This window comes from Salibacterium qingdaonense, assembly GCF_900114715.1.
In the GTDB taxonomy this organism is placed as follows: domain Bacteria; phylum Bacillota; class Bacilli; order Bacillales; family Marinococcaceae; genus Salibacterium; species Salibacterium qingdaonense.
In genome coordinates this window covers 61211-117813 of sequence record NZ_FOTY01000007.1, presented here as the reverse complement: position 1 = coordinate 117813, position 56603 = coordinate 61211, and the positions used below count along the sequence as shown (strand labels likewise).

Here is a 56603-nt window from a genome sequence, read left to right as displayed (position 1 = left end):
TCAGGGTTACAGACACTTTCAGCCGCAGAGTGTCCATAACTCCTGCCGTGTCTTTATGGTGCATCCTGCTGATTGGAGAGCCAGGGCAGGACAGCCTGCCGGTGCTCCTGAATTCCTACGTTATTACCCGTGACGACAGCGACAGCCGGTCCTGTTGGTTTCACGGTCCCATCCAGAAGGGCGCTGACACCAACAGCCGCCGCTCCCTCCACTACAAAGCGGTGCGTTTCATATAAAAAGGCCATACCGCGGGCAATCGATTCTTCCGATAAGCGGATTCGTTCGTCCACATACTGTGTAATGAGAGGCATTGTATAACGATTGGCTGATCCAATGCCGCCGAGCAGGCTGTCGGCGTGTGTTGGATGTTCCGGCGATGCTACCGGTCTGCCCGCCTGAATGCTGTCATCCATGGCGGCTCCTTTTTTGACGGACAATCCGGCCACCTGTACAGCGGGGTCGGTTTCTTTCATTACAAGTCCGATTCCTGAAAGAAGTCCTCCGCCTGATAAGCCGGCAGCGACAGTCTGTACTTGCGGCAGTTCTTCCAGAATCTCCAGCCCGATCGTGCCCTGACCGGCAATAATGGCCGGGTGATCAAATGGGGGAATCAGTACGTACCCTTTTTCCTCCTGCAGTCGTGCACACACTTTCGCTGCTTCGTCCTGACTTTCTCCTTCTATATGAAGTTCCGCACCGACAGCTTCCAGCGCATGGATTTTTGTTTCGGGCACGTGGCTTGAGACACAGACCACTGCCTTCATACCTGCCTGTGCAGCAGCGTAAGCCGTCGCAAACCCGTGGTTTCCTGTTGAAAAAGTAACAACACCCCGCTTTTTTTCCTCCGGGGGCAGCGAGGTGATCATATTCACAGCTCCCCGCAGTTTGAATGCTCCGGTTGGCTGCATCTGTTCCAGTTTCAGATAGACCGGCACCCCTGTTTTTTCAGATAGAACAGCGGAAGGGATCAGCGGAGTGGGAGGAAGCGTCTGCCGTATCCGGTTTCTTGCGATCCAGACATCACGTACGGTTATGGTTTTCATCCAATCTGCTCCTTATACCAGTTTTTGACCGTATTACCTTCTCTTTAAACAATAAAGGCCGGACGACGCAGATGTCCACTCTCCTTTCAGCACAGCTTCAGGTCATACCAGAAACTGTGATACAACAAAACGCGCCAATCCGTACAGACTAGGGGAAAAGGCAGAAAGGAAGAGGCATGTGAAAACAAGTGAATTTTTTCAAAAAATGCGCAGGCAGCTGCTGGAAGAATTGCAGCAGCATTCAGGACACGGAAAACAGGAAACGGCTTTTGCGCAGGAGACAGTGGGGGAACTTTCCAACTATGACAACCATCCTGCTGATCAAGCCACAGGGTTGTATGAACGGGAAAAAGATATGGCACTGGAAGATCATGAAGAACGCAGCATGCTTCGCGTAAAAAAAGCACTGAAGGCGATCGACGACGGGACATATGGAACGTGTGAAACGTGTGGAAGAGACATTCCGTTTGAACGGCTTGAAGCTGAACCAACGGCGCTGCGATGCGTGCAGCATGCCAATGAAGAAATGGCACAGGAATACCGCCCGGTGGAAGAAGAAAGACTGATTCCCGGGAAGGGCGGATTCACTGGCATGAAGATGGAGGAAATAGAAAACGGACGTTTCGATGCCGAGCAAACTTGGGATCAGACGGCATTTTATGGTACGTCGGATTCGCCGCAGAATATGTATCCCCCGGCAGAAGCTTACGATGGACTGTTCGGCAGTGATTCGGAGGAAAACGACGGCGGGGAGATCATGGATGGATTCTCGGTAACAGATAGTGAAGGACGACCGATTGATGTAGAGCGGGACATTGATTTCTCCAACATGTATCTTCGCAGGTAAAGGCTAAAGCTCTGTCCATTCGCCGGTGAAAACCTGAAAACACCGATTTCCTCCTGTATTCCGCCGATCCTCATAACCCAAAAGAAAGAAGACGGCTGCATCAGCCGTCTTCTGTTTGGATGGTGGATGTAATGGTTCCTTCTTCAATCCGGTACAGTCCGGGATCATCAACTTCTACATCGCTGGCTTCATCAAGGCATTCCTGCATCTCGGAGGTAATCTGGATCACCATGAGGTAGCCGGACTTCTCGGTATCGGTTGTCAGCTGTTCCTGGTGTTCACCGGTTGAACACTGTGTATGAACGAAAGTACTGGCTGTCATCCGTTCATAGCGCATCAAGTGCCGCAGGAAACCGCGGTCGGATTCACCGAGGTCGTTAATGATGGTGAGGCGTGTGTTTTCCGATATAGGTTCTTCCTGCCTTAAATCAGTTAACAGCGAAGACGCAGCCTTCCTCGGAGCGGCCTCTGAATTTTCCTGATGGAAAAAGGCCTGTATTTCCCCTGTGTAAGGAATAAATACGAGAAGACCTGCGAGTACAGCGGCTGAAGCCGTAATCCAGTTCCAAAAAGACTCACCCGCCTGCTCCATCCAGGTCCGTATCGTAAAGACCATCATGATGCCGGTGGAGAAAATAACAACCGACGACTGATACCTGTCAAAACCCGCCAGGTATTCCGCTTCCACCTCGGGCATCAAATAGAGGTACATGAGATAAAGAAGCGCAATATAAATAACATAAAAGATATTGGCAGTGAGCGCCGTATACAGAAGAGAGAGCGGTATCCGGCCCGCTTTAATCTTCACGATGACAACAGTCAAAAGAACGGCGATATCAGCCAGCACCATTCCCTGTACAAGAGGGGAGGAGAAATCCAGCCCCGCGTTCACGACCATCGGAAGCAGATTATCGATGAACTCCGGGGATTTGTCGATATCGGTAAGGGTTTCTTCCGTAATTGCGAATTTACTGTCTTCATACTCTGACGTATTGTAGGCTTGTTCAATATAGCGGGACCATAACAGATTGAAAACGAGCGGAAACAAAATGGTCCAGCCGACACTCCAAATCATGGAATGACATGTTTCTTTCCATCCTCTTCCATATTTCCAGAGGTATCGTATCAACAACGCAATCATCCATAAAACGGTAAACGCGAGAAAGATTTTGCCGCTGTCCTTAATAAGAACAAGCGCGGACAGCATCGGGAACAGCAGCACACCCATCGTTTTCCAGTCATTCCGGTAATAATAGGCGGTGACGACCGCTGCTGCGGCTATATAGCCGAGCAGTGGATCGACAAGCAGACTGAAAATGCTGGAACTGTTCACCATCAGCAGAACAGCCGGAATGAACAATGCCGCCGCTGCGTGGACCGGTTTTTTCCAGGTGCAGAAAAGAAACAATGGCGTAAGTGCCCCGGTAATCAGAATCGCTTGGGCGATCAGGGCCATGCTTTCTGAAAAGCCGGTGAATGACACGATATAGTAGGCAAACAGAGCCGATCCCGGTGGATACGTGGTATATGTAATGATGGAGGATTCACCGGGAAGGCTGCCTGACTGAAACAGTTCTTTCACAATCAAGCCCCAGTGGCTGAAGTTGTCATAATGCAGAAAAATTTCATCCTGAAGCATCAGAATGAAAAAGGCAGAACCTGCTGCAAAAAATACAGCTCCCGGGCTCAGTATACCGGAAAACAGGCTGCGGTCCCGGAAGAAAAGATAGACAGCCCGGCAGAAAGCGAGCAGCCCGATTCCAAACAGCACATACGTTGCCTCGGTGAGGATGTTCAGCACTCCGCCTAGAAACAGGATAAGAATCGTTCCCGTAAACAGAACCAGCGGGATGACGGCCGGCGCAATACGGTATTTCGTGTATAACACCGCAGCGTAACCCGCAAACGATAACGATACCAAGAGCAACATGATTAAGACGTTAATAGTGGTTCACCTCTCTGCCGATGTAAGAAGCTTCTCTTTTAAATACCCAGTTCCGCTGAATGTAAAAGCTGAGTAAAAACAAGAGGGAATCGACCGCGATTTTAATAGGGACTTCATGCCCGCCGGCTGTATGGTACAGCATGTACACGCCGCCGGCGGAAGCGCCCATCTGCACAGCGGCAAGAGTGTAATACTTTATCATCGTGCGGGCGGGGTACTGATTTGATCTGAACACGACATGCCGGTTCATGAAGTAATTGAACAGCGAGGAAAGCACCCTCGCCAGCACCGTTGCCAGAATAATGAATCCCATCGGCATCAGGGCTTTGAATACCGTCGAAAATACGGCAAACAGTGAAACGTCCACGACAAAGGAGGCAAGAGAAGAAAAGAGAAAACGTAAAAAGACATAATAGATTTTGATGGAGTCCAGTATCGGATGAAAATGGGAGGACTCATTGTCATTCATATAAATGGTTTCAATAGTTACTTCTGTGATGCTCCGTTTATAGGTGCGGCAGGCCAGAATCATTCTCATTTCGAATTCATAGCCGTCTCCTTTGATGCTGTGCAGTTCTTCGGCAAAGGATGTTGGAATGCCGCGGAGTCCTGTCTGGGTATCGGTCAGTTTCATGCCGGAAGCGGCTTTCACGACCATTTTGGTTAACACGTTGCCAAACCGGCTCCTGAGCGGAATATCCTCCCCTGAGAAATCGCGGACGCCGAGAACAAGGGCATCCGGCTGCTCTATCAGCGCTTCCGCCGTTTTTTTGATGTCGTCAGGATGGTGCTGACCGTCCGCATCCGCTGTAATAACACCTATTCCATCCGGATATGACGTGCTGTAGTAGGAAAACGCCGTTTTCAGTGCTTTTCCTTTGCCGCCGTTCTGTTCGTGCCGGAGCACGGTACAGCCAGTGGTGTTTTCCAGTGTTTCAAAGATGGATGTGGAGGAGGCATCGCTTCCATCATCTACAATAATAATATCATCGAAAGATTCCCCGTTTAATTTCCGTACAAGTTCCAGTAATTGTTCATCCGGTTTGTAGGCGGGAATGACGATGGATATTCCTTTAAAATCTTCAGCCATCGACATGTTCCCCCTTTCGCTTAGGCTGCCGTTCTGCACGAATAAGACACTCATGACACAAACAACATGAGTGTCTTGTCCGCCTGTCCGGGCGCTGTTGTTTTTCTTCTTTGGGATTGCTCTGCGCGCAGTATTCCCCTGATGTTATTCATTTACACTTTTTAAACCTATCATAACAGATTGTACGTTGTTTTGAGTACTACTCAATATGAACTAAATGCTCAAATTTCAAATATTTCACTCCGTCTTTTGTCTGAATGTGGAACTGCTGCTGCTCGTGGTTGATGAAATGACAGGTGCCCGTGATGTCATAAAAAAACCCATTTTCCCAGAACGTGAAATGAAGAGAGCGGCTGTCCCGCATCGCATCGGCAAGAATCCATTCCAATTCCTCCCACCGCTGCGGATCCAGCTCCGGTTTTTTCGCTTTTTTCTGCTCCTGCTGATGCCTGAGCCACTGCTCGCGGTGTTCCGGAAGAATCATCCGTGACGATTCCCAGCGCAGGTTGGAGCCTGGTGTCAGTTTATTTCCTTTCACAGCTCCCCCTCCTTTCTTACTTCAGTATAAGGGAACAGAAGTTCTCATTAAAGGTGAAATATTTTCCATAACGTTTCCCCTCCAGGCTTCGTTACTATTAGTCAACGATAGAATATACTATAATAGCAGGAAACGGGAGGTGTCGATATGGCTTCGATGAGAGTATGCCCGAAATTTGAAGAAGCATTTCAGCTTTTGGGAAAGCGCTGGATCGGTGTGATTATCCGTGTTTTGGAGGAAGGGCCGATGCGCTTTAATGAAATCGCCGCACAAATCCCCGAGATCAGTAAAAAAATGCTGACCGAACGGTTGAAAGAGATGGAAGAAAAGGATATGGTCCAGCGGGATGTCGTGCCGGAAAAGCCGGTGCGTATTCTTTATTCCTTAACGGACAAGGGAGCAGACATTACCCCGGCACTGGCGGAAGTCCAGAAATGGGCGGACAATTGGGTGGAAGAAGACACAAAAGCAGAAGAATAAAAAGAAAAACGCTGCCCCGGCATAACAGGCACCTTGTTACACGGCTGTGCGCAAAAGCGGAGGGAAGGTTATTTTTATTGACTTACTAAAAGTAACCTGTTATATTTTTGTTACTGTTTAAAAGGAGGAAATCATATGTCTTTATTAGCAAGTACAGGGCTGTTAATCATACGGCTCGTTATCGGACTTAGTTTTGCTGCCCACGGGGCGCAGAAACTGTTCGGGTGGTTTGGAGGTCATGGTTTGAAAGCGACCGGCGGTTTTTTTGATTCCATCGGCATCAAACCGGGCTATACGATGGCTCTTGTGGCGGGACTGGCTGAGTTTGCGGGCGGTCTGCTGTTTGCTCTTGGTCTGCTCACGCCTGCAGCAGGTATTATCATCGCCGTGACGATGATCGGAGCGATTATAAAAGTTCACGGTCCGAATGGATTCTGGTCAACGGAGGGCGGTTATGAATACAATCTGATGCTGCTTGCCGCCGGAATCGGCATTGCTTTCATTGGAGCCGGTTCGTTTTCACTGGATGCCGTGATATTCTAAGCGACAGGGGGAATCTGCTATGTCTGTAACACTTCCAGATGACGCGCGAATCGGCTCCGTCATCTTTACAATTTCGGATCTGGAACAATCGCTGTCTTTTTATGAAGAACTGCTTGGTTTTCAGGTGATAGAGAGAACATCACACACCGCAAAGCTCTCCGCCGATGGAAAGCGTCCTCTTATTGTGTTGGAAGAAAGGGAAGACGCGGTACGAAAACCACCGCATACCACCGGTTTGTATCACGCTGCTGTACTGCTGCCGGACCGGGCCTCGCTCGGGATGATTCTGAGGCGTCTCGTGCAGCATGACTATCCACTGCAGGGAGCGGCGGATCATCATTTCAGCGAAGCGGTCTATCTGCCCGATCCCGATGGTAATGGTTTGGAGCTTTACAGGGACCGGGACCGCAGTCAGTGGAGATACGATGATGAGGGCTGGATATATGGGCAGACCGTCCCTCTGGATGCCGATGCGGTTCTGCAGGCTGCAGAGGGAAAAGAGTGGCAGGGCATGCCCGCCTCTACGATGATCGGTCATGTTCATCTGCACGTTGGAAATCTTGAGGAAACGAAAAACTTTTATGTCAACGGTCTCGGGTTTTCCCCGATGGTGCACATGGGGGAGCACGCCCTGTTTGTCGCAGCCGGCGGCTACCATCATCATATCGGTCTGAACATCTGGGCCGGTAAAGATGCACCTTCTCCTCCGGAAAACGCCGTCGGGTTAAAGGAATACACCATCACGATGTCGGATAGACAGGAGCTCGATGAGGTGCGTTCCCGTCTGCAAAAAGCAGGCATCATTTATGACAATCAAGACGGGGATGTGCGGATCCGTGATACGTCCGGCAGCCGGGTCCGGCTCGCCGTGCGGTAACCGTGTAAAAAAATCTATCCATAAATAAATAATATCCGGACGATGATTCGTTGAAGATACAGTGATATTCTTCGAATCAACGTCCGGATATTTTTGTATGACAGAAGATGCACAGCGGTGCGGGGACTTTTGTTGTTTAGTGCTGTTTCACAGCTTTTCGTATTCCCAGGAATACGAGTAAAATAAGAAGCAGGGAAGTGAAAACGGCCCAGATACTTCCTTCTCCAAATACATGTCGTAATACAACATCAAATGTGGGAACACCAGCACGGTAAAGGAAAGGTAATACAAGCAGACTCACGCAGATTCCTATTACAAAATATATAATCTTTCCCATACAGCTCTATCTCCTTCCTTCATTATCCTGAAAATAACACGTTAAAGGATATTTTTTCCATACTCTGCTGTTGTGGCATAACACTTTCACACGGTATGTTTAGAGGGACAGGAAGGAGAATAGAACAGCCGCAGCGAAAAGGATAAAAGCAGTAGATAGATGGAGAATCGACAGAGATTACCGGACAAGGAAGGATAAAGATGCCGATTATTTGTATAGAGGGGCCGCCGTGTTCCGGAAAAACTACTCTTTCTCTTGAGCTTGCAGACAGGTACGGAGCGTATGTCATCCCGGCGTCTTCGTTTCGGGACCGCAGCGAAGATGTCTGGCAGGAATACATAGATGAGCAGAGACGCTGGCAGCTTGCCCTGGAAAAAGCCCGCTCCCACGCACTGGTCGCTTTGGACGGCGATTTGTTCGCGCCACTTGTCCACGCTGCACTACTTCACCGGCAGGATTATGTGCAGCAGCTGCTCCCTCATTTCCGCTCGGCTTTTCTGGAGCAGCGTCTTGGCATACCGGATTATTATGTGTATCATGATGCTTCCTTTAAGCTGCTTCAGCGCCGGCAGCATCGAAACGGCTCTTTCCGGAGAATGGTGCCGGCAGAAGCGCACCGGCGCTTTTACAGCGATTTGCTGGAACCTCTGCCGGTTCCAATGTATCCTACACGGGCGGGCCGGGAAGAAGCGGCAGCCCGGAGTATTATCAGACATCTTAAAGCTGTCCCGGAGTATCGGTATGACGTGTCATTTTTTCAACAAATCGAACATCTTCTGCAAACACTCTCTGTGATAAAATAGAGAAAATGCATGATTTACAGAAAGGGCGATGGGAATGGGTGAACCAGATTTTAGAGCACGGTCCCCGTGGGCTGCGCTGAATGACGTGGAACATGTATCAATTTCACCGCTTAAAGAGGGGCGTGTGCAGGCTGATGTCACAATCCCCGGCAGCAAAAGCTTCACAAACCGGGCATTGATTATGGCCGCCTTGGCCAAAGGGCGTTCCACGTTGTCCGGTATCTTAAAAAGTGATGATTCCTATTGGTGCATTGATGCACTGCAGAAATTGGGTGCTGCCGCAGAAGTGAATGGGGATACCGTCATTATGGAAGGGTGCGGGGGCACCTGGCCGGTGCAGGAAGCCGAAATATACATCGGGGCAGCGGGTACAATCGCGCGGTTCCTGCCGGGCGCCCTGGCTGTTGCAGGTAGCGGAACATACACTGTTGAGGCAAGTAAACGAATGAGCGAGCGGCCGGTTCAGCCGCTCATGGAAGCTTTGGAGACACTCGGTGCTGACGTGGAGTATAGAGAGAACGAAGGAGCCTATCCACTACGGATTCACGCGCAGGGACTCCACGGCGGGGAAGTCTCTATTTCCGGACGCACATCCAGCCAGTTTATCAGCGGTCTGCTGCTTGCCGGCCCCTATGCTGAGGAGACGCTAAAGGTTCGTATTCCGGATTATATAGTCCAGCATGCTTACGTCAACATTACACTCGATCTCATGAAACAGTTCGGTGCCAATGTGGCATATAATGAAGATTTGACCGAAATGGACGTATCCGCCGGTGGATACAAAGGACAAAACATGGCACTTGAAGCGGATGCGTCCACCGCCAGCTATTTCATGGCTCTGGCGGCGCTTAACAACGGCCGCATCCGTATCAATAATCTGACAATGCAGACGAATCAGCCGGATATTTATATGGTCGACGTTTACGAGAAAATGGGGTGCACTGTCATTCGGGAAGAGGACTTCATTGAAATACAGGGGACCCCGCATCTCAAAGGGAATTTTGAGATCAGTATGAAAGAAATGTCAGATCAGACATTAACACTGGCCGCTGTTGCTCCATTTGCAGATGGTCCTGTCACCATTACGGATGTAGAACACATACGTCACCATGAATCCGACCGGATCCATGCCGCCTGTACGGAACTTCGGAAAATGGGAATCAAAGTGGAAGAGTTTTCGGATGGACTTCGGGTTCACCCCGGTGTTCCTGTCGGCGTAGACCTGCATTCCTATGATGACCACCGGGTGGCGATGGCTCTCTCGCTCATTGGAACGAAGGTGCCGGGAGTATCGATTGAGGACCCCGGATGCGTTTCCAAAACCTGTCCAACCTTCTATGACCTCCTTGAACACCTCGGGGTTTCTATTTCCTATAAAACAGCTACGTAGTACGGTGTGTACCCGTTTCTCTGCTCCTGTCTCTGCTGCAGAAGGCTGATTAGCTTTATGATGGAGGCGGTACAGACAACAGGATTTCCGGAAGCCGTTTGATTTTGGACCTCGACAAAATGATTGTATCGAATATACCTAAAAACGCTCCCGGCTGTCAGGCAGACATCCGGGAGCGTTTTTACAGTGGCTGCGGAACGCAGGAAGAATCAAAACATGTGAGTGGCGGTTCCCTTCACCAGTCATCACCTGGAGCGAGAATCGGTGTACTTCCTTCTATCGTTTCCGGAGTTTTTACCCCCATGGCTGTGTTGATACACACGACACGATCTTCACGCTGAATCCAGTTCTCTTCCCTCAGCTGTCTTACTCCAGCAAACACTGCCGCGCCTTCCGGACTGGAAAAAATCCCTTCTTCCCGGGTGATCAGCCGTTGTTCGGCCAGAAGGTCCTCTTCGCAGACGGCCACAGCTGCTCCCTTTGTTTTGTAAATAGCATCCAGGACGAGAAAATCTCCGGCGGACGTGCCTGTACTGATCTCAAAAGCTGCCGAATACAATTCCGGGGTCGGTACCGCGTCTGTCCGTTTGTTGTCAAAGGCATGTACAATCGGAGCACAGTTTTCTGTCTGGACGGCCACAAGTTTCGGTATTTTCGCCGAACGTACCCATCCCAGTTCAATTAATTCATGGATTGCTTTATACAGACCGATAAAACTGGTGCCAGCACCGACAGGGCAGGCGATCACATCGGGAAGGTTCCACTGCAGCTGTTCGGCAAGCTCCAGCCCGATTGTTTTCTGCCCCTCAATCCGGTAAGGTTCTTTGAAGGGGGAAGCATCGAACCAGCCGTGACGCTCAGATGCACGGCTTGCTGCATCTTCAGCTTCCCGAATGAAACCGTTAATCAGCTGCAGATCGGCTCCTGAGGCAGCACATTCTTTTCTCACAGAAAGCGGAGCTTCCACAGGCATAGCGACATGAGAGGAAATGGAGGAACGGCTGCCGTACAGCGCCCAGGAAGCGCCGGCATGGCCATTTGCAGAGAGGACAATGTCATGCACGTTATATTCCTTCAGTTTGGAAATGCCGGCTGCCGCTCCCCGGGCTTCTGCAGAACCGGAGGGAAGGACGCTGTCATCCTTGAGCTGCAGGTCTTCGATGTCGTATCGTTTACCGGTTTTCTTCACGGGGAGTAACGGGGTTATGCCTTCTCCCAGAGATACAATGTCTTTTTCTGTACGGACGGGGAGCAGTTCATGGTACCGCCATATGGAAGGAGGGCGTACCATGACCGCCTCTTTGCGAAACTGAATCTTCAAAGCATCCATATCATATGCTGCCAGCAGCGGTGCGCTGCATGCACATTCATGCTGCGGGATCGAGGCATCATATTCACGGCTGCATTTCGGGCAGTACAAATGGGAGAGATAGCTGTAAGCTTGATACACAATGATTCCCTTCTTTCTTCGTTATCAACGGTCATCCGGACTGGAAATAATTCATAATGGTATTTTGATTAAAGGGAAGGCGTTCATAGGGTGCATGAACACTGAAAGAAATCTCATTATTCTGGAGATCAAACTGTTCTGCTCTCACTTGAATACTGCTGTGGCTGATCTCTGTTACAGCGACGTAAATATTCTCACGTGATGGGTGAACACGAATCCACTCCGGCATTTCATAGTTTTGTTTAATGTATTGGAGAACCCGGCTGTTTGGGAGCTGCAGCCTTCCCAGCCGTATGGAATCCTGCTTCAATATGAGATCGCCATTTGTCTGGACTTCAGGAAGCAGCTTCACCGTTGCGGGAATCTGCTGATTGAAAGCTTTGACCGAGCCGGATAATTCCACAGTATTGTTTAAATCAACACTGTAAGACACATTTTCGTTCCGGGGAAGTCTGCTTATATACTCTTTGATTAATTGATTCAGATTTTCCTTGTCTGATTCAATCGTGAAAGCTACATCTTGTTCTTCAATTTCGCCGGCAGACCGTGAAACAGGGTCGGAAGGCGGGGCATTTAGAACAAGGAATAACCAGAGAACGACACCTAGATTAATAGTAAACAGGGATAAAAATAACCATTTCCATACTGTTTTCCTGCGGTTTATGCTAGTCATTGCTGTTCTCCCCATTTGTTCCGTTCTGGTATTCTTCCAAATCAGGTTCGATATAATCAAGCACCCTGTCGGCCATAGAAGCATATCCTCTTTGGTTCGGGTGAAAATTATCCTCCGAATAGTATCCGGGTCCGGCGTACTGGAAAATGTCCCTGACTGGAATAAATACGGCATTTTCCTGTTCGTTCACGACGTTCCTTCCAATCATGTTCCAGTCCGTGATAATCTGGTCAAGCTCTGGAATGTCAGAAAAGTACATGTTAAACGGATTGTACAGCCCCAGCAGGTAAATGGCGGCATCTTCATTTTCTTCACGGATTTGTTCGAAAATCGAGGTAAGTCTCTGTTCATAGGGGTCCTTTTCTTTTTCAAACACCTCATAGGTGAGGTCGGTCACATTCGATCTGACAATTTTCATGATGTCATTGGCGCCGACTGTAAGAAGAATAATATCCGACTCACTAATAGATGATGAAATGTTCGGTTTATTCAAACGCTCCAGAATCTGATCGCTGCGGTTACCCTTCTTCCCGTAGTTCTGCACGCGGATGGAGGCATCCGGGACACTCTTTTCAAGCGAGTCTTTCAGAATACCGACATAGCCACCGCTTCCGGATGAATCGCCGGTGCCTTTCGTCAGGGAGTCGCCGACAGCCGTGATGTGCAGATCAGAGGAAATGAAAAGACTGCGTGTCTCATTCACCACAGAAGCCACTGCGTCCTGAATACCTTGTTCGAAAGGACGTTTGTCATCTTCCCTTGAAGGTGTATCGGTGCTGGAGGAGACGGTACTGTCTGTTTGCTGTGTCTTGGAGGAGTTGGCAGCTGAATCCGAAAGTGCGTGGTCAGAACCGGCATCTGAAAGAGAAGAGCTTACAAACCAAGCTCCCGAGGGAAGCATTAATAAAAAAGCGAGACCAAGTAAAATAAATATTCTTTTTCTCATGTGGTATCACACCCGCACATTATCGTTTCGCCATTATACGAACATAATCAGTCTGTTTTTATTATATCAGGTTATAAGGGTTCAGGGAAAAGTACAGCTTTTTCCTGATGAAAAAAAGCAGTAGGTATCGTGCATGGACGATTCCTACTGCTTCCCCTACATCGCAAGGTGGCTGATATTTATTTCTATGCTTTCATCCACCTTTTCCATGCCGAATTCATCTTTCACCTGGCCTGTAAATGTCACCTGCAGGCGTTGTGCCTCGTCCGGGAGGTGGACTTTATAATAGTTCGTATTTTTTTCCTTCTCTCCCGGCTGCAGTGTAGTCTCCAAGCTGTTTGCTGCACTTTTGTTCTTATTTTCCGGCACTGAGACCGAATCCTTAATGATATTACCATGCTCATCAAGTACAGCAACGGACATGAAGTCTGCGCTGTACGTCAGGGTGATATCCGAAGAAGGATTGGGGTTTTCGATATAAGGCTGAAAGTAAACCGTTTGTTCTGCCGGGTCTGTGTATTTCATTCCCACTTCCACCCGCTCCGTCAGCTGTTTGTAATCATGGCTGAACGTTGGAGTGGTAAAAAAGTAGGCAGCCGCCGCACCGGCGCTTATTACGATAACCGGGAGGAACCATTTCAGTATTTTATTTAAAGTCATGATTTTTCACACCTTTTAGCAGCCTGAATGGAGGCTGAATAGTACCAATATATGTTTATGCCATCATTATAAATCAGGAAAAGCGGAGGGAGAAGGTACAGCATAAACCGTTATTTAGACTTAATCTATGTGTCATCCGTTTGAAAAAAAACAGGATAACTAAGTATTCCACACTTATTAGACGAAAAGTGGAGGCTTTTCGTTTCGCTTTCATCAATGTTTCACGTGAAACATTGATGTGCTGAAAAGATAGAATTTTAAGATTTATTCAATTTTTTAAAACAACGGGTTGAAAAATGAATGCGCTTTCCTTTAGACTATAAATCAAATCGATAAAGTAAAACGATTTACAAAAACGATTTACTTTAAAAGGAGGAGGGAGTCCTCATAAGAAAACCAACATTACAGGATGTGGCGGAGCTCGCCTCCGTATCACAGAGCACTGTATCGCAGTATTTAAACGGACGCTACAAACACATGGGAAGCGAAACAAGAAAGAGAATCGAAGAAGCGGTGCTCTCGTTGGAATATAAGCCCAATGCCGTGGCAAGAGGCTTAAAACAGAAAAAAACGACCACCATTGGTATTATTGTGGCCAATATTCTGCACCGTTTTTCCACTCAGGTGTCCCGGGCGATTGAAGATATCTGCCAAGAGTATGGATACCATACAATCATCTGTAACGCGGATGATGATCCGGAGAAAGAAAAAAGATATGTGGATATGCTGAAGGCAAAGCAGGTGGATGGCTTCATCATTATTCCCACGGGGGTAAATGAAAGTCTTTACAAAGAACTGATTAATGAACGCTACCCGATGGTTTTTCTGGACAGAAAAATGCAATCGCTCTCTGTTCCGACGGTGACTTTGAGGAACATAAAAGCAGGGTACGAAGCAACGCTTCATCTTTTGGATCAGAACCATGAACTTATTGCTTACATCAGCTCGCCATTGACGGTCAGTACTAGAAAAGAGAGATATGAAGGCTATGTTAAGGCTTTGAACGATAGAGGCATGGAGTTAAATGAACATTATGTGTTTGGTGGTGATATGGAACAGATAGAAGGAGTGCTCACAGAAATGTTGGAATCAGAGCACCCGCCTACAGCACTTATCTGTGGAAATGACAGGGTGTTAAAAAGTGTTCTGCCGATTTTGAAACAGCGAAATACAGCCATACCGGAAGAACTGGCCCTGGTCACATTTGATGAAGTGGAATTTTCAGAGTTTTTCACACCGACACTGACAACTGTAGAGCAGCCCGCTTACGGCATGGGAGTGAAAACCGCTGAACTGCTTTTAAATCGAATCAACGGGAAGGTGCAGCAAGACGCTTCGGAAACCGAAGAATTTGAACCGAAACTGAAAGTACGGGAGTCATCCCTGTTTAAGAAATAAGGAGGAATTATCATGATCAAAAAATGGATGACAACGTCTATTCTCACAGCTGGAATGGTGGTAGTAGGAGCATGCGGCAACGGTGAATCCGGCGGAGATTCCGGAGAAAATGGGAGCAGTGGAAGCAGCGGAAGTGGCAGTGAAGACAGCGTCAATTTAATCGCAGCTACCCAATTGGACTCAGAAAGCGCATTTGCAGCAGGGTTTGAGAAGTTTAAAGAAGTGGTGGAAGAAGAGAGTGACGGCTCTGTTACCGTGGAAGTTCATACAAACGGGGATTTAGGTGGAAATGAAGATGAGCTGGTCCAGAATCTAAAGACCGGATCGGTGGATTTGGTGGCGGCAGCTCCAGGATTTATGGCACAGTCCGTGCAGGAAGTAGACTTTTTCTCCATGCCGTATCTTTTTGAAAGCAGGGATCACTGGAAGTCTGTGATTGACGGAGACATTGGAGACACATTGACGAATAAAATCGAAAGCAATACAAGCTTTAATGTTCTCGGCTACTGGACAGCCGGCGTCAGAAACTACTACGGAGCGGAGCCGATTGAAACACCGTCGGACTTAGACGGCATGTCTCTGCGTACTCAGGATTCGCCGGTGGTGACAAACACCTGGGAAGCTCTTGGAGCCCAGCCGACCAGCGTAGCCTGGGATGAAATGTACCAAGCGCTCCAGAACAATGTTGTGGATGCGGCGGAAAATGATTTTACCAATATTTATCTCGCCAGTCATCATGAAGTCATCAATAATATTTCACTGACGCAGCACGATTACACCACCCGCTTGTTTTTCACATCAGATCAGGTTATGGATAAGTTGAATGAATCGCAGCAGGAGGCTGTGATGACGGCCGCAGAAGAAGCAACAAAAACAGAACGTGAAACGGATCAGCGCCTGGCAGAAGAATCCCGTGAAGCAATCAAAGAAGCTGGTGTAAAAATCAATGAAGTGGATCAGCAGAAGTTTTTTGAACAGACAGAATCCGTCCGCGAGAACGCAGCAGAGAACCTGAATTTAGTAGAGGAATATGAGAAGGTTGTCGAATTGAAAGAGAACTAATATGACACAGGGAAAGGTGCTTCCGCCGGGAACATCTTTTCTTGTCTTTCCTCCTGCATGGAGGTCATAGAAGGTGGGAGAGTGAGAATCGTGAAAAAACTGATTTCCCTGATGGAAGGCTTGTATTTACGGCTGGCAGCTGTATTTTTCTTTATCTTTTTTGCCTGCATCACGTTGCAGGTGGCTTCAAGGTACATTCCCGGTATTGAAGTGCTTTGGGCTTCCGAGATAGCAACATATGCTTTTATATGGATGGTGTTTCTCGGAGCGGCCGTTATGGTCAGGCAGCGGGGTCATTTTACCGTAGGGTTAGTCATTGACAGTGTGAAAGGTCTGCCGCTTTTGATACTGCAATCCGTGATTCATCTTCTGCTTATCGGATTTGGTATTGTGATGATCAAGGATGGATACAGTTTAACAGTCCAGTTCTGGGGATGGACGCTCAACAACCTCCCGCAGATCCGCCAGGGTTATACGTGGCTTGCGATTCCGACTGCCGGTGCGGGTGTTATCCTGTTTTCCCTGCAGAACTGGCTGGAAGATATGAAATCATTTCGTAAACAAGGAAAGGGGGATGCATCATGACAGGGATTGTTCTTACAGCATTATTTTTCGGGTTGATGCTTCTCGGCGTTCCTATCGCCTTTGTCATCGGAATTGTAAGCTATGTCGGTTTTTTCCTGCTTGATGCGATTCCTCTTCAGTCTGTCGTGCAGCAGATGTTTTCCGGGCTGGAATCGTTTATCCTGCTGGCGGTCCCTCTTTTCATATTCGCCGCCAATATCATGAACCAGGGAAAAATCTCGGAAAAGCTCGTGCAGTTTGCTGTAGCTCTCGTCGGCCATATCCGGGGAGGACTGGCCCATGCCAATATCGTTGTATCCATGTTTTTCGGCGGTATTTCCGGCGCGTCTACAGCTGATACAGCCGGTATCGGCAAAATCATGATACCGAGTATGGCAAAAGAGAAATATCATAAAGAAACGGCTGCCGCGGTCACTGCAGCCTCTTCCACGATGGGGATGATTATTCCGCCGAGTATTCCAATGGTTATCTATGGAAGTCTGGCTGGAGTGTCTGTCGGCAAAATGTTTATCGGAGGTATCATCCCTGGTCTTGCCATTGCGGGCGGCTTGATGGCATTAATCGGTATCATTTCCCACCGTCACCAGTATCCAAAGTATGAACGTGTGAAGGTCAAAGAGGTACTGCTCAGAGGGTTAAAAAGTATCCCGCCTCTCCTTACTCCCGTTATCATTCTGGGCGGCATTACAGGTGGAGTGGTCACTCCGACAGAAGCAGCTGTTCTCGCCTGCGCGTATGCGTTTGTTCTCTCGTTTTTCATCTATCGAACCATTTCGCTGAAAGATCTTCCGGGGATCGTTTACGATACGCTGAAATTGAGCTCCTTGACATTATTTGCGCTGGCGACAGCTACCTCCCTCGGAAGGCTTATCAGTTATTACAATGTACCAAGTGCGGTGGAAAGCTTTTTTGCTAATGCACTGCCGTTTGACTGGATGTTTGTTCTCGCTGTCATTGTACTGTTTCTGCTGGTTGGTATGTTTATGGATACGGTTCCCTCCATCGTTTTGTTTGTCCCGATTGTGCTGCCGACAGCCACCCAGATTGGGATAGATCCGGTACACTTCGGCTTGATTGTGATGATGTGTCTGGCAGTAGGACTGGTCACTCCTCCATACGGGCTGTGTTTGCTGCTCGCCAGTAAAATTGCCGAAATACCGATTGGCCGCTCCTTTTATGCGACGATTCCATACATCGCCGTTATTCTTCTGGTCATCGGTGTGATTGCCTTTATTCCGGAGACAGCGATGTGGCTGCCCAATTCATTTGATTTTTAGCGAAGATAGAAGGAACTGGAGAGTGACAGATGATGCTGGATGTTATATCAATAGGAGACGCAATGATCACCATGAACCCGAAATCCCGGGGTCCGCTTATGTTCTCCCATGAATTTGAACGGAAAATGGGCGGAGCGGAACTGAATCTGATCGTCGGCTGTGCCCGCCTCGGCCTTCAGCCAGGGTGGATCAGCCGGTTCGGGCAGGATGGATTCGGCCGGTATATTCTGAATTATATGCGGGGAGAAGGCGTGGACGTCTCCCGTACCAAACTACTGGAGAATTACCGGACCCCGCTTAATATTAAAGAAGTACTGGAAGACGGGAGCGGAAGTACTTTCTACTACCGTTTCCCTTCCCCCACTGAAGATATAACCCCTGCCGATATGGAGGAAAATTATCTAAAACAGGCGCGTGTGTTTTATATCAGCGGGGTGTTTCTTTCCCTGGCCGGTAAAAACCTGGATATCATCAAAAAAGGAATTCAAATCGCTAAAAAGCATAACAGGATGGTAGCTCTTGATCCCAATATCCGTCTGAAACTCTGGAGCCGGGAACAGGCTCGGGAAACGATGTTGCCCATTCTCCCGGATGTAGATATTATGATGAGCGGTAAAGAAGAAGCCGACCTGTTATTTGGAGAGCAGCCGGATGAGGCACATCTGGAAACTTTCGGTCAGTACGGCATTTCCTACGTTGCATTGAAAAAAGGAGGAGAAGGTGCATCCGGTTGGTTTTCGGGAGAAGGAAGCACCTTTGTCCCGCCCGAATCCGTTAAGGTGGTTGATACTGTGGGAGCCGGGGATGGCTTTAATGCAGGATTTCTGTATTCGATTCTCCGCGGTTTCGATCTGAAGCGGTCGCTCCGGTTTGCTAATACAGTAGGAGCCATGGTTACAGGAGTTTCCGGAGATAATGAAGGGCTGCCTTATCTGGAATCTGTTCAGACCGCTTTAGGGGAACGGCAGCATATTGAACGATAAAAGGTGGGTGAGTATGAATATTCAATTAGCACTGGACCGGTTAAACTGGAAGGATTGTTTTTCTCTGGTGGAACAGACATCTCCTCATATTGACTGGATTGAAATTGGGACAGGTGTCATTAAAGAGTATGGCATGCAGATGGTACGGGAGATGAAAGCAGCCTATCCAGACAAAACACTGGTGGCTGATATGAAAACGTGTGACGCCGCGGCATCAGAAACGAAGCAGGCACTGAATGCCGGGGCCGATATCACAACGGTGATGGCGTTTTCAGCAGACACTGCAATCCGTGCAGCACTAGAAGAAGCATCCGCTGCAGACCGGAAGGTGATGGTGGATCTTCTCGGTGTAACCGACCTTGGCAGATTGTCGCAATTGGATACGCTCGGAGTGGATCTGATTTCTCTTCATATCGGCAAAGACATGCAGAGAGACGGAGGGGTTTCTGGAGATGATTTCGCCTTCATAGAAGATTATCCGCACTGGAACGCAGCTGTGGCAGGCGGCATAAATGCAGATACCATTCCTTCCCTGACTCCCTATGAGCCGGAAACGCTCATAGTAGGCGGAGCGGTAACGAAAGCAGACGACCCGGAAGCAGCGGCGCAACATATTCGAAAGCTGGTGAAATGATGAGCTCATTTGAAGACATTTTGAGAACCGTCGGCAGTGAAGTGCAGGAAGTACTGCAGAATGTAAATACAGCAGCTTTGGCATACGCTGCGGAACAGTTGAACAGTGGTAGAAGAATGTTTGTGATGGGAGAAGGAAGGTCGGGACTCGCCGGCAAAATGTTTGCCATGCGTCTAATGCATGGCGGATATGACGTTTATGCGGCCGGTGAAACGATCACCCCGGCGATTCAGGAGAATGATCTCCTCATTGTACTTTCTGGTTCAGGTAAAACCCCGGGACTGGTACATGCTGCAGAAAAAGCAGTGGATTCCGGCGCTTCGCTTCTTGTTTTCACCACGGATCCCGGCTCTCCACTCGGGAAGCTCAGTGAGGGAAACGTCAAGATACCGGCTGCCACCAAGTACCGTCGCGAAGAAGAGCCGGACACCATACAGCCGCTGGGTAATCAGTTTGATCAAAGCCTGCACCTGATGCTCGATGCCCTTATTATATATGCACAGGAGCAAAATGGATCTGAAGATAATGATGCCTTTTTTGCGAGACATTCGAATTTGGAATAAAGTATAGAATAAAGAAATTTCGCAGCGAAGTTTCGGATGTTTATTCCGTTATTCGCTGCTTTGTGTGTATTTTTATATAACCAACATGGTCGCAGAATGTCATCCATTACTTGGTATTTATAATAATCAGAAAAATAAAACAAAAAATGCTTGAAATGTAGTTGACAAAACGGTGAACTCTGCATAGAATTGGAAATGTAATCGATTACAAAACAGGACGTGACCTTATGGCAAACATTCAGGAAGTTGCAAAAGAAGCCGGCGTATCGGTAGCTACAGTCTCGAGAGTCATGAATGGAGGTGCTGTCACTCCGAAAACAAAAGGGAAAGTAGAAGAAGTGATCAGGCGGCTCAAATATGAGCCGAGTATGCTCGGACGGAATCTGCGGAATTCCGAAAGCCGGCTCCTGCTGGTCCTTATTCCAACGATTTCGAACCCGTATTATTCCGATATTATCAATGGTATTGAAAATGCGGTAATCCCCCAGGGGTATAATATTCTGTTATGTGAGACAGATTCCAACCCGGAGAGGGAGAATATTTACTTTGATATGGTCCGCAAGAAAATGGCGGATGGCATTATTTCCATGGATCCCACTGTTAATATGGAGGAGCTGAAGATCCTGGCGGAAGATCATCCGATTATCCAGTGCAGTGAATATTCCGTGGAAAGCGGCATTCCATTTGTAACGATTGATAATGAAGAAGCGGCATACCGGGCTGTCAGCCATTTAGTAAACATCGGCAGTACAGATATTGCTATGATAAATTCCGACGTCACATTTTTATATGCACGCCAGCGTCAGCTTGGGTATCAGCGTGCTCTGGAAGAGAACGGGATCCCTTTTGACGAAGAAGATGTATACTACACCAACGGTCCGAGCTTTGAACACGGGCAGCAGGCAATGAGAAAAATGCTTACCGGTCATAAAGAATACTCGGCTGTTTTTGCCGTATCCGATCTTCTGGCGATCGGAGCACTGAAAGAAGCGCATCAGTTGGGGCTCCGTGTTCCGGAGGATATCGCTATTGCAGGATTTGATAAGATTGCATTCTCTAATATGACCAATCCGGCACTGACAACGATTGCGCAGCCGATGTATGACATGGGAACAACGTCGGCACAGATGCTTATAGACAAAATTAACGGCAGGCCGGTCGAAAGTACAATGATGAGCCATGAGCTGATCATCCGCGAATCGACGATCGGATAAAAAGAGCTCTGTTTTTTCTTTCAAAAACAAAAGTATAACTTAACACTTTTTTGTAATCGATTACATTTTAGGTTTTTAGTTTAAAAAAGGGGTGACGATCAAAATGAAAAAGGTACTGTTATTGGTATTGGTGATGCTTGTTTCGGCTCTTGCGGCGGCCTGTGGAAACAGTGAATCGAATGAGGAAGCAGGTGGGTCTTCCGGAGACGGAGGAGAAACATCAAATGGTTCGGAAACTTCAGAAGGTTCAGATTCTTCAGGGGGCGGGGACTTGAAGATAGGAATCAGTCTTCCTTCAGCAACTCACGGCTGGATGGGCGCGCTTATCGATAATGCAGAAAGCAAAGCCCAGGAAATAGAGGAAGCGAGCGGCGTGGAATATATTATGACGAACGCGGAAGATCCCAATACCCAGGCAAATGACGTAAATAACCTTATATCCCAGGACGTGGACGCCATTGTCATGCTTCCGATAGAATCTGCAGCGTTATCTCCGGTCGGACAGCAGGTCAAAGAGGCAGATATTCCGCTTGTTGTGGTGGACCGGGAGCTCGATAATGATGCAGCGGACGTGGTTGTGAAAGGCGATAATCAGGGCATCGGCGTGAATGCGGGAGAATACTTTGTAGAACAGCTTAACGGAGAAGGAAATGTAGTGGAAATAACCGGACCGCCGAACTCGGTGACAGAGCAGCGCGGAAGCGGATTCCAGGAAGCGGTGGAATCTGAAGACGGTATGGAAATTGTAGCGTCCCAGAGTGGTGATTTCTCGAAAGAAAAGTCTCTTGAAGTGATGCAGAACATTCTGCAGGCGCAGCCGGAGATCGATGCGGTCTTTACTCAGGATGATGGAATGGCCCTTGGAGTGCAGCAGGCTGTTAAGGAAGCCGAACGTGATGACATTCAGTTCATTACAGGTGCCGGCGGCAGTAAAGAAGTGTTTGAGAGCATCCAGGACGGTGGTTTGATTCAGGCCACGTTCCTCTATTCACCGACCATGGTAAGAGACGGTGTGCAGATTGCAGCAGACATTGCCCAAGGGGAAGAACCGGAAGAGTCTATGGTGATCAAAGAAGCAACACAGGTGACAGAGGAGAATGTAGAGGAATTCTATAATCCGGATTCGAAATATTAATAACATTTCCAAAACTTGATTTTAAACAGAGCAAAGCAGCGGCCGCAGCCTCTTTCTATATAAGAGGCTGTCTCCCCGGCTGTTGGGCTTTTCGACACAAAGCTCTGACAAAGGAGAGAGAAGAATGGCTTTTATCAGCATGGAAACCATTGATAAGTCCTTTCATCAAGTGAAAGTGCTGCACCAGGTTAATCTGGACCTGGGGGAAGGGGAAATACATGCCCTATTAGGAGAGAACGGGGCGGGAAAGTCGACGCTCATGAACATTCTGGGCGGTGTGCTGCAGCCGGACAGTGGAACTATTTATGTCAACGGCGCACCGGTGTCGATGACGACGCCGGGGGATTCCCAGAAGCTCGGCATCAGTTTTATCCATCAGGAACTGAATGTTGTTTCTGACTTAAGAGTATATGAAAATATGTTTCTCGGATCCGAAATCCGCAATAAAGCAGGGTTTCTGAATGTGGAAGCGATGAAACAGAAAACAAGAGACGTGCTGTCGCGGCTGGGTGTGTCGCTTGATCCGTCGGCTTACGTGCGGGACCTGGGAACGTCCCACAAGCAATTTATCGAAATATCCAAAGCCCTGCTCCGGGACTCTTCCGTCATTATTATGGACGAACCGACCACGGCATTGTCTGAACATGAAATCAGCAGGCTGTTTGAATTGATGACGACGCTTAAGGAATCCGGGGTTTCCATCATTTATATTTCCCACAAGCTGAAGGAAATCAAGGCAATCTGCGACCGCTACACCGTTCTCCGGGACGGATTCATCGCAGGGACAGGAAGTTTGGAAGAGGAAGATCCGGAATCGATTACAAAAATGATGGTCGGCCGGTCTGTCTCGCAGGAACGGTTCACGAGGGAGCATGTGCCCGGAGACGAAGTGATGAGGGTAGAGGACTTTTCAAAAACCGGCCTGTTCCAAGGCATTGATTTCACGATACGTGAAGGAGAAATAGCAGGGTTTACCGGGCTCGCCGGGGACGGCCGGACCGAATTGTTTGAAGCACTATTCGGCTTCCGGAAAAAAGACAGCGGGAGTTTATATGTCCACGGAAAGAAAGTGGTCGTCAATCACCCGAATCATGCGCTGAGGGCAGGCATCGGCCTGGTGCCCAGAGACAGGAAAGAAAATGCGGTAATCCAAGACTTAAGCATTGTGCACAATCTAACGCTTTCTTCCCTTGGACATTTTGAGAAGAACGGCTTCATTACAAAAAAACAGGAGCGTAAGGCTTTTCAGCGTTACAAAAATGAATTAAATATCAAGGCCCGGGATCCCTATGCTTCCATCGCAACACTCAGCGGCGGTAATCAGCAGAAGGTCGTTATCGCAAAATGGCTGGAAGTCAACGCCGACGTTATTATTTTTGACAATCCTACTCAGGGAATCGATGTAGGAGCGAAGCGTGAAATCTATCAGCACATTGTATCCCTTGCTGAACAGGGCAAAAGTATTATTATTTTATCTTCGGAAGCCCCGGAAATTCTTAAAATGTGTGAACACATTTATGTAATGTATAAAGGGGAAATCACAGCCCGTTTGAACCGGGATGAGACCGCCGAAGATGAAATTATGGCCTGTGCCACAGGATCAAAAAGGATGGTGGAGTCTATTGGCTGAACCCCAATTCGAGCCGCAGCAGTCTGCGGAACCAAAAACAGAGAAACGAAACTGGCTGTCCTGGTTATGGGCGGAATACAGCGTCATTATCGCGTTTGTCATTATATTTGTCCTCGCCGCTGTGTTAAACCCGCGGTTTCTGGATATTAACAATCAGCTCAATATCCTGATGCAGGTATCCATCATCGGTATTGTATCACTTGGTATGACAATGGTTATGCTTTCAGGCGGTATTGATTTATCCGTCGGCTCGGTGCTTGCCATGGTCGGTGTGATGTCGGTGCTGGCGTTAAATGCCACAGGAAGTATCATGGCAGCTCTGATCGCTGCATGTGCCGTCGGCTCGGCAGCTGGTTTTATCAACGGTGTTCTGATTTCCAAAGGGAAAATTGCGTCGTTCATTGCAACACTCGGTATGATGTCCGCCGCGCGTTCCATTGCGTTATATACAGCGGACGGAGGGAGCGTCTCCGGCGAAGTAAACGGCTTTTCAGCGATTGCCAATAGTGAACTCGGCGTCGTCGATTATCCTATTATTATCTTTCTTGCTATGACAGCACTTGTATACGTCCTGATGAATTACACCCGTTTTGGCCGGTACGTGTACGCAGTCGGAAGCAATGAGAAGGCAGCGGTGCTGTCCACGATCCGGGTCGACCGCGTGAAGATTGCCGTCTACAGTATGGCAGGCTTTCTCGTCAGTATTGCCGCCATCATTGAAACGTCCCGGCTGAATTCGATTTCCTCTTCAAGCTCTGGTCAGCTGTATGAACTGGATGCGATTGCGGCGGTTATTATCGGAGGAACAAGAATGACCGGAGGACGGGGGAAAGTTATTGGTACCTTTTTCGGTGTGCTGATTCTCGGTATTTTAAATAACATGATGAATCTGATGAATGTCTCTCCTCATCTGCAGGGCTTTGTCAAAGGACTCATTATTATCGTAGCGGTATTATTCCAGAAAAGGGATTAGAAATGGAAAGGTGTGACATATATGGATTTAGGCGTATTTACGGTGTTGTTTCAGGACCGGCCGCTTGAGGAGGCACTCGATCTTGTGAAGGCTAACGGCCTGGATGCGGTGGAAATCGGCACAGGCGGCCATCCTGGCAATGCCCATTGTGATCCGGTGGAACTCTTGAATGATGACACGAAACGGCGGGAATTTCAGAAAAAAATCACAGACAGAGGATTGAAGATCAGCGCTCTCAGCTGCCACAGTAACCCGCTTCATCCTGATCCGCGCAAAGCGGCGCAGAACCACGAGTTGTTTGAACAGACAGTCCGCCTGGCAGCTATGCTCGGCGTGAAGCATGTGATTACGTTTTCCGGATGTCCGGGCGAGTCGGAGGACTCCAAACATCCGGTGTGGGTGACGTGTCCGTGGCCGACGGAGCATGCGGAGGTTTTGGAATGGCAGTGGCGGGAAAAAGTCATTCCGTACTGGAAAGAGCAGGACCGGCTGCTGAAAGAACACGGAGTGCTGGCTGCCATTGAGCCGCACCCCGGGTTCAACGTCTACAATACGGAAACAAGTATCAGGCTCCGCGAAGCGTGCGGCACAAATATTGGGGTGAACATGGATCCCAGCCACTTTTTCTGGCAGGGGATGGACCCTGTGGCGTCGATTAAGAAACTGGCGGAAGCGGATGCATTGTTTTATTTCCACGCGAAAGACACAAGCTTTGATGCTGGAAATACCGCGGTGAACGGTGTCCTGGATACGAAACCGTACACCGATGAATGGAACCGTTCGTGGATGTTCCGCACGATTGGTTACGGACAGGGGGAGAAGACGTGGCGCGATATAATCAGCGCGCTGCAGCTCGCCGGCTATGAAGGCGTCGTGAGCATTGAACACGAAGACAGCCTGATGTCGGTGGAAGAAGGATTTGAGAAAGCCTCCGCGTTTCTCCGAAGTATTCTCATACGGGAAAGGATTGGTGAAGTCTTTTGGGTATAAACAAGAACAGGGTCCGGGTCGGAATGATCGGCCATCAATTTATGGGGAAAGTCCACAGTCATGCGTACCGGGATCTGCCTTTCTACTTTGATCCTCCGGCAGTTCCCGTGCAGCAGGCCATTTCCGGACGGAATGAAGCTGCGGTGAGAGAGGCGGCGGAGCAGTTCGGCTGGGACTCTGTGGAAACGGATTGGCGCCGGCTCGTGGAACGTGACGATATAGACCTGATCGATATCGTCACCCCAAACCATACCCACGCGGACATGGCCATTGCCGCCGCGGAAGCCGGGAAGCATGTCATAAGCGAGAAACCACTCGCAGTCACCGCCGCGCAGGCCAAACGCATGAAAGATGCTGTCGAAGAGAATAACGTCGTTCATATGGTATCGCACAATTACCGGTACGCCCCCGCCGTGCAGTATGCTGCGCAGCTGATACGAGAGGGACGTCTCGGGCGGATTTATCATATCCGAGCCCAGTATCTGCAGGATTTCATCATGGATCCGGCATTCCCGCTCGTGTGGCGGCTGAAAAAAGAATACACCGGATCCGGCGCTCTCGGTGATATTGGTGCTCATATTATTGATTTGGCGCGTTTTCTCGTCGGGGAATTCCACTCTGTCAGCGGCATGCTGCAAACATTTATCCCTGAGCGTCCGCTGGAGGATGGATCCGGTACAGGAGAAGTGACCGTCGATGATGCTGCCGGCTTTCTGGCCCGGTTTAACAACGGCGCCATGGGGGTCTTTGAAGCCACCCGGTTTGCAGCCGGCAGCCGCAACAAGAACCAATTCGAAATCAACGGCGAAAAAGGCTCCATCCGCTGGGATCTGGAGAATATGAATAACCTGGAAGTGTACTTTGAAGATGATGAACCGGGGATGCAGGGCTTTAGGATGATCCACTGCACAGAGGCTGAGCACCCGTATATGCAGGCGTACTGGCCTGCGGGACACATCATCGGTTATGAGCACACGTTCATTCACCAAATGGCGGAACTGATAAACGGCATTCACGAAAACAAAAGCCCCCATGCCAACTTTAACGACGGATTCGAAAATCAGGTCGTCCTCGAAGCTGTCCAGGAATCCGCCGCTTCCGGAAGCTGGATGACGACAGAACAAATCAAAGCCGGATTGTAAATCGATGAAATTTCTTTTTTTGGTGTAAAAAAACCTTCGGACCGCTGTTCATGGCAGCAGAGATCCGCGTTTGTCTATTAACGCGTGGAACAGAGCCATGAGCTTTTTAAAGAGTGGCTCGATGAGTATTTCGATGCGGGTACTTCGGGGTGAAGCTGTGACCTTTATCATTCTGCGTTATTTTCTTGTATCGAGTTCCCTGCAGAACGTGAAAAACCCGGGAGAATCCATATTTTCAAACGAATGAATACATTCGATGCATGATAACCGCAGGTCCTGGCGCAGGTCTTCTTTTTCGTGAGCATGCGTCTGCGCCAGGCACTGCTCCATAAATGGTTCAAACTGGTCGATGATACGCTGGATGGCTTTTTCATCCTGCTGTCTCGCTTCCTGAATAAGGGTCAGCGTAATGATCATTCCTGCTCCCTCCTTTTTTCCTCGTTCTTTTTCAATGTTTTCTCTATACTTTCCAACCGTTTTTCAAACCGGAATAAAAGGTAAAACGTTATAACAATAGGGAAACCGAAATTGGCAAGCACCTGCATAAAACCCGCCGCGTTCATCACATTTATCATGTGCTTCTCCCCCTTTCCATGAACGATCTCAACTTCGTAAGCGCGGCCTGTTTTGTCTTGTAGACGGCCTGCGGAGAAACGTTCCACTGGCCGGCAATAGCTTTATCGTTTTTTTCTTCTAAAAACTTCTTGTGAAGCACGGCATACTGGCGGTCCGTGAGTTGGCTCAAGGCTTTGTAAAGGAAAGCATCGCCGATACACTGCCGGAGATCTTCTGCTTTTCCCGGCAGCCCTTCTTCTGGATCCGGTGTGTTGGTTGATACAAAAGAATCTATTATCGTTTCCGGCTGGTCCGGATTCAGAGGTTTGTCCATTATTAGAGGCTGCTGCCGTGTCCTGCGCTGCCGCTTCTGATCATATCGGACTGCCTTCCAGTGCAGCGTTTTCAATATATAGGATGTAAACCTGACTTCTGTGTAAAAGGAAGCGAACACTTTATCGAGTGCTTCCCGGTTTTCTGGTGTCGGAGCACAAACCGCCTGAATGAGCTGTTCGCGGCGGTGCTCATCCTGGAGGAACTGCTGCATCACAGAATGCCCCCAGAGTGCAGGGTGATCCGCAATGAATTGATCAAGCCTGCGGCAGCGGCCGTACAATCCGGATGGTACGTGTTCCATGCTGTGTCCTCCTTTCCTTACGTCTCCCCATCAAAAGACAGGAATCCGCGTGAAAAACAACCATAAAATCGAACGTTTGTTCTTATATTAAAACAGAAAAGCCCTCTGAATGCAAAAGGAAACAAGAATATTTCTCCAGGTTCATGGCATCGTCCTGCGAAAAAAGAAGGAGAAGAGGAGGCGCACTCCGGATCTGCCGCAGTTTTGAAAACTGATAGATCCGTAAGGTTTGTGCTACATTGTGTATACGGGGCAGTAATGATGCTGCCTGCCGCACAACGTAAAAAAGGTGGAGAATACACATGAAAACAAATAAGATGTACGAAGCAGGAGACGTACGTGTAGAAGACGTACCGGTTCCACGCGTTCAGCAGCCGACAGACAGCGTATTAAGAGTGGTGGCGTCCTGTATCTGCGGGACCGACCTTCATCCATACCACAACATGGAATCCCATGATCACGGCGAAGCAATGGGTCATGAAGTGCTTGGCCGGATCGAAGAAATGGGAGAAGACGTGACCGGCTTTAAGAAAGGCGACCTCGTCGTTGTTCCATTTTTCTACGCTGATAACACCTGTCCCCACTGTCAGGAAGGATGGACGACATCGTGTGTGAACGGAGGTTTCATGAGCGGCGGCCAGGCTGAATACGTTCATATCCCGCAAGCCCAGGGGAGTATGTTTAAACTGCCGGATGAAATAGAAGACGACTCTCCTTTGATTCCATCACTGCTGACGCTGTCAGACGTCTACGGCACGGGCTATCACGCGGCGGTCATGGGCGGTGTGAACGAGAATACGACGGTGACGGTTATCGGCGACGGAGCGGTCGGCCTTCTTGCTGTGTTGTCCGCGAAAAAACTTGGTGCAAAGAAAATCATTCTGATGGGGCGTCATAAGGAGCGTACGGACCTCGGTGTGGAATTCGGCGCGACCAATGTGGTTCCCGAGCGCGGGGAAGAAGGTATTGCGAAAGTGCGTGAACTCACTAACGGGGAGGGCACCCACGTTGTGCTCGAATGCGTCGGTCTGATGCCCGCGTTTGAAATGAGCGCCGGTGTGGTCCGCTCCGGCGGTGTGATCAGCCGCGTTGGAGCACCGCAGTACAACGATGCTCCCGTTGGAGCCAGCTTTTTCGGCCGCAACATTACGCTGACCGGAGGCCCGGCGCCGACACGTGCCTACATGGAAGAGCTGCTGCCGGACATTCTCAACGGCACCCTGAATCCCGGCCGCGTCTTTGACGTAACGATGGGCCTCGATGACGTGCCGGAAGGGTACCGTGCCATGGACAATCGTGAAGCCCTGAAAGTCCTGATCAGACCATAAAGAATCTCCATAGAAAAAAAGAAGGCTCCCGTCTGTCGTTTGGACAAACCGGGAGCGTTTTATTGTTGTGCTGGGGATGGGGTGTGACCATTACGAGATGAAAAAAAGAGGTTAGTGTCCATGCAAAGGAAATTGGTGGACACTACGCCGTTGCAGCGGAAGAATAACGGATGTCTGCGGACGTCGGGAACCACTACCGATACTCCCCGGCGCGATAGTGTCCCTGGAATCCTATTCTGTGGATACTAAAGCGGAAGCCGCAGCATGTAATGTCCACTGGCCGCGGATACCCCGGTGATCCAGGGAATCCTTCTCACATCCCAAAAATCCTATCGGTGGATATCACTTCTTGATCCGTTCCAGAAACAGCCAGCTGATGACGGATATGATCCGGATTTTATCCTGATGGGACAGGTCGTCGGACAATGCTGCGATGTCATTTTGCATGTCCCGGAAGAGATTCGTGTATTCGTGGGGAAACCAGCCGTTGTAAAAGGACGCCCAACGTCTGCCTTCTTCATCATACCACTTGAAATCGCCGGAAAATCCGGATGTTTTTAAGGCAATTCTTTCTTCTCCGTGCTCGTCGTAAAGCGAGCCTTTCATCTGGGTAAACGACTTCCACTCCTCCTGTATGTACGTGCCGGTTTCCTCGTTGTTTTCATTGAAAATTATCAGCTTCACCCGTCTGAAGCCGCCTGTTTTCCGGAAGGTACAGGCGGTTTTTCCATGATGTAAAACCAGTCCGTATGTGACAGGTAGAAGGTGGAGTATTGACTCACCGAGCAGACCGAGCGGTGCCATCCACCAGGGCAGGTGGAGCGGCTTCACCATGCCGATAAACGCGCCATCCTTTTCAAACAGCAGGAGCCGCGGAACGAACGCCGCATCTTTTTTAATGACGACGTGCTGCAGGTCCGGCAGTTGTTTTTCGGAAGGGGGAATGATGATGTCTTTCACTTTATTGTAGTTGAAGCGGCTTGTGGCAATGATGGAGAGAACCATGCCGAGCGGAAGCAGGAACCAGAGCATTTCCAGCCACTCTCCCGCGGTTTCAAATGGCTGATACAACAACCACAAAGCGGCAATCAGCAGAATGACCACTGTGAGAACATACCCCAGTTTTTCCCGTCGTTTGTACATGTCTGCAATCACGTTATACCACCCTCTCTGTTGATGCAAAACCTTATTTCATTCTGCACGATAAAGCAGGATTTGACCATTACAGCTTTCATAAAAAAATCCGATTATCAATCAAGATAATCGGATTCCGTTCTCCCGTACTTTTTACTGTTGTTTAGTATGTGCTGTATACCCCCGGACAACTTCCTTCCGACGGGGTGTAAAAACAATGGGATTTGTAGCGGCCGGCAAGTGGTTCGCCGAACCATTGGTCGGGGCAGTTTCCAGTGGGAGCGAAGAACCACAGGGAGTAGCTGGCGGGATGATAACGTTTTCCCTGAATTACTTTTCTTGCTAAGTTGATGTCCGTCTGTCTGGCTCTTTGATAAAAATATCCCTTCTGAGTGGCTTCGAAGCCGCCAGGTGACTGGTAAACCATTTCAGGAATGGTGTTAATGTTTTCAAAATCCAGGCACCGCACTCTTGTACGGTTTATTCCAACGTTGCCAACCATAAGCATTCCCAGTTTTCCGTCCCCCTCGGCCTCGGCACGAATCAGTCTGGCCAGCATCTTCACATCGGATTCGTTCGCTTTAACTACAGCCAATGAAAATACCTCCTTTTTTACCTATAATCTTATGTATATAAAGAGCATGGGTAAACTATAACGTATGATGATGATAAAGGCTGATAAATATAAATAAGAAAATGAACACACCTGTCCATTTTCTATAAATCTCTATGAAAGCATGTACAAAAAATACATTTCAGCTATATCTCTTAAAGGAAGATATTATACTAAAAGCTCGCACATTGCCGATCGTAGAAGCCGACACTTCCTGTGTAAGTACGTCCTGTTACGGGCACCGATCCTAGAACATCCTGTTCGTCGAAGAAACAGCCGAATATCCCATCAAACAAAGGATCACGTGATATGAGCCAACTCGGTTCCCGACAGGATGTGCCGAATATAACCGATCTTCCTTCAGAGATGACTTAACTTTTAATGGCTTTTGATACGGTCCTGTTTTTTTGAATGAAATGACGGAAATACGTAATGAATGGGTACTGCTTTTCCCTTCCCTACGCACCGGCTTCGGCTTGTGCGGAAGATGATTTCCGGCGTTCGGATATGACGAAAATAGAGGTGAGCACGAGAATGATGCCGAGAATCTGCCAGCTGTTCAGGGTGTCGCCGAATATGGTGACGCCGAGGAGGATGGCAACGACCGGCTCTATCGTCGTCAGAATCGAGGCGCGGCTCGATTCGATATGGGTCAGACCGGCTGTGTAAAGGATATAACCGAGCACGGTCGGAACGAAGGCGAGACCGAACCCGTACAGCAGGACAGCCGGATCTACGAGTTCCCCGGCTTGGTTGATCAAACCGCCCGCCGGAATCATAAAGGCACTCGCGCAGATAAACGAATAGGCGGTAATCGTCATCGAGGAATAACGGCGGCTGACGAACTTGCCGAAAATGCTGTACAGCGCATAGAAAAACCCGGACCCAAGCCCCGCCAGAATGACAAAGACGGAAAGGCTCGTGTCAAACGACGGAAGCAGGCCGACGGTGAAGGCACAGCCGGTCAGCGTGAGAAACAGCGCCGCGACTTTACGCCCGGTCAGCCATTCCTTGAACAACAGACGCGAGAGCAGTGTCACAAACAACGGTCCGGTATAAAGAAGAACCACCGCCAGCGACAGCGAAGCTTCCTGCATCACCGTAAAATAACACCAGTTAAAGAACACGATGCTGATAATGCCGGTGCCGATGAAATAAGGGAGATCCCTGATATGTATTTTTAAAAGACGCGGGTGGCGGAGGGCAAGGTAAGAGGTAATCAGCACCGCGGAACAAATGGCGCGGATGGCCACTGTCTGCCACGGGGTGAAGCCCGCGGCGTAGAGACCCTCTACGAATAAGCCGAGAAACCCCCACATCGCCGCCCCCGCCGCGGCACATACATAAGCTTGCTGTCTGGACATTGTGCATCTTCCTTTAATCAAACATATTCCAAAGTATATTCTCTCACACCCGGACGGTAAAAGAAACACTCCGCCATCATGACGGAGTGTTTTGGTTTATTCATCGATGGTAACAGTGACAGGGGACCATTCGCCGGTGACGGTCTGGCCGTGGACGGAGACGCTGCCTTCCGGGGTGAGGTCTTTTTCGGTCATGATGCCAAGGCCGACGGTAAACTGGTTGAATTTGAGCGGGACGTTTGTTTCCCGGCGTACTTCCACGTCGTTCACCGTGTATACGACTTCGTCTGACGCGCGGTTGTAGGTGATCCGGTACGTGTTGAAGGCGCGTTCTTCAAAGCTTTTCGTATCTTCTTTGAAAATACAGAAGTACTTCGTCTGATCGGTGTCCGGTACTTCGACATTTGGAAACGGCAGCACGCCGTATACCGACGCGTACTGATCGTCGGTGACAAAGAAGTCAAGCGCTGCGCCGGTTGTGAAATCGAGCAGGTTCAACGACACGTAGCCGTCATACAGATCCCCCGGGACGGTATCCTGCGTACGGGCGCGGATCTGGAATTCAAAGCTGATCTTCCCGTTTTCCGGGACCTCGACCGGTTCTTTCGAGTAATACATGTGCTTGGCGTTGTCGAGAATCTGCACGTGGTCATGACTGCGGCTGAGCGGAGCCCGCACGTACAGCATGCCGTTTCGGACAATGACGACGGCCTCGGGTTCGCGGTACGTCCAGAAACTTCCGTCCCGAAGCGGAAAGCCCCCGATCTGCCACGGCCCGTTTTCCGATAAAATCGTATCAAATGCTCCAAGCTGAAATTCTTGTCCCATCACTTGACCTCCTTATGTTATGAAACCGTGAATGATAAGCGCGATAATCTGCAGTCCGCCGCACCGCGTCGATGCTTTCAGTGCTGCTCCCATAAAGGGCGGATACGCCTCTGCAGGATTGGTTTCCCCGAGTGAGCGGTGCATCCGGATGAGCGGCACAAAGCCAAGCAGACTGATGACACCGTACCACGGAAGTGCCTGAAAAGCGATACATACCAGAACAAATACAAAAGCGGCAGCGGTCAGCCATTTGGAAAGGGTGAGTCCTTTCTTTTCGCCAAGGACGACAACGACGGTTCGTTTACCCGCCGCCTCATCAGCACGCGGATGCAGAAAGTGGTGGTTATAAAGGACCAGAGTCGTCAGAATACCTACGGGAAAAGATAATAGAAACGCCTGTACATCAAACGTTCCCGTCTGTACGAAATACGATCCCATGACCGGCAGGATGCCAAAAGCCGTAAAGATCCCGAATTCACTGTAGCCTTTTCCGCGGTAGCCGAATTTAAGAGGTGGTGCGACGTAAAAGTAGGCGATCAATGCACCGAGCGCAGCAATACCGAGCACCGGCCATCCTCTCCCCGCTGCTATAATAACACCGCAGACAGCCGCCGCAGCAAACAGCCCCCATGTTATTGCGGCGAATGCTTTTTCCGACATGGCACCGCCCGGCAGAATCCTGGAGTTCGTCGCAATATCTGATTCTCCTTTTTCTGCTTGATCATCGGCACCGTTGCGGTAGTCCCATAAATCATTAATCATATTGGAAAATAAGTGCGCCGCCGCTGCGCCGATCAATGTAATCAAAAACCAGAAAAAATGAAAGGTGCCTTCCCAGGCAAAAGCGCCCGCTGTACCGAGGATCACCGGGACGATAATGACGGGAAGGGCGAAGGAACGGGTGGCTTTACGCCAAAACTGGACTCCTTTTTCCAACATGAACCCCCCTTTTTATAAAAAATTTGTCGAAAAAGAATCACTTTCATCATTGTAAGGAGGTCGGGCTGATTTATCAACAAATGTGCAGGAAGGATGCATCTTTTGAGTAATAAAATGGTTTGATTTTACGAAAATAAAGGAATGGGAAATCATCGGGCTGGATGTTGGAAAAAGAGGGATGCGACATGAATGTAGAGAATCAACAGGGTTTCCTTGAAACATTTCAGGACGAAGGTTTGCGCAGACAACTCGAAGACATGCTGCATGCTGCTTACCGCAAAGGATATAACGACGGATATATAGCAAAAAGCGAAGAAATGGAATAAAGGCGCTGCTTTCCCAGCTGCGGATAACCTTTCATTCAGTCCGGTAAACTGCTCCGGGAGCGGTGTGCCCTGGAGCAGTTTTTGTATATGATATAATGTAAAGAAGAGCAGCGAAGGGGAGGTGAGTCAGCTGTGACGGAAATGGAACAGCGCATAACAGAGGTTCTGGTAGAAAAAATATCACCGGTGCTGCTTATTCTGTTCGGTTCATTCGCCAAGGGGACAAACCGTCCCGGCAGTGATGTTGATATTGCTTATGTAACAGATACGCCGCTTAGTCCGGCGGCATCCTTTTTTACAGCGGAGGATGTGGCTGCGCTCATCGACCGGGATGTGCAGCTCGTTGATATCAATAAGGCGTCGACGGTTTTTCAAATGCAGATTGTAGGGACCGGCAAAGTCCTGTATTGCACAGATGAAACCAGACGTGAGCTGCTTGAAATGAGAATTTACAAGGAATACGCCAAGTTGAACGAGGAACGCCAAGTTGTATTCGACCGGATGGAGGAGAGTGGATCCGTGTATGACAAGTGATGTGGTATATAATAAGGTGAGCACGATAGAGCGCTGTATAAAGCGGGTATATGAGGAATATGCAGACTCGCCTGCAAGTCTTCATAATATCACGAAGCAGGATTCCATCATTCTAAATATTCAACCGGCCTGCGAGACGTCTATAGATCTTGCTATGCATATAACGGCCGTGGAAAAATTAGGACTGCCGCAATCCAGCCGTGATGCCTTTGAGCTGTTATCCGGACATGGAGTCATTACCGAAGATATATCTAAAAAAATGAAAGCGATGGTCGGTTTTCGGAATATCGCTATCCATGATTACCAGGAATTAAACATGGAAATCGTTCAGCATATAATCACCCGGAATATGTCAGAAATAAAAACATTCTCAGAACAAATTGCTGCTTTTAAGCACTGAATGTGTTGCACATCAGCGATGTTTTTATTATTATTGAAATACAGGGTATGGGTATTATAGAAAGGAGGGGGTTTGAATGGAGGAACAGACACATACAGAGAAGCGGACGGTGCAGCCGCATAAACAGCAGATGCTGAACCGGCTGAAGCGGATTGAAGGGCAGGTCCGAGGTGTTCATAACATGGTGGAGGACGACCGGTACTGCGTGGATATTCTCAACCAGATCGCAGCTATTCAATCCGCGGTCAACAAAGTGTCGGTACAGCTGATGGAGGATCACACCCACCACTGTGTATCCAACGCGATTGAGAGCGGAGAAGGCGAAGAATCCATCAATGAGCTGATGGATGTGATGAAACGAATGCTGAAATAATTTTTTGCATATAAAATACCTTACACGGGTATGGTAAATAAAAAGGAGGGACACATGATGACAACAGAAACATTGAATGTAAAAGGAATGTCCTGTGCTCACTGCGTGCAGGCGGTAGAAGGAAGCGTCGGCAAGCTGGAAGGTGTATCTAGTGTGACCGTGCATCTTGATCAGGGTAAAGTCGATGTAGAATATAATAAAGAGGTAACAAGTCATGAAGATATCGTCGAAGAAATCGATGATCAGGGGTATGACGTGGAAGAATAAGCAGTCTGACATGTAAGGCTGCTTTATTTTCGGGTTAATAATACCCTGCCGGGGTTATGTATACATTACTTAACCAGATGGAAAGGAGGAACAGATAATGGCTGAACAGAAAGAAACGACGCTCCCGATTGCAGGCATGACGTGCGCGGCATGTGCGAACCGGATTGAAAAAGGACTGAACAAAATCGAAGGGGTGGAGAGTGCGAACGTCAACCTCGCGATGGAGCGCGCCGGCGTCACGTATGATCCGGAACAGACCGGAGCTTCTGATTTTGAACAAAAAATTGAAAAGCTCGGGTATCACGTGGAGCATGAAAAGAAGGAATTCGACGTAACCGGCATGACATGCGCAGCCTGCGCCAATCGGATTGAGAAAAAACTGAACAAGATACCGGGTGTCGCAGAAGCAAGCGTCAACCTTGCCATGGAAACAGCCTCGGTGGAATATACCCCGGGGGCAGTATCGAACGAAGACCTGACACAGGCGGTGGATCGTCTCGGGTACGGGCTTCATTCCAAAACGGACAGCAGCGAAGAAGAAGATCCCCGTCAGAAAGCACTCCGGAGGCAGACGATGACGTTTACCGCCTCTGCCATTCTCGCACTGCCGCTGCTCTGGACAATGGTGACCCATTTTGAATGGTTGTCTTTCCTCTGGATGCCGGATATTTTGATGAACCCGTGACTGCAGTTTGCGCTTGCCACTCCGGTCCAATTCGTCATCGGCCGTCAGTTTTACGAAGGAGCATGGAAGGCCCTGCGCAATAAAAGCGCGAACATGGATGTACTTGTGGCGATGGGAACATCCGCAGCTTATTTTTACAGCGTTTATTTAGGCTGGCAATGGTGGAGCAGTCCAGGGGCGGAGAGGCCTGTCCTGTACTTCGAGGCCTCCGCTGTTATCATTACACTGATTCTGCTCGGAAAACTTTTTGAAGCCCGTGCCAAAGGGCGTACGTCACAGGCCATCCAGAAACTGCTCGACATGCGCGCGGCGACGGCGGTCGTTTACCGCGGAGGAGAAGAAGTGGAGATTCCGGTGGAAGATGTACAGGTTGGGGAGATCGTGTATGTGAAGCCCGGAGAGAAAATACCGGTCGACGGTGAGGTGACAGAAGGAAGTTCCTCCATCGATGAATCGATGCTCACCGGAGAAAGTATGCCGGTGGATAAAAGCGAAGGCAGTGAGGTGTACGGTGCCACCGTTAATAAAAATGGTGCGCTCCAGGTCAAAGCGTCCCGGATCGGAAGCGGCACGGCGTTATCCCAGATTGTTAAAGTCGTTGAGGAAGCGCAGAGCTCCAAGGCGGATGTGCAGCGCCTTGCCGACCGGGTGTCGAGTGTCTTTGTGCCGACCGTTATCGGTATCGCGCTGCTGACTTTTCTCATATGGATTCTCTTTATCACACCCGGCAGTCTGGGAGGCGCACTTATACCAACGATTTCGATTCTGGTCATTGCCTGCCCGTGTGCCCTCGGACTTGCGACTCCGACGTCGATTATGGCGGGGTCGGGACGTGCCGCCGAGGCCGGCATCCTGTTTAAAGGCGGGGAATACCTCGAGAATACGAAGAGCATCGAAACCGTGGTGCTGGATAAAACAGGAACAGTAACAAAAGGGGAGCCGGAACTGACAGATGTCATTCCGGCGCAGGGATGGAGCAGCGACGATCTGCTTTCCTATGCCGCCTCGGCGGAAAAAGATTCCGAACATCCTCTCGCGCGCGCTGTCGTTCAGGGAGCACAATCCCGCTCCGCTGCTTTTCTTGAAACGGCTGACACCGAAGCGGTTCCCGGCAGAGGTATCCAGGCCGTAGTGGATCATCGTTCTGTATCGATCGGAACGAAGCGGATGATGGAAGACATGGGACTGGAAATGGAAGAAAACGTGCAGGAGACCATGCATCGTCTGGAATCAGACGGCAAAACCGCGATGCTGATGGCGGTGGACGGCGCATATGCGGGGATGATCGCTGTCGCCGACACGGTCAAGGAGACGTCCCAAGGAGCGGTCCAACGGCTGCAGCAGGCGGGCCTTGATGTCGTGCTGCTGACCGGAGACAACCAGCGCACCGCGGACGCCATCGCAGCCCAGGTCGGCATTGACCGGGTCATCGCCGGCGTCCTGCCCGATCAGAAAAGCGTGGAAATCCAGAAACTCCAGCAGGAAGGCAGAAAGACGGCGATGGTCGGTGACGGTCTTAATGACGCTCCGGCACTTGCAGCCGCCGACATCGGTATGGCCGTCGGAACGGGTACGGATGTCGCCATTGAAGCCGCCGATATCACGCTGATGCGTGGCGACCTGAACAGCGTCGCGGACGCGGTGCTGATGAGCCGGACGACAATGCGAAACATTAAGCAGAACCTCTTTTTCGCGTTCATCTACAACACCCTCGGCATTCCCATTGCCGCCGCCGGCCTCCTCGCCCCGTGGGTCGCCGGCGCCGCGATGGCCTTCAGCTCCGTCTCAGTCGTTTTGAATGCCCTGCGCCTGCAGAAAATGAAATTATCGTAATAAAAGGAGTCTCTCTTATAGAGGCTCTTTTTATGGTTAAAGACAAATACGCCCGGAAAATGGTTGTAACCGGCGGATAATGGACAAAGCAGTATGGGGACTGTCTGTAAAACGCAGGTTACAGACAAAATCCGGACCGGCTGCCGTCAACATGGCTGTAAAAAATATTTTACAGCCATGTTCCACGGCAATCTGTCTCTAACCCTCAAAATAAAAGCACACTCCCTCCATTGTCACCTTTACAAACGGTCTAAACTGCACTTTGCCACTCAACTCTGGATAAAGTAAGGTTTAGGCACCGTCTAACCCTCACTTTTTGACTTTCATTTCTGAAATGTGACGGTTGGGACGGGGGGGGGGTGGTACAATGACAGACACCGCATGATCGAAAATCACACACATTGTGACAATAAGCGGACGACTCTAAGGATTTTTCCTTTTTCATTGCTTTGCCGCCTTTTTTCCGATATAATTTCCACGACATTAATAATCATTATCAATTAAAATAGGAGGAGTAGGACAATGATACATCGTTCGATATATATGATAGGCACCATTCTTCTTGCTGCTGTCGTTCTGGCTGCATGCGGCGGTGGTTCCGGATCTGATTCAAATCAGAATAGTGCTGATGGAGGAAACTCGGAGGAAGAAGGAAATGGAGAACAGAACATGCGTACATACACAGATAGTATGGACCGGGAAGTCGAGATACCGGAGAAACCGGAAGATGTGGTGGCGATTAATTACTTCGGCGAACTGTCGGCCCTTGGGATAAAACCGGTCGGGGCCCTTGATTATGACTTGAACAAATACGGAGATGAATGGACCGAAGGGGTGGAAAGTGTCGGTTCTGAACAGTCGGACGCGGAAAAAATTATCTCGCTCGATCCGGACCTCATCGTTGTCTCGAACTACCGTGAGACCGAAGCCATTGAGAATCTGCAGAAAATCGCACCGACCGTAGCGCTTGAATTCGGAGCGCCGCTTCGGGAGCAGTTGAACATTGTAGCGGAAGTAACAGGGCGTGAAGACGCAGCTCAGGAATGGATACAGCAGTACGAAGAAGATGTCCAGCAGGCACGCGAAGAGATGGAACCGTATATCGAAGAGGGCGAGACAGCTGCAGTCATGCAGTTTTATGACAAAAACATTCATATGTACCAAACGTCAGCCTTTCCGACGATTTACGATGCCGCCCAGTTTGAACCGACCGACAAAGCGGCGGAATTAACCGATGCGGTGACACTTTCTGAAGAAGTTATACCGGAATACGGCGCGGACCGCATTTTTGTCATGTTTTCCAATTCGACAGCAGAGGAAAATTACGAGCAATTAAAGCAAAAGGATGTGTGGCAGAGCCTTCCTGCCGTACAGAATGGCAAAGTCCATGTCGTGGACAATGACTACTGGAGTGAATTCAACCCTGTGCTGGTGGAACGGCAGCTGGACACGCTGGTGTCCAAAATCACCGAATCTGAATGATAGAAGGGAATCATTGTGGCAGATCATGAAAAAGAACAACCGGACGCAGTAAAAAACAAAAACAAGCAGGGGCCTGCTGCCGCCGTTTTGATTCTCGTATTCGGCACGCTTGCCTTAGTGATCAGTCTTGCCGTTTCCATCACTTTCGGTGCGGCGTCAATTAAGCTGACAACGGTGTGGGAAGCGCTGTTTGCCTTTAACCCGGATCTTTCGGATCATCAGGTAATTCAGGAAATCCGCCTCCCCAGGGTGCTCAGCGCGGTGTTCGTCGGCTCTTTTCTGGCAGTTTCCGGTGCCATTATGCAGGGAATGACGAGAAATCCACTCGCTTCCCCCGCGATTCTGGGTGTATCGGATGGAGCGGCGTTTGCGATCGCTATCGCGTTCGCTTTTTTTCCGGGTACATCGTATGTCGGTTTGATGGGATGGTCGTTTGCAGGAGCGGGCCTTGGAGCACTTCTCGTGTTCGGCGTCGGGATGTTTTCCAAAGGCGGCATCACCCCGGCGAAACTGGCCCTTGCCGGAGTGGCGGTCGGAGCGATGCTTAGTTCATTTTCGACGGCGGTTGCGATTCAGTTTGACGTCGCACAGGATATGACCTTCTGGTTTGCCGGAGGTCTCGCCGGCATAGAATGGACCAGCATACAGATGCTTCTTCCGGTAGCTGTGATTGGTCTTGGGATTGCTTTTTTTATTTCCAGGGCTGTCACCATTTTGAGTCTGGGAGAAGAGGTTTCAAAAGGTCTCGGCCAGCGTACGACATTGATAAAAGTACTCGGCATTATCACCGTGCTTCTTTTAACAGGAGCGGCGGTGGCCGTGGCGGGAAGAATCGGATTTATCGGCCTTGTCATCCCTCATATTACGCGTTTTCTGGCAGGGATGGATTACCGCTGGCTGATTCCATGTTCCGCTGTGCTCGGCGCACTTTTGCTCGTCTGGTCCGACCTTGGCGCAAGAATGGTGAACGCTCCTTATGAAACACCGGTCGGCGCCATCACCGCATTAATCGGTATTCCGTTCTTTCTTTACCTGGCGCGCGGTGAAGGGAGGGGTCTGTAATGGATATCGATCGTATCCACCGGAAACGGTTCGCTTATGTAATGATGATACTAACCGTTCTTGTGATTCTTGTTTTTCTATTCAGCATGAACCTGGGGAGTTATCCTCTCTCCCCTCTGGATACGATTAAAACGTTGTTTGGAGGGGGGACATCGGAATCTTCGCTGGTGCTGTTTGGTTTCCGGATGCCTAGAATGGTACTGGCCCTTCTTATTGGGGCAGGTCTTGCAGTGTCCGGTGCCATCCTTCAGGGAGTGTCGCGGAATGAACTGGCTGACCCCGGCATTATCGGTATAAACGCCGGCGCCGGCCTGGCAGTTGTTCTGTTTATCTATACTTTTGAAGGATCGATGGGAGATCTCGGTTGGTTTTCGTTGTTTGCGATGCCGTTTTCCGCCCTGGCCGGCGCATTTCTGGCTGCGTTTCTCATCTACATTCTCGCCTGGAAGCAGGGTATTTCGCCGATACGTCTGATTCTTGTCGGTATCGCGGTGAATGCAGGATTCAACGCCCTGCTGATTGTGTTTCAGCTCCGCATGGAACCCAATAACTTCTCGCAGGCTATGATTTGGCTTTCCGGCAGTATCTGGGGCGCCAACTGGCGTCTTGTCCTTTCCACGCTTCCTTGGATTGCGATTCTGCTGCCATACACTATATACAAATCGAAACATCTGAATGTCCTGGCACTTGGGGATTCCATCGCGACAGGCCTTGGCACCAAGGTGGAAAAAGAACGGCGGGTACTCCTCGCTGCGGCGGTTGCGCTTGCCGGGGCCTGCGTGGCTGTCGGCGGCGGCATCGCGTTTCTCGGACTGGTAGCACCCCACCTCGCGAGACGGCTTGTCGGGCCGATGCATCACTTTTTAATACCTACATCGGCAGTCATGGGAGCCTTGCTGCTCTTGATTGCAGATACGATAGGAAAAAACCTGTTTACCCCGGCCGAGATTCCAGTCGGGCTGGTCGTCTCCGCCATTGGTGCGCCGTATTTTATTTACCTTTTGATGAAAACCAATTAACGTTATGAAAAACCCATCCTTGGTGCAGCTACAGCTACGCCAAGGATGGGTTTTTTGACGGCAGAACGGAAGAACCCCGGCTCATCCCTCCCCCGTTTCCGGCAGCTGATTTTCCATCCGTTTCATTCCCGCAGTGACGATCGTGGTGATGATAAGGATAGCAAAAGATCCGAAAATCACGGCGTTCCACCCCAGCCATGTCCACAACACCCCGTAATACAGGCTTCCGAGACTTCCTCCTATATAATAGGAGGTCAGGTAAAGACCGGAAGCGCTCGCTCTGGCGTGTGCAGCATGCCTTGTCACCCAGGCGCTCGAGGTGGAATGGGTGAAAAAGAACCCAAAACAAAGCAGAAGCAAAGCAGCAATAATGACGGGGAATACAGGAACCAGCGTAGCGGCCAGACTGACTGCCATACAGGCCATCCCGGTGAACATACAGACGGTCTGTTTCCATCGCTGGGCAGCCTTGCCGGCAAGGGTGGAGCTGACGGTACCCGCGCTGTACGTCAGAAAAAGAAGGCCGAGTATGCCCGTAGATGCATGGAACGGCTCCTGGCTGAGATAATAGGTGATGAACGTGAAAATACCCATGAACAGGAGAAAATGCAGTCCGCCGATGATGTAAGCTCCGCGGAGCAGCGGGCTGGCCAAGTGGTCTTTATTATCCTGGATAATGGTTTTCAGTTTGAGAGGCCGTCCCTGAAATTCTTGTGAGCGCGGCAGCAGCATATAAACGAGGACAGTCAGAATGACACTAAGCACCGTCATCACAATAAACGCTGTCCGCCAGTTCCAGATGTCGGTCAGCACACCGCTCAAAACACGTCCGCTCATGCCGCCGAGGCTGTTACAGCTGATATAGGCGCCTACCGCTACGGTCATCGCCCGCATCTTGAATTCTTCACTGATATAGGCCATGGCAGCAACCGGAATACCGGCCAGTCCGGCAGCCTGAAAGATCCGTCCGGCCAGCATGACCTCAAATGTCGGAGCTGCGCTTACTGCAATCGTGCCTAGTGTTCCGAGTCCGAGCGCCGTAAAAATGATGGGGCGCCTCCCGAACGCATCCGACAATGCGGTATAAACAAAAAAAGTAATCCCAAGCACAAACAGAGGCACCGAAACGAGTAGACTTGCTGTTGTTTCGGATACACCGAAAGATTCGGAGAAATGGGGAAGGAGCGGCTGCGGAAAATACAGGTTGGCGAATGTCATCATGGCCGCTGCCCCGAGTGCCAGCGTCGCCCGCCAGAATGCTTTCGTTTTGATGTCGATCATGGGGGCACCTTCTTCTATAAGAAATATTGATTATTCAAACAAGATTCACATGGAAAATGATAGAACCCGAAGCGTTGAAATGCAAGCCTGTGGAACGCGGAATGTTTTTTTCATACTGAAAAAAGGAATAGAAAGGAAGACGTAAGAACACAAGGAGGAGAGATAGACATGAAAAAATTCATCAATAACCCGGAAGACGTCGTGGAAGAGATGCTCGAAGGCATGGCAGCTGCTCATTCCGATGAACTGAGACGTCTTCCCGGATGGAATGTGCTGGTCCGTAAAGATGCTCCCCTTCCCGGCAAAGTCGGACTTGTGAGCGGCGGAGGGAGCGGTCATGAACCGGCTCATGCCGGATATATCGGAGAAAATATGCTCGATGCCGCCGTTGCGGGCGAAGTGTTTACCTCTCCGGCACCGGACCAGATCTTTGAAGCCATTAAAGCGGTGGACAGCGGAAGCGGTGTGCTCTTGATTGTGAAAAATTTCAGCGGAGACGTGATGAATTTTGATATGGCGGCCGAAATGGCGGCGGCCGAAGGCATCGAAACAGCGCAGGTAGTCGTGAAAGACGATATTGCCGTTGAGAGGAAAGAAGATCGCCGCGGGACAGCAGGAACAGTTCTCGTGCACAAAATTGTCGGCACAGCCTTGGAAGAAGGGCTGAATCTTCAGGAAGCAGTGGAACTTGCGCACCACGTAACGTCCCGCCTCGGATCGATGGGAATTTCTCTGAGTCCGAGTACGGTCCCCGCCTCCGGCAAACCCGGTTTCACCCTTGCCGATGACGAAATGGAGCTTGGTACCGGTATACACGGCGAGCCGGGAATGGAACGAAAGAAGATCCAGCCGGCCGACGCGGTCGCCGAAGAACTGCTGGACAACGTAACGGCCGAGCTTGACGTGAAAAACGGTGATGACGTCATTGTCCTTGTGAACGGTCAAGGCTCGACGCCGCTTATGGAACTGTATATTGTGTACCGGAAAGCAGCACAGCTTCTCTTTGAAAGAAATATTTCCATTCACAAATCGATGGTGGGAGAATACATGAGCTCGCTGGAGATGGCGGGATGTTCTCTTACGCTCTTGAAACTCGATGATACGCTCAAAAAGTATGTAACATAATCAGGAAGGGGGAATGGTGCTGTGGAACTGACACTGAACGTGATGAAGCGGTGGCTGGTAACAGCCGACGAAAAAATGCAGAACCATAAAGAGTATTTATCCGAACTGGATCAGGCGATCGGGGACGGCGATCACGGCCATAATATGGCCCGCGGTTTTCAGGCAGCGGTGGAGAATGTGAAAGAGAATACAGAAGAGGATATCGGAAGTCTGATAAAAGCGGCAGCGATGACCCTGATTTCCAAAGTGGGAGGAGCGTCCGGACCGTTATACGGCACCGCTTTTCTGAAAGCTTCGGATGAATGGAAGGGCAAGGACTCTCTTTCCCAGGATGAATTCACAAAAGGGCTGGAGGCTGCTGTGGAAGGGATTAAAACCCGAGGTAAGGCAGAAAGCGGCGGCAAAACCATGCTGGACGTCTGGACTCCGGTTCTCGAATACATCCAGCATCATGATATCGCTGCGTCCGATTTATCTGCAAAAGCGAAAGAAAGCATGCAGCAAACCGAAAACATGAAAGCTGAAAAAGGAAGAGCCTCTTATTACGGAGAAGAATCCATCTCCCATACCGATCCCGGCGCCTACTCGTCCTATCTTCTGTTTGAAGCGCTGGCTGAGGCTCTCGACAAGGAGGAAGCCTGATGAACAAAACAGCTGTCGTCATCGTCTCCCACAGTGAAAAGATAGCAGAGGGCCTTAACGACCTTGTCTCCCAGACGAAACAGCCGGATGTCCATGTTTTTTCAGCAGGAGGCACAGAAGACGGAGAAATCGGAACAAGCGCTGATAACATTCAGCACGCACTGCAGCAGGCTGATAATGAAGCCGGCACGCTCGTGTTTTATGATATCGGAAGCGCGCTGATGAATGCCGAACTCGCTCTTGATATGCTTCCTGATCTGAAAGGAAAGGTTGAAATCGTGAACGCGCCAATTGTGGAAGGCGCGTATGTTGCGGTAGTGGAAGCCGGTATGGGAAAATCTCTTGAAGACATCACAGCATCTGTCCGGCGTCAGCAATTTGTGGAGTAAACACGGATTTAAGTATCCAGCAGTATGACAGAGGTCGTCAGCCACAGATTCTCAGTACTTGGAGCAGCACGAAAAACCCGGACGACATTCTCGCCGCCTCGCGGCTTGAAAAGAATCGTCCGGGTTTTTATGTGATATCTATTCTGTTTCTGTAAGATTAAGCAGAAAGTATCTGCTGTTTTAGTGTTTTTTTCACTGCTTTGGCGGCTTCGACTTTCGTGGACAGGCAGTTGGACACATGCCGCTTTGGCTGGTGGAAGACGGCTTCTTTGAGTTCCGCGGTTGTTTGAATATCATCATCCACCTCGTTATAAACGGCGCCGAGCTGAAGCGGATGATGGGAGTCGCTGCCGGCGGTGACGGAGATGCTGAGTTCGTCCGCCCATGTCTTGACACGCTCTTCCATGCCGGTGTTTTCATAGGTGAACAGGTCTTTTCCGTTCACATCAAAGGCGTCCAATTTTTCAAGTAACCGCTCCGGATGAGCTGTAAGTGGTGTCGATTCCCGGAACGGATGCGCACCGATGCGGAGTACTTCTTTCTCTTCGGTGATTCGGAGCAGTTCTTCAAAAGCGATGAACTCTTCCTTGAAGGGCTCAAGCGTCTTATTTAACGAAACGATATCCTCTTTATCCCCAATCAGAAGAATATGACCGGTTTCTTTCACATCCACCTCCATACCGGGAAATACCCGGATACCGTCTACATCATAATAGTTGTTTTGGTAGCTGTAATGCGCATCCAGGGTGTCATAGATTTCCTGGAAATGGCGGGTGTTGAAATGCTCTGTCAACGCGAATGCATCCAGTCCGTTTTTTGCCGCGCCTGCTGTCATACCAAGAAAGAATTCAAGATTAAAGTCCGTCTTTTTTGTCAGTTTGCCGTGCGTGTGAAGATCGATATTCATAGTTGGTGAATCGTCCTTTCTATTGGATATAATGTCCCAGTGTAAATAATGGCAATTAAAACGACGCCCGTAATGCCGAGAAACAGGACATCTTTTTTCGTCGTTTTTAAGTAGGAAAGCTTCAGTTCTTTTGCTTCAGGATTATGCATGCCGTACGTGAACCCTTTGACCTCGAGGGCTTCCACCGTCGTTCGTGTGCGTTTGGCTGTGTTTAGAATCATAGGATAGAAAGCTTTCACGGCGGTTACGCAGAAGTGATAGACATACCGCCACGCGAGCACCCCTTTCTTTTCCGGAAATCTTCCCCGCAGCCGGAACGAGTTGAAAATGTTCTGGTATTCATCGATCAGAATCGGAAGCATGCGGTAGCCGTAGGAAATGCCGAAACAAAATGTCTCCGGCACCTTGAAGCGGAGCAGGGCATCACTGAACCGTTCGGGGTCCATGTTTGTAAAAATGACAATGCTGGCAAGTGATATGATTGTTAGTTTCATCGTGAATGTCAGCAGCGCGGCCGCCGCGGTAAGGTCTCCGCCGAAAAAGAGTGCGGTGAAAATGACGTAACCGGCTTCGGTCACGAGCCCGAAACAAAGCAGAAATAAAATCAGCGGGCTGATACGGGACAGGGCGGTCAAAATGACCATATACACGAGCATGCCGATCAGAATCGTGTTGTTCCAGAAAAGCCAGGGCAGGATGGCAAACAACAGGTACCAGATGATGGCGACTCTTGGATCCAGCTTAGCCATAAGTGTCGTACGTTCTCCGTATGCCGTGTTCATGAGTTCGATTTTAATCGTTTCAACGTTGATTTTCGAAAGCCACTGACGGATACGATTCATAACACGGACCACCACCTTTCACGAAGGGCAGGAATTCATGTATATCAAGCGCTGACGGCTGAATTCCCAGTTTTTCTGAAAGCCGCACAATCTGCGGTGGATAGAGAGAGCACCTTCGCATCAGTTCGTGGCTGGAGAATAACCCCCGCGGTCCGCCGTCGTACTCGACCGTTCCTTCATTAAGTACAATGACACGACTCGCCCATTCAGCGACAAGATCCATGTCGTGGGTGGCGGTAACGACGGTTTTGACGTGTTCTTTCAACTCGTGAAGAAGACGCGCTACTTCTTCGCGGCTGTTGATATCAAGACTCGAGGTCGGTTCATCCAGAAGCAGCAGGGAAGGCTGCGTTCCAAGTCCGATGGCAAGCGAAGCTCGACGCTGCTGGCCGCCGCTGAGCAGGCGTCCGTCCTTGTGCTGGAGGTCTTCCAGCGAGAAAAGACGGCACAGTTCATCTGCGTACGTGGAAGTTTCCGGCGATTTCCGGGCTTTAAGGAAGTACTCAATATCGGCGCGGATGTTATCCTCAATGAACATCTCTTCGGGGTTCTGATAAATGTAGGTCACCAATTCAGCAATTTTTTCCGGAGAAGTACCGTGGAGAGCTTGTCCGGCCGCTGTAATATGTCCTTTGCGGGGTCGGAGAATACCGGTCAGCATCTTCAGTAAACTTGACTTCCCTGCTCCGTTCCCACCGACCAAGGCAATCCGTTCTCCTTCATAGAACGAGAGGGACAAATCCTCAAATATCCATTTGAACGATTTCTCGACTGTTTTGTAACCTTGAGTGACTCCGTCGAAAGAGGCAATCTCTGCTCGTTTTGAAGCAGCCGGCGGCACCGGTCTAATATGGCGCGGGGAAGTCGCAGGAACCCAGGGTCTGAACCAATCGGTGCCCTCTTCCAGAGTGATCGGCGCTCTGCTGGCTTCAGCGTCGACTGCTTCTGCCAGCCGAGTGACAGGAGGCGGAAGAATGTTATGATCCTGAAGTTCTGTCGTGCAGCGCATCGCTTCAGACGTTGGTTTCTTCCATTTCACGGTGCCTGCATCCATGAGCAGCACTGATTGTGCGAATTCTGCGATGAACTCGGTGTGGTGTTCAATGACGATGATGGTAATGCCGTGCTCCCGGTTTAAGTACTGCAGCGTGTAATAGATTTCCCGGGCATGAACCGGGTCGAGCTGTGCGACGGGCTCGTCTACGATGATGACGTCGGGCTGCAGCGAAAGGACACTTGCAAGAGCCGTCAGGTGTTTCTGTCCGCCGCTCAACTGCCAGATAAACTCGTCTTTGATGTCGTTCAGACCCAGCATGTCGAGGGCCTCATCCCCGCGCTCTTTATAATCCTGCCATCCATAATTAAGCGGGGCGAACCGTACCTCGTCCAGTACTCTCGGACGAACAAGCTGGCTTTCGAAGTCCTGGTAGACGTAGCCAACTGTTTTAGAAAGCAGAGCTGTGTTCGTATCTTGAGCTGCTTCGCCGTTAATACGAATGACACCCGCCAGTTCTCCGTTATAGTAATGGGGAATCAGACCGTTGAACGTTTTGCATAACGTGGTTTTTCCGCTTCCGTTTCCGCCGATGACTGCGAGAAAATCTCCTCGTTCTACGGACAAAGACACATCGTGCAGAACACTTTCACCAGAGGAAGGATAAGAAAAACTCACTTGTTTTAATTCAATAATAGGTGGCGTCATAATCATTGCGCCTTTCTTGAAGGATTTCCGCTGCTGCTGGACTTTTTCAGGTATGAAATACCCATAACCGCAAGTATGAGAACAATAATGGCGGCGGATACTCCTACCCATAAGAACTGCTGTCCGAACTGTTCGATGAACTCCGGCTGCCAGACGGCGAAGTTCACATCCATTTCCGCCATGAATTCCGAGATCATACCGACAAAAATGAAGAAGACGGAGAAAACAAGAAAACGGGCGCCGACGATTTCTTTAGCGGAGCGGAATGAAACGTCTTCGCGCGGCGCAAAGCCCATCAATGGTTCTATTTTGCCGTGCAGACGGGGGACGAGCCACATTGCCGGAATTAAACCGAAAAGGACACCGGAAATGACCATTTCATTGACGAAACTGATTCCTTCCAGAACCAGAATACTTTCCGGAACACCGGGAACAGCTTCCAGTTCCTCAATGCCCACCCAGACTTTTCCGATGTCGACCACAGTGCTCAGCATCTGATCGATACCAACACCGACCAGAGAAGCGATCGCAATCTGTTTCCGGCTGTTTGGATTTTTCACGAGAAGCCCTGCGACGTACAACGCGAGGGCAAATTCAATGAATCCTTCCAGTTCACCAATCCCGCCGAAATCCCCCATTAGAAGATCGGCGAAAATGATTTCACCAAGCGGAGCACCAAGTGCTGCCGGAAGCGGGCTGAATAAAAACACCATAGCCAGAGGAATGAAAGCGAAATAAGAGACGGAAAATTCAACAGGACCGAACGAAAACTCCGGAACAATTTCGGTAATAATGTTGGCGATACCAAAGAGGGACATGGATAACACAAAAATCATGAGCTGCTGGGACTGGTTCAGTTCCTTTTTTTGATGGGGTATCGGATTCGGCATGAAATGAGGACCTCCTTTAATATGAATATACATTCAGTGTAAGAGGTTTATATAAAGGGATTATTAAGTAAGTGTTAAAATGAAATTAATTTTTCTAAATATAAATAATGAAATTATTTTTTCATATTGAAAAATAATGTATCATAAAAGAAAAGGAGGTGGGACATTGGATTGGCTTCAGATTGATTCATCCACGTTAAGTGCAAACCAACAGAAGGTGGCAGATTATTTGTACAAGCAGGATACGAAAATCGCCTATCTTAAGCAGGAGGATATAGCCGCGGAGACAGGGGTGAGCATGGCAACGGTGTCCCGGTTTTTCCGGCAGATTGGATTTGCAGGCTTTAAATCGTTCCGGGAAGAAATGAAGCGGCGTTTTGCCGATACGCCGGCTAATAAAATGGGAACAGTACTGGAAAAGACCGAGTCTTCCGAAGTGGTGCAGTCAATGATTCAGCAGGGTAAGGAGTATCTCGAAACGACCTCCCGGCAGCTGTCGGAGAATGAATTCCGTGAGACGGTGGCTTTATTGAATAAAGCGTCGGTCGTGTATATGTTCGGCTACGGTCCGGCTGCCGCCCTGACTTCGTTGTTTTCATTCCGTCTTCGCCGGTTTGGTATTCATGTGCAGGTGCTGCCCGAGAGCGGCCAGAAGCTGCTGGAAGATATGATGCACTTTCAGATAGAAGACGTCATCGTCATTTTTGGTTTTGCCAAACCTCTTCCCGAAACAAGGGCTCTGTTTGACGAGGCGGAAGAGAAAGGCATGAAGGTGATTCTCGTTACAGATCTGCAGGTGTTTGAGTTTATTCCGAGAGCGGATGTGGTTCTGTACACCGAACGGGGGGAAATGTGGGAGTTCCACTCGATGGTGGCACCGGTCGCTTTAATTGAAAGTGTCATTGTAGAACTGGGAAGAACGAGGGAAGATACCGCGATGGCGCACTTGGAAGAATTGCATCGGTTGAGGAAAAAGTATCCTTTTACGAAGTAAGAACTGCGCCATCTGCGGGTAATTGGCTTTATGAAGATGCGGGTTTTCGAACAAGAAACAGGTAACAGCTCAGTGCCAGAGCGTCAGCAATGAAAATAATCAATCCCATCGGCAGGGCTGTACCCTCTCCGGCTACTCCGACAAGCGGAGCGGAGGTTGCGCCGAATAGAAACGGCAGCAGGCCGAGCAGAGCGGAGGCACTGCCCGCACGGTGACCCTGGGTTTCCATGGCGAGGGAGAAACAGGTCGTGGTAACAACACCTACACAGGAGACGACGAGAAAGATCGGGATGACGATAAAGATAAGCGGCGCCTGCAGTAAAATCATAAGAAGCAGAAAAGTACTGGCGCCCATGGTCACGAAGAGCCCGGTCTTCAGTATTTTATTTTCGTCCACAATGCCTGCCAGACGGCCGGTCAACTGACTTCCTATAATCAGGCCGATCCCGTTCATCGCAAACAGGATACTGAACACCTGGGCGGACACGCCGTAAATGTCTTGATAGACAAACGGAGTACCGGACACATAAGCGAAAATACCGGCCATGACAAGTCCTTGAGCGAGCGCGTACCCGGCAAACGTTCGCTCTTTCATTAATTCGCCGAACGTCTGGATGGTACGTTTGATACCGCTGTTGGATTTATTTTCAGCCGCCAGGGTTTCCGGCAGCAGCAAAAAGACGGTCGTGAGCATGAACAGACCGATAACACTCAGGATGACAAATATCCCCTGCCACGATGTCCAGTTCAGCACAATGCCGCCGGCAAGCGGTGCAAGGATCGGCGCGAGCCCGTTTACAAGCATCAGCAGGGCAAAAAATTTCGTGAGTTCTTTGCCGGTGTACAGATCGCGGACAACGGCTCTTGAAATGACAATGCCCGCCGAAGCCGAAAATCCCTGCAGGAAACGCGCTGCGATGAGAACCCAGATGGACGGGGCAAACACACACAGAACCGAAGCGGCCGCATACACGCCGAGAGAGATCATCATTGGCGCTTTGCGGCCTTTCATATCACTGATCGGCCCGATGACGAGCTGCCCGCCTGCGAGCCCGAGAAGGCAGGCTGTTAAGCTTAACTGCACCGATGACGCGGTCGTACCCAGGTCATTTGCGATGGAAGGAAAGCTTGGCAGATACATATCAATCGTCAGCGGGCCGAAAGCAGCCAGCGATCCAAGCAGGACGGCCATCCATATACGGCGCAGTTTGGATAATGTTGGGGCGGAAGAAGCGGAATGTTCCATAAATATACCAGACGACCTTTCAGATAGGAATAAAATCTATGTTGAAAACACTATCTTTCATCTTACATGAGAAAGAAAGAGAAATCCCGTCATTCGGCTTATTCGGAAGGTGCTTTTCCTAATCCTCAAGATCATCGAGAGAGACGGGCTTAAGGTTTTCGTTTCCCTGCAGCCGGGTGAAAAACGAGACGAGCAATTCAATGGCCTGTTCGATGTCATCCAGACTCACGGTTTCAACCGGCGCGTGCATATACCGGAGCGGAAGCGAAACCAACGCCACAGGAACGCCGCGTGCCGTTTTACGGAGCTGATCCGCATCGGTTCCCGTGGAGCGGGGAGTGAGTTCATACTGCACCGGGATGCCGGACTCATCGGCTGCCTGTTTCAGCAGGTCATTTGCCTTTTGGTTAATGGGAGCCCCTTTAGCCAGAACGGGACCGCCGCCGAGCTTCACGTCTGTTGTTTTTTCCGAAACGGCACCCGGGTAATCGGTCGCGAACGTCACATCCACGGCGATAGCAAGATCCGGCGCGATGCCTGCTCCGGCAAAATAAGCCCCGCCCATGTTCGTTTCTTCGTTTACGGTGCTCACCGCATGCATGCCGACATCCGGCTGCAGCCGGTTCTCAAGACGCCGGAACGCCTCTGCGGTGATGAACGCACCGGTCCGGTTGTCGAGCCCGCGCCCGCTGATCCGGTTGTTTAACAGTCCTTCCGGCTCGCGTTTGTAGACCGCGGTATCCCCAGCTTCGATAAACGCCTCGACTTCCTCTTTAGACGAAGCGCCGCAGTCGATAAATAAATCGGAAAAGCTGAAATCATCTTTGGCCCCGCCGTGATGCTCGGCTTTTGTACCGAAAACCCCGGTCAGACGGCCGTGTGTACCGAATATCGTCACTTTCATGCCGAGAGCCGGCTTATGGCTGATTCCTCCCAATTTCTCCACGTAAATATAACCATTGTTATCAATCGCCTTCACCATAAATCCAATTTCATCACAATGCCCCGCCACAGCCACACGAAAAGAGGCATCCGGATGATGGACGGCGTACGCGTTACCCGCACCGTCGGTATGTAAGCTTTGCGCGTGCGGCTTCACATACTGCAGCCATTTCTTCTGAATATCCGCTTCCATGCCAGAAGGTGAAGGTGTCTGCAGCAGGTCGTATAAAAAGTTATCCAATTGCATCGCTCCTTGTTTCACATTTCTTCCATTATAGCATGCTCATTTCCGGGAGAAAGAAAAGAGTTTAACTTAAAATGCCCCTCTTTTTTAAAAGGCGGAAGAGCCCGCAATGGGTATTCATGTGGTCACTATAGCGCTCAAATGAAGCGATAGTGGTGGAGGCAGAATGCTGCTGCACAAAAAAACCGAACGATGTGACTTCTTCCGGCAGCATGGAAGACCATCGTTCGGGTTTTTAAAATGACCCATATCTTTATTTGTCCCATCCCCCTTAAGACTGATGGGTTCTATTTTTCTTCCCCCTCTTCCTGCTTTCCTTCAAACGTCCATTCAATTTCCATCGCGTCGCCCTGGAAGATATTTTGGTCCTTCCCATTATCCAGGAATTCAAAGGTTACATACACTTCATCTTCTTTCCCTGCTTCAAGAATATTATCTCCTAAAATATTAGGTTCCATGGCAGTTGCCTCAGAAAGTTTCTTTTCCTGCACAGAAATATATCCATCCTCATTCTCCCAGGAAATAGAGACTTCAATATGATCACCGAAATCTTCCGTTCCATTATCATTCTTGGCATCTACAACAGTGTATTCGGTTGTCATCAGCACATCGGCAATATTTAACGATCCATCATTTTTTAAGGTATAAGAGCGTGTGAAACTGTCGCCCGGTTTAATATTATCAAGGTCCACACTGGTTACAGGGTTGGCACTTAAATTCAGAGTACCAGATGAAAAAGATTCCCCGGCTGCTGACGTATCATTAAAAAATGCGAATGTTCCGCCGCTGATAAGAAAGAGGCCTAATGCTGCAGTGAATATTCCCAGTCGAAGTCTCTTATTTACTCTCATTTTTAATCCTCCTTCTACGTTGAATTTAAAAAAGCGGAGAAGAGGGTAAGCTCCACTCCGCTTATGAAACAATGACATTATTATCTTTCTTCCCCATCTGCCTGCATTGCTTCAAATTCCCAAGTGAGTTCCAGAGAGTCTTCCTGGAATTCATTTTGATCTTCTCCGTTGTCAACAAATTTAAACTTCACATCAAGGTTGTCAGAGGTACCGGCTTCCAGTTGACCACCCCTTTCACCTAACCAACCACTGAAGATGTTTCCTTCAATGACGTCAGGGTCCTGAGACTGAAGATCCGCTAAATTAGTTTGATAAATGACTTGGTCCTTCTTGTCATCGTTGTATAGGAAAGATACTTCAATGTGTTCTCCCAAATCTTCGGTGTTGTTGCCCCCGACATCATTCACCGAGTAGGAGGTATTCAGTTTGATAGATCCAATGTCGATGGTGCCGTTGTTCTCCAAGTCAAAGGAACGAACCATCCAGTCCCCTGGTTTCAGGTTTTCAACATCGATGACTTTTTCTGGATTTGAAGTCAAATCAACAGTACCCGCTGAAAATGTACCGCTGGCTGTTGCTGTGTCGCTGAAGTAGGCGAATGTGCCTCCTCCGATGAGTGATAGTCCCAGTGCCGCTGTTGATACCCCAAGTCCTAATTTCTTTTTTAATCCCATGATAATTCCTCCTTGTAAGTAAGTTTTTTATATTGAATCCTTGTGGGATACAAGGAAAACAATCTTAATCAGGTGGTTCTGAAGCAGATGCTGATTTTGTTTTGGCTTCCAGTTTTTTCAGCTCCCGCCAAATGGACAGGATGCCGTAAAGGAAAATAATAACTCCTGGTGTGACAAGAAGCACAAGTGCTCCCGTAGGTGAATTAGCAAATTCTATAAAATATCCAACATATGGGATAGTGAATCCTGTGTATTCTCCGACAACATTGGTATCCAGTACAGGATCCATGTCAGCGGCGTCATTGTTATCGCCTTTGGTTTCATAGACGATCTGATCATTGGTTTCATTAACACCGATAATGCGGTGGGTGACCAGCGTTTCCTGATCCTGCTGGAAGGTTATAATGTCCCCGTCCTGGTATTCTGTTCCATTTTCTTCAGTCGGCTTGATGGCGATGATGGATCCCGTCTGAAATGTCGGCTCCATGGAACCGGACAAGACAGATTTGATTTCGTACCCCATCGCCGAAGGACTGCCGCCGGAAGCTTTAGAAGAGATTACTACAATAATCATGCAGATTAAGGCGGCGAATAATAGAACGGTTACGGTGCTGCTCGTAAATCTAAGCAGTTTTTTCATGTTTACACTCCTTTACGTGAGGCTTGTACTATAGAGGCTGTTTTGGAATCATCAGGGGATGATTCCGCCTGTTTGCGATTTTCGGTGTCTTTTATCTTTTCAGTAACTGTGTTCTGATCGGAATCGCTGTTCTCTGTCTCGTTTTTATCCGGTGTGTCTTGATCACTGTGGGAGCGTTGAGAGTCTTTGTCATTTGTACTTTCGGTCTGGGTGTTGGAATCATTGCTTTCAGGTTTATCTTCTTCCGTACTGGAAGATTGTTCTTCGTCGGAAACAGCCTGATTTTGGTCTTCATTACTGCTATTATCATTTTCATCTGTTTTGGATGAAGGTGTTTTATCCCTTTCGGAGCCGTCGGCATTGTCGTTATTATTGTCCGTGGACTTGTCCTCGTTATCCTGTTCGTCGTTACCGGCGTCTTCTTCGGGTTTGGAAGCAGGCTCGACCGGGTCGGAGCCGTTGTTATTGTCCTGAGTGCCGCTGCTGGAATCATCCGGCTGCGGAGAGTCGTCTTCCGAGCCGCCGGAATCCTCTCCGGACTCGGAAGGAGCGTCATTGTCTCCGGTCTCGTCGCTGCTATCCTGGTCGCCGCTGCCGGAGTCATCGTCCGGTGCGGGGTCATTCCCCGAGCCGCCGGAATCCTCTCC

Annotated in this window: 60 protein-coding genes and 1 pseudogene; 33 read left to right on the top strand and 28 right to left on the bottom strand. The window is 49.5% G+C overall.

The genetic code is table 11. The features are described 5' to 3' along the window. Positions 1-53: 53 nt before the first annotated feature. Entirely contained in the window at positions 54-1043 is a 990-nt protein-coding gene (gene eutB, locus BM058_RS08165; RefSeq protein ID WP_090926536.1) for a hydroxyectoine utilization dehydratase EutB, read from the bottom strand. 178 nt (positions 1044-1221) lie between these two features. Between eutB and BM058_RS08160 the strand changes: the two genes are divergently transcribed. Beyond that, on the top strand, positions 1222-1890 hold the full coding sequence (locus tag BM058_RS08160) for a TraR/DksA C4-type zinc finger protein (protein ID WP_090926535.1): 669 nt from the start codon (positions 1222-1224) through the stop codon (positions 1888-1890). 100 nt (positions 1891-1990) lie between these two features. Here the strand turns inward: BM058_RS08160 and BM058_RS08155 are convergent, their stop codons facing one another. The 3 genes from BM058_RS08155 to BM058_RS08145 form a co-directional block, all read right to left on the bottom strand. After that, positions 1991-3778, bottom strand: a complete 1788-nt coding sequence (locus BM058_RS08155) for a hypothetical protein (protein ID WP_143082996.1) — start codon at positions 3776-3778, stop codon at positions 1991-1993. Positions 3779-3830: 52 nt separating this feature from the next. After that, a complete protein-coding gene (locus BM058_RS08150; RefSeq protein WP_090926533.1) occupies positions 3831-4925 on the bottom strand; it encodes a bifunctional glycosyltransferase family 2/GtrA family protein in 1095 nt (364 codons plus the stop codon). Positions 4926-5124: 199 nt separating this feature from the next. After that, positions 5125-5463 (bottom strand): YolD-like family protein, encoded by a 339-nt coding sequence (locus BM058_RS08145; RefSeq protein WP_090926532.1) that lies wholly within the window; start codon positions 5461-5463, stop codon positions 5125-5127. Positions 5464-5610: 147 nt separating this feature from the next. Here BM058_RS08145 and BM058_RS08140 point away from each other — a divergent pair, with 147 nt between their 5' ends. From BM058_RS08140 to BM058_RS08130, 3 genes are all read left to right on the top strand, one after another. Beyond that, positions 5611-5943: a winged helix-turn-helix transcriptional regulator gene (locus tag BM058_RS08140; protein WP_090926531.1), complete on the top strand. Its 333-nt coding sequence runs from the start codon at positions 5611-5613 to the stop codon at positions 5941-5943. Between the two features lie 135 nt (positions 5944-6078). Further along, the gene (locus BM058_RS08135) at positions 6079-6486 is read left to right on the top strand and encodes a DoxX family protein (RefSeq protein ID WP_090926530.1); all 408 of its coding nucleotides are present in this window, start codon (positions 6079-6081) and stop codon (positions 6484-6486) included. A 19-nt stretch (positions 6487-6505) separates the two neighbouring features. Further along, positions 6506-7363 (top strand): VOC family protein, encoded by an 858-nt coding sequence (locus BM058_RS08130; RefSeq protein WP_090926529.1) that lies wholly within the window; start codon positions 6506-6508, stop codon positions 7361-7363. Between the two features lie 136 nt (positions 7364-7499). Here the strand turns inward: BM058_RS08130 and BM058_RS08125 are convergent, their stop codons facing one another. Beyond that, entirely contained in the window at positions 7500-7700 is a 201-nt protein-coding gene (locus BM058_RS08125; RefSeq protein ID WP_090926528.1) for a hypothetical protein, read from the bottom strand. Between the two features lie 200 nt (positions 7701-7900). Here BM058_RS08125 and BM058_RS08120 point away from each other — a divergent pair, with 200 nt between their 5' ends. Beyond that, the gene (locus BM058_RS08120) at positions 7901-8503 is read left to right on the top strand and encodes an AAA family ATPase (RefSeq protein WP_090926527.1); all 603 of its coding nucleotides are present in this window, start codon (positions 7901-7903) and stop codon (positions 8501-8503) included. A 28-nt stretch (positions 8504-8531) separates the two neighbouring features. Beyond that, entirely contained in the window at positions 8532-9893 is a 1362-nt protein-coding gene (gene aroA, locus BM058_RS08115; RefSeq protein ID WP_090926526.1) for a 3-phosphoshikimate 1-carboxyvinyltransferase, read from the top strand. Between the two features lie 235 nt (positions 9894-10128). Here aroA and BM058_RS08110 read toward each other — a convergent pair whose 3' ends face one another. The 4 genes from BM058_RS08110 to BM058_RS08095 form a co-directional block, all read right to left on the bottom strand. Then, complete coding sequence (locus BM058_RS08110) at positions 10129-11343, bottom strand: threonine synthase (protein WP_090926525.1); 1215 nt, start codon at positions 11341-11343, stop codon at positions 10129-10131. Between the two features lie 31 nt (positions 11344-11374). Beyond that, positions 11375-12016: a YpmS family protein gene (locus tag BM058_RS08105; RefSeq protein WP_177195477.1), complete on the bottom strand. Its 642-nt coding sequence runs from the start codon at positions 12014-12016 to the stop codon at positions 11375-11377. After that, complete coding sequence (locus tag BM058_RS08100) at positions 12009-12962, bottom strand: GDSL-type esterase/lipase family protein (protein ID WP_090926523.1); 954 nt, start codon at positions 12960-12962, stop codon at positions 12009-12011. The genes BM058_RS08105 and BM058_RS08100 overlap by 8 nt, the downstream gene beginning before the upstream one ends. A 156-nt stretch (positions 12963-13118) precedes the next feature. After that, entirely contained in the window at positions 13119-13622 is a 504-nt protein-coding gene (locus BM058_RS08095) for a hypothetical protein (RefSeq protein ID WP_090926522.1), read from the bottom strand. A 411-nt stretch (positions 13623-14033) separates the two neighbouring features. Between BM058_RS08095 and BM058_RS08090 the strand changes: the two genes are divergently transcribed. From BM058_RS08090 to BM058_RS08030, 13 genes are all read left to right on the top strand, one after another. Then, positions 14034-15020 carry a LacI family DNA-binding transcriptional regulator gene (locus tag BM058_RS08090; RefSeq protein ID WP_245736899.1) on the top strand — a complete coding sequence of 329 codons (987 nt, stop codon included), beginning with the start codon at positions 14034-14036 and terminating at the stop codon, positions 15018-15020. 12 nt (positions 15021-15032) lie between these two features. Continuing rightward, complete coding sequence (locus tag BM058_RS08085) at positions 15033-16082, top strand: TRAP transporter substrate-binding protein (RefSeq protein ID WP_090926520.1); 1050 nt, start codon at positions 15033-15035, stop codon at positions 16080-16082. Positions 16083-16163: 81 nt separating this feature from the next. Then, positions 16164-16667 carry a TRAP transporter small permease gene (locus BM058_RS08080; protein ID WP_177195476.1) on the top strand — a complete coding sequence of 168 codons (504 nt, stop codon included), beginning with the start codon at positions 16164-16166 and terminating at the stop codon, positions 16665-16667. Beyond that, entirely contained in the window at positions 16664-17944 is a 1281-nt protein-coding gene (locus BM058_RS08075) for a TRAP transporter large permease (RefSeq protein ID WP_090926518.1), read from the top strand. The genes BM058_RS08080 and BM058_RS08075 overlap by 4 nt, the downstream gene beginning before the upstream one ends. A 29-nt stretch (positions 17945-17973) precedes the next feature. After that, positions 17974-18927, top strand: a complete 954-nt coding sequence (locus BM058_RS08070) for a sugar kinase (protein WP_322787876.1) — start codon at positions 17974-17976, stop codon at positions 18925-18927. Between the two features lie 13 nt (positions 18928-18940). Continuing rightward, positions 18941-19561 (top strand): 3-hexulose-6-phosphate synthase, encoded by a 621-nt coding sequence (gene hxlA / locus BM058_RS08065; protein ID WP_090926517.1) that lies wholly within the window; start codon positions 18941-18943, stop codon positions 19559-19561. Then, positions 19558-20124: a 6-phospho-3-hexuloisomerase gene (gene hxlB, locus BM058_RS08060; protein ID WP_245736897.1), complete on the top strand. Its 567-nt coding sequence runs from the start codon at positions 19558-19560 to the stop codon at positions 20122-20124. Before hxlA ends, hxlB begins: the two co-directional genes overlap by 4 nt. A gap of 227 nt (positions 20125-20351) precedes the next feature. Then, positions 20352-21338: a LacI family DNA-binding transcriptional regulator gene (locus tag BM058_RS08055; RefSeq protein WP_090926515.1), complete on the top strand. Its 987-nt coding sequence runs from the start codon at positions 20352-20354 to the stop codon at positions 21336-21338. Positions 21339-21441: 103 nt separating this feature from the next. Beyond that, entirely contained in the window at positions 21442-22473 is a 1032-nt protein-coding gene (locus tag BM058_RS08050; RefSeq protein WP_090926514.1) for a substrate-binding domain-containing protein, read from the top strand. 124 nt (positions 22474-22597) lie between these two features. Next, positions 22598-24103 carry a sugar ABC transporter ATP-binding protein gene (locus tag BM058_RS08045; protein WP_090926513.1) on the top strand — a complete coding sequence of 502 codons (1506 nt, stop codon included), beginning with the start codon at positions 22598-22600 and terminating at the stop codon, positions 24101-24103. Next, the gene (locus BM058_RS08040; protein WP_245736896.1) at positions 24096-25076 is read left to right on the top strand and encodes an ABC transporter permease; all 981 of its coding nucleotides are present in this window, start codon (positions 24096-24098) and stop codon (positions 25074-25076) included. Before BM058_RS08045 ends, BM058_RS08040 begins: the two co-directional genes overlap by 8 nt. Positions 25077-25097: 21 nt before the next feature. Then, a complete protein-coding gene (locus BM058_RS08035; RefSeq protein WP_090926511.1) occupies positions 25098-26066 on the top strand; it encodes a sugar phosphate isomerase/epimerase family protein in 969 nt (322 codons plus the stop codon). Then, positions 26057-27208: a Gfo/Idh/MocA family protein gene (locus tag BM058_RS08030; RefSeq protein WP_456113494.1), complete on the top strand. Its 1152-nt coding sequence runs from the start codon at positions 26057-26059 to the stop codon at positions 27206-27208. Before BM058_RS08035 ends, BM058_RS08030 begins: the two co-directional genes overlap by 10 nt. Positions 27209-27385: 177 nt before the next feature. Here BM058_RS08030 and BM058_RS08025 read toward each other — a convergent pair whose 3' ends face one another. From BM058_RS08025 to BM058_RS08015, 3 genes are read right to left on the bottom strand one after another with little or no spacing between them, the layout of a single operon-like run. Further along, positions 27386-27625 (bottom strand): helix-turn-helix domain-containing protein, encoded by a 240-nt coding sequence (locus BM058_RS08025; protein WP_090926510.1) that lies wholly within the window; start codon positions 27623-27625, stop codon positions 27386-27388. After that, a complete protein-coding gene (locus tag BM058_RS08020; protein ID WP_177195475.1) occupies positions 27622-27783 on the bottom strand; it encodes a YvrJ family protein in 162 nt (53 codons plus the stop codon). Before BM058_RS08020 ends, BM058_RS08025 begins: the two co-directional genes overlap by 4 nt. Continuing rightward, a complete protein-coding gene (locus BM058_RS08015; protein ID WP_090926509.1) occupies positions 27780-28400 on the bottom strand; it encodes a sigma-70 family RNA polymerase sigma factor in 621 nt (206 codons plus the stop codon). Before BM058_RS08015 ends, BM058_RS08020 begins: the two co-directional genes overlap by 4 nt. Before the next feature lie 302 nt (positions 28401-28702). Here BM058_RS08015 and BM058_RS08010 point away from each other — a divergent pair, with 302 nt between their 5' ends. Beyond that, positions 28703-29728, top strand: a complete 1026-nt coding sequence (locus BM058_RS08010) for an alcohol dehydrogenase catalytic domain-containing protein (RefSeq protein WP_090926508.1) — start codon at positions 28703-28705, stop codon at positions 29726-29728. Positions 29729-30070: 342 nt separating this feature from the next. Here the strand turns inward: BM058_RS08010 and BM058_RS08005 are convergent, their stop codons facing one another. From BM058_RS08005 to BM058_RS07985, 5 genes are all read right to left on the bottom strand, one after another. Then, the gene (locus tag BM058_RS08005; protein ID WP_090926507.1) at positions 30071-30883 is read right to left on the bottom strand and encodes a hypothetical protein; all 813 of its coding nucleotides are present in this window, start codon (positions 30881-30883) and stop codon (positions 30071-30073) included. 142 nt (positions 30884-31025) lie between these two features. Beyond that, positions 31026-31457 carry a cell wall hydrolase gene (locus BM058_RS08000; RefSeq protein WP_090926506.1) on the bottom strand — a complete coding sequence of 144 codons (432 nt, stop codon included), beginning with the start codon at positions 31455-31457 and terminating at the stop codon, positions 31026-31028. A gap of 476 nt (positions 31458-31933) precedes the next feature. Next, a complete protein-coding gene (locus BM058_RS07995; protein WP_090926505.1) occupies positions 31934-32839 on the bottom strand; it encodes an EamA family transporter in 906 nt (301 codons plus the stop codon). Positions 32840-32935: 96 nt separating this feature from the next. Next, positions 32936-33667 (bottom strand): DUF6081 family protein, encoded by a 732-nt coding sequence (locus tag BM058_RS07990; protein WP_090926504.1) that lies wholly within the window; start codon positions 33665-33667, stop codon positions 32936-32938. Positions 33668-33679: 12 nt separating this feature from the next. Continuing rightward, complete coding sequence (locus BM058_RS07985; RefSeq protein WP_245736895.1) at positions 33680-34606, bottom strand: prenyltransferase; 927 nt, start codon at positions 34604-34606, stop codon at positions 33680-33682. A 185-nt stretch (positions 34607-34791) separates the two neighbouring features. Between BM058_RS07985 and BM058_RS18190 the strand changes: the two genes are divergently transcribed. From BM058_RS18190 to BM058_RS07945, 9 genes and pseudogenes are all read left to right on the top strand, one after another. Then, positions 34792-34932, top strand: a complete 141-nt coding sequence (locus tag BM058_RS18190; protein ID WP_177195474.1) for a hypothetical protein — start codon at positions 34792-34794, stop codon at positions 34930-34932. A 141-nt stretch (positions 34933-35073) separates the two neighbouring features. Then, positions 35074-35466 carry a type VII toxin-antitoxin system MntA family adenylyltransferase antitoxin gene (mntA, locus tag BM058_RS07980; RefSeq protein ID WP_090926556.1) on the top strand — a complete coding sequence of 131 codons (393 nt, stop codon included), beginning with the start codon at positions 35074-35076 and terminating at the stop codon, positions 35464-35466. Beyond that, positions 35456-35866, top strand: coding sequence for a type VII toxin-antitoxin system HepT family RNase toxin (gene hepT / locus BM058_RS07975; RefSeq protein WP_090926502.1), 411 nt, complete (start codon positions 35456-35458; stop codon positions 35864-35866). The genes mntA and hepT overlap by 11 nt, the downstream gene beginning before the upstream one ends. A 76-nt stretch (positions 35867-35942) precedes the next feature. Then, complete coding sequence (locus tag BM058_RS07970; protein WP_090926501.1) at positions 35943-36239, top strand: metal-sensitive transcriptional regulator; 297 nt, start codon at positions 35943-35945, stop codon at positions 36237-36239. Positions 36240-36293: 54 nt separating this feature from the next. Further along, positions 36294-36506, top strand: coding sequence for a copper chaperone CopZ (gene copZ, locus BM058_RS07965; protein WP_407690167.1), 213 nt, complete (start codon positions 36294-36296; stop codon positions 36504-36506). Between the two features lie 97 nt (positions 36507-36603). After that, positions 36604-39024, top strand: a pseudogene (locus tag BM058_RS07960) (heavy metal translocating P-type ATPase). 522 nt (positions 39025-39546) lie between these two features. Next, on the top strand, positions 39547-40506 hold the full coding sequence (locus BM058_RS07955) for an ABC transporter substrate-binding protein (RefSeq protein WP_090926499.1): 960 nt from the start codon (positions 39547-39549) through the stop codon (positions 40504-40506). Positions 40507-40521: 15 nt separating this feature from the next. After that, positions 40522-41568, top strand: coding sequence for a FecCD family ABC transporter permease (locus tag BM058_RS07950; RefSeq protein ID WP_407690166.1), 1047 nt, complete (start codon positions 40522-40524; stop codon positions 41566-41568). Continuing rightward, positions 41568-42587: a FecCD family ABC transporter permease gene (locus BM058_RS07945; RefSeq protein ID WP_090926497.1), complete on the top strand. Its 1020-nt coding sequence runs from the start codon at positions 41568-41570 to the stop codon at positions 42585-42587. Before BM058_RS07950 ends, BM058_RS07945 begins: the two co-directional genes overlap by 1 nt. Positions 42588-42668: 81 nt before the next feature. On the opposite strand, the gene BM058_RS07940 is transcribed toward BM058_RS07945, so the two are convergent. Further along, on the bottom strand, positions 42669-43868 hold the full coding sequence (locus BM058_RS07940; protein ID WP_090926496.1) for an MFS transporter: 1200 nt from the start codon (positions 43866-43868) through the stop codon (positions 42669-42671). A 168-nt stretch (positions 43869-44036) separates the two neighbouring features. On the opposite strand from BM058_RS07940, the gene dhaK reads away from it, so the two are divergent. Genes dhaK through dhaM form a run of 3 tightly spaced genes read left to right on the top strand, consistent with a single transcriptional unit; the run spans position 44037 to position 46024 of the window. Then, positions 44037-44993 carry a dihydroxyacetone kinase subunit DhaK gene (gene dhaK, locus BM058_RS07935; protein WP_090926495.1) on the top strand — a complete coding sequence of 319 codons (957 nt, stop codon included), beginning with the start codon at positions 44037-44039 and terminating at the stop codon, positions 44991-44993. A gap of 21 nt (positions 44994-45014) precedes the next feature. After that, on the top strand, positions 45015-45635 hold the full coding sequence (gene dhaL, locus BM058_RS07930; protein WP_281244688.1) for a dihydroxyacetone kinase subunit DhaL: 621 nt from the start codon (positions 45015-45017) through the stop codon (positions 45633-45635). Further along, positions 45635-46024: a dihydroxyacetone kinase phosphoryl donor subunit DhaM gene (gene dhaM, locus BM058_RS07925; protein WP_090926494.1), complete on the top strand. Its 390-nt coding sequence runs from the start codon at positions 45635-45637 to the stop codon at positions 46022-46024. Before dhaL ends, dhaM begins: the two co-directional genes overlap by 1 nt. Positions 46025-46181: 157 nt before the next feature. Here dhaM and BM058_RS07920 read toward each other — a convergent pair whose 3' ends face one another. From BM058_RS07920 to BM058_RS07905, 4 genes are read right to left on the bottom strand one after another with little or no spacing between them, the layout of a single operon-like run. Further along, entirely contained in the window at positions 46182-46931 is a 750-nt protein-coding gene (locus BM058_RS07920; RefSeq protein ID WP_090926493.1) for a PHP-associated domain-containing protein, read from the bottom strand. Further along, on the bottom strand, positions 46928-47773 hold the full coding sequence (locus BM058_RS07915; protein WP_090926492.1) for an energy-coupling factor transporter transmembrane component T family protein: 846 nt from the start codon (positions 47771-47773) through the stop codon (positions 46928-46930). The genes BM058_RS07920 and BM058_RS07915 overlap by 4 nt, the downstream gene beginning before the upstream one ends. Continuing rightward, positions 47733-49475 carry an ABC transporter ATP-binding protein gene (locus BM058_RS07910; RefSeq protein WP_090926491.1) on the bottom strand — a complete coding sequence of 581 codons (1743 nt, stop codon included), beginning with the start codon at positions 49473-49475 and terminating at the stop codon, positions 47733-47735. The genes BM058_RS07915 and BM058_RS07910 overlap by 41 nt, the downstream gene beginning before the upstream one ends. Positions 49476-49477: 2 nt before the next feature. After that, positions 49478-50365, bottom strand: a complete 888-nt coding sequence (locus tag BM058_RS07905; RefSeq protein ID WP_090926490.1) for a cell division protein FtsQ — start codon at positions 50363-50365, stop codon at positions 49478-49480. Positions 50366-50531: 166 nt separating this feature from the next. Between BM058_RS07905 and BM058_RS07900 the strand changes: the two genes are divergently transcribed. After that, positions 50532-51359, top strand: coding sequence for a MurR/RpiR family transcriptional regulator (locus BM058_RS07900; protein WP_177195473.1), 828 nt, complete (start codon positions 50532-50534; stop codon positions 51357-51359). Between the two features lie 28 nt (positions 51360-51387). Here BM058_RS07900 and BM058_RS07895 read toward each other — a convergent pair whose 3' ends face one another. The 6 genes from BM058_RS07895 to BM058_RS07870 all read right to left on the bottom strand — a co-directional run. After that, positions 51388-52605: a multidrug effflux MFS transporter gene (locus BM058_RS07895; protein WP_090926488.1), complete on the bottom strand. Its 1218-nt coding sequence runs from the start codon at positions 52603-52605 to the stop codon at positions 51388-51390. Positions 52606-52723: 118 nt separating this feature from the next. After that, positions 52724-53794, bottom strand: coding sequence for a M20/M25/M40 family metallo-hydrolase (locus tag BM058_RS07890; protein ID WP_090926487.1), 1071 nt, complete (start codon positions 53792-53794; stop codon positions 52724-52726). A 284-nt stretch (positions 53795-54078) separates the two neighbouring features. Continuing rightward, complete coding sequence (locus tag BM058_RS07885) at positions 54079-54642, bottom strand: TasA family protein (protein ID WP_090926486.1); 564 nt, start codon at positions 54640-54642, stop codon at positions 54079-54081. Positions 54643-54722: 80 nt separating this feature from the next. Further along, positions 54723-55316 (bottom strand): CalY family protein, encoded by a 594-nt coding sequence (locus tag BM058_RS07880; protein ID WP_090926485.1) that lies wholly within the window; start codon positions 55314-55316, stop codon positions 54723-54725. Between the two features lie 64 nt (positions 55317-55380). Further along, positions 55381-55956 (bottom strand): signal peptidase I SipW, encoded by a 576-nt coding sequence (gene sipW, locus BM058_RS07875; RefSeq protein ID WP_090926484.1) that lies wholly within the window; start codon positions 55954-55956, stop codon positions 55381-55383. A 2-nt stretch (positions 55957-55958) separates the two neighbouring features. Continuing rightward, positions 55959-56603 (bottom strand): hypothetical protein (locus BM058_RS07870; protein WP_177195472.1); only part of this gene is annotated, 645 nt, incomplete at its 5' end.

What these genes read in the sequence shown, in the direction of transcription:
- eutB (WP_090926536.1), bottom strand. Translation starts at nt 1,043, where the DNA reads ATGAAAACCATAACCGTACGTGATGTCTGGATCGCAAGAAACCGGATA.
- BM058_RS08150 (WP_090926533.1), bottom strand. Translation starts at nt 4,925, where the DNA reads ATGGCTGAAGATTTTAAAGGAATATCCATCGTCATTCCCGCCTACAAA.
- BM058_RS08140 (WP_090926531.1), top strand. Translation starts at nt 5,611, where the DNA reads ATGGCTTCGATGAGAGTATGCCCGAAATTTGAAGAAGCATTTCAGCTT.
- BM058_RS08135 (WP_090926530.1), top strand. Translation starts at nt 6,079, where the DNA reads ATGTCTTTATTAGCAAGTACAGGGCTGTTAATCATACGGCTCGTTATC.
- BM058_RS08130 (WP_090926529.1), top strand. Translation starts at nt 6,506, where the DNA reads ATGTCTGTAACACTTCCAGATGACGCGCGAATCGGCTCCGTCATCTTT.
- BM058_RS08125 (WP_090926528.1), bottom strand. Translation starts at nt 7,700, where the DNA reads ATGGGAAAGATTATATATTTTGTAATAGGAATCTGCGTGAGTCTGCTT.
- BM058_RS08120 (WP_090926527.1), top strand. Translation starts at nt 7,901, where the DNA reads ATGCCGATTATTTGTATAGAGGGGCCGCCGTGTTCCGGAAAAACTACT.
- aroA (WP_090926526.1), top strand. Translation starts at nt 8,532, where the DNA reads ATGGGAATGGGTGAACCAGATTTTAGAGCACGGTCCCCGTGGGCTGCG.
- BM058_RS08105 (WP_177195477.1), bottom strand. Translation starts at nt 12,016, where the DNA reads ATGACTAGCATAAACCGCAGGAAAACAGTATGGAAATGGTTATTTTTA.
- BM058_RS08100 (WP_090926523.1), bottom strand. Translation starts at nt 12,962, where the DNA reads ATGAGAAAAAGAATATTTATTTTACTTGGTCTCGCTTTTTTATTAATG.
- BM058_RS08095 (WP_090926522.1), bottom strand. Translation starts at nt 13,622, where the DNA reads ATGACTTTAAATAAAATACTGAAATGGTTCCTCCCGGTTATCGTAATA.
- BM058_RS08085 (WP_090926520.1), top strand. Translation starts at nt 15,033, where the DNA reads ATGATCAAAAAATGGATGACAACGTCTATTCTCACAGCTGGAATGGTG.
- BM058_RS08075 (WP_090926518.1), top strand. Translation starts at nt 16,664, where the DNA reads ATGACAGGGATTGTTCTTACAGCATTATTTTTCGGGTTGATGCTTCTC.
- BM058_RS08070 (WP_322787876.1), top strand. Translation starts at nt 17,974, where the DNA reads ATGATGCTGGATGTTATATCAATAGGAGACGCAATGATCACCATGAAC.
- hxlA (WP_090926517.1), top strand. Translation starts at nt 18,941, where the DNA reads ATGAATATTCAATTAGCACTGGACCGGTTAAACTGGAAGGATTGTTTT.
- hxlB (WP_245736897.1), top strand. Translation starts at nt 19,558, where the DNA reads ATGATGAGCTCATTTGAAGACATTTTGAGAACCGTCGGCAGTGAAGTG.
- BM058_RS08055 (WP_090926515.1), top strand. Translation starts at nt 20,352, where the DNA reads ATGGCAAACATTCAGGAAGTTGCAAAAGAAGCCGGCGTATCGGTAGCT.
- BM058_RS08050 (WP_090926514.1), top strand. Translation starts at nt 21,442, where the DNA reads ATGAAAAAGGTACTGTTATTGGTATTGGTGATGCTTGTTTCGGCTCTT.
- BM058_RS08045 (WP_090926513.1), top strand. Translation starts at nt 22,598, where the DNA reads ATGGCTTTTATCAGCATGGAAACCATTGATAAGTCCTTTCATCAAGTG.
- BM058_RS08035 (WP_090926511.1), top strand. Translation starts at nt 25,098, where the DNA reads ATGGATTTAGGCGTATTTACGGTGTTGTTTCAGGACCGGCCGCTTGAG.
- BM058_RS08025 (WP_090926510.1), bottom strand. Translation starts at nt 27,625, where the DNA reads ATGATCATTACGCTGACCCTTATTCAGGAAGCGAGACAGCAGGATGAA.
- BM058_RS08020 (WP_177195475.1), bottom strand. Translation starts at nt 27,783, where the DNA reads ATGATAAATGTGATGAACGCGGCGGGTTTTATGCAGGTGCTTGCCAAT.
- BM058_RS08015 (WP_090926509.1), bottom strand. Translation starts at nt 28,400, where the DNA reads ATGGAACACGTACCATCCGGATTGTACGGCCGCTGCCGCAGGCTTGAT.
- BM058_RS08010 (WP_090926508.1), top strand. Translation starts at nt 28,703, where the DNA reads ATGAAAACAAATAAGATGTACGAAGCAGGAGACGTACGTGTAGAAGAC.
- BM058_RS07995 (WP_090926505.1), bottom strand. Translation starts at nt 32,839, where the DNA reads ATGTCCAGACAGCAAGCTTATGTATGTGCCGCGGCGGGGGCGGCGATG.
- BM058_RS07990 (WP_090926504.1), bottom strand. Translation starts at nt 33,667, where the DNA reads ATGGGACAAGAATTTCAGCTTGGAGCATTTGATACGATTTTATCGGAA.
- BM058_RS07985 (WP_245736895.1), bottom strand. Translation starts at nt 34,606, where the DNA reads ATGTTGGAAAAAGGAGTCCAGTTTTGGCGTAAAGCCACCCGTTCCTTC.
- BM058_RS18190 (WP_177195474.1), top strand. Translation starts at nt 34,792, where the DNA reads ATGAATGTAGAGAATCAACAGGGTTTCCTTGAAACATTTCAGGACGAA.
- mntA (WP_090926556.1), top strand. Translation starts at nt 35,074, where the DNA reads ATGGAACAGCGCATAACAGAGGTTCTGGTAGAAAAAATATCACCGGTG.
- hepT (WP_090926502.1), top strand. Translation starts at nt 35,456, where the DNA reads ATGACAAGTGATGTGGTATATAATAAGGTGAGCACGATAGAGCGCTGT.
- BM058_RS07970 (WP_090926501.1), top strand. Translation starts at nt 35,943, where the DNA reads ATGGAGGAACAGACACATACAGAGAAGCGGACGGTGCAGCCGCATAAA.
- copZ (WP_407690167.1), top strand. Translation starts at nt 36,294, where the DNA reads ATGATGACAACAGAAACATTGAATGTAAAAGGAATGTCCTGTGCTCAC.
- BM058_RS07955 (WP_090926499.1), top strand. Translation starts at nt 39,547, where the DNA reads ATGATACATCGTTCGATATATATGATAGGCACCATTCTTCTTGCTGCT.
- BM058_RS07945 (WP_090926497.1), top strand. Translation starts at nt 41,568, where the DNA reads ATGGATATCGATCGTATCCACCGGAAACGGTTCGCTTATGTAATGATG.
- BM058_RS07940 (WP_090926496.1), bottom strand. Translation starts at nt 43,868, where the DNA reads ATGATCGACATCAAAACGAAAGCATTCTGGCGGGCGACGCTGGCACTC.
- dhaK (WP_090926495.1), top strand. Translation starts at nt 44,037, where the DNA reads ATGAAAAAATTCATCAATAACCCGGAAGACGTCGTGGAAGAGATGCTC.
- dhaM (WP_090926494.1), top strand. Translation starts at nt 45,635, where the DNA reads ATGAACAAAACAGCTGTCGTCATCGTCTCCCACAGTGAAAAGATAGCA.
- BM058_RS07920 (WP_090926493.1), bottom strand. Translation starts at nt 46,931, where the DNA reads ATGAATATCGATCTTCACACGCACGGCAAACTGACAAAAAAGACGGAC.
- BM058_RS07915 (WP_090926492.1), bottom strand. Translation starts at nt 47,773, where the DNA reads ATGAATCGTATCCGTCAGTGGCTTTCGAAAATCAACGTTGAAACGATT.
- BM058_RS07910 (WP_090926491.1), bottom strand. Translation starts at nt 49,475, where the DNA reads ATGACGCCACCTATTATTGAATTAAAACAAGTGAGTTTTTCTTATCCT.
- BM058_RS07905 (WP_090926490.1), bottom strand. Translation starts at nt 50,365, where the DNA reads ATGCCGAATCCGATACCCCATCAAAAAAAGGAACTGAACCAGTCCCAG.
- BM058_RS07895 (WP_090926488.1), bottom strand. Translation starts at nt 52,605, where the DNA reads ATGGAACATTCCGCTTCTTCCGCCCCAACATTATCCAAACTGCGCCGT.
- BM058_RS07890 (WP_090926487.1), bottom strand. Translation starts at nt 53,794, where the DNA reads ATGCAATTGGATAACTTTTTATACGACCTGCTGCAGACACCTTCACCT.
- BM058_RS07885 (WP_090926486.1), bottom strand. Translation starts at nt 54,642, where the DNA reads ATGAGAGTAAATAAGAGACTTCGACTGGGAATATTCACTGCAGCATTA.
- BM058_RS07880 (WP_090926485.1), bottom strand. Translation starts at nt 55,316, where the DNA reads ATGGGATTAAAAAAGAAATTAGGACTTGGGGTATCAACAGCGGCACTG.
- sipW (WP_090926484.1), bottom strand. Translation starts at nt 55,956, where the DNA reads ATGAAAAAACTGCTTAGATTTACGAGCAGCACCGTAACCGTTCTATTA.